53 protein-coding genes (2 of these 53 cut by a window edge) are annotated in these 54,897 nt (G+C 68.2%); 29 read left to right on the top strand and 24 right to left on the bottom strand.

Going from position 1 to position 54,897, the window contains the following annotated elements:
* From AC1RB9_RS14720 to glgB, 6 genes are all read left to right on the top strand, one after another.
* Nucleotides 1-186: the end of an MgtC/SapB family protein gene (locus AC1RB9_RS14720; protein WP_003088919.1), read on the top strand. 306 nt of this gene lie to the left of the window's left edge; 186 of the gene's 492 nt are visible here — the last part of the coding sequence; the start codon falls outside the window, past its left edge; it ends in the stop codon at nt 184-186.
* Nucleotides 187-199: 13 nt separating this feature from the next.
* On the top strand, nt 200-442 hold the full coding sequence (locus AC1RB9_RS14715; protein WP_003088922.1) for a hypothetical protein: 243 nt from the start codon (nt 200-202) through the stop codon (nt 440-442).
* Nucleotides 443-464: 22 nt separating this feature from the next.
* Nucleotides 465-1,346, top strand: coding sequence for a non-homologous end joining protein Ku (gene ku / locus AC1RB9_RS14710; protein WP_003100825.1), 882 nt, complete (start codon nt 465-467; stop codon nt 1,344-1,346).
* Between the two features lie 143 nt (nt 1,347-1,489).
* Nucleotides 1,490-3,484, top strand: a complete 1,995-nt coding sequence (locus tag AC1RB9_RS14705) for an alpha-1,4-glucan--maltose-1-phosphate maltosyltransferase (RefSeq protein ID WP_003116987.1) — start codon at nt 1,490-1,492, stop codon at nt 3,482-3,484.
* A gap of 10 nt (nt 3,485-3,494) precedes the next feature.
* Complete coding sequence (treS, locus tag AC1RB9_RS14700) at nt 3,495-6,797, top strand: maltose alpha-D-glucosyltransferase (protein ID WP_003162295.1); 3,303 nt, start codon at nt 3,495-3,497, stop codon at nt 6,795-6,797.
* On the top strand, nt 6,794-8,992 hold the full coding sequence (gene glgB, locus AC1RB9_RS14695) for a 1,4-alpha-glucan branching protein GlgB (RefSeq protein ID WP_003162294.1): 2,199 nt from the start codon (nt 6,794-6,796) through the stop codon (nt 8,990-8,992). Before treS ends, glgB begins: the two co-directional genes overlap by 4 nt.
* 1 nt (nt 8,993) lies before the next feature.
* Here the strand turns inward: glgB and AC1RB9_RS14690 are convergent, their stop codons facing one another.
* The 12 genes from AC1RB9_RS14690 to glgA all read right to left on the bottom strand — a co-directional run bounded on the left by AC1RB9_RS14690 (nt 8,994) and on the right by glgA (nt 25,271).
* Nucleotides 8,994-9,989: a lysylphosphatidylglycerol synthase domain-containing protein gene (locus tag AC1RB9_RS14690; RefSeq protein ID WP_003162293.1), complete on the bottom strand. Its 996-nt coding sequence runs from the start codon at nt 9,987-9,989 to the stop codon at nt 8,994-8,996.
* Complete coding sequence (clsB, locus tag AC1RB9_RS14685) at nt 9,986-11,191, bottom strand: cardiolipin synthase ClsB (protein WP_003132149.1); 1,206 nt, start codon at nt 11,189-11,191, stop codon at nt 9,986-9,988. The genes AC1RB9_RS14690 and clsB overlap by 4 nt, the downstream gene beginning before the upstream one ends.
* The gene (locus AC1RB9_RS14680) at nt 11,188-11,925 is read right to left on the bottom strand and encodes an endonuclease/exonuclease/phosphatase family protein (protein ID WP_003113649.1); all 738 of its coding nucleotides are present in this window, start codon (nt 11,923-11,925) and stop codon (nt 11,188-11,190) included. The genes clsB and AC1RB9_RS14680 overlap by 4 nt, the downstream gene beginning before the upstream one ends.
* Nucleotides 11,922-12,860 (bottom strand): DUF72 domain-containing protein, encoded by a 939-nt coding sequence (locus AC1RB9_RS14675; RefSeq protein WP_003132148.1) that lies wholly within the window; start codon nt 12,858-12,860, stop codon nt 11,922-11,924. The genes AC1RB9_RS14680 and AC1RB9_RS14675 overlap by 4 nt, the downstream gene beginning before the upstream one ends.
* A 3-nt stretch (nt 12,861-12,863) precedes the next feature.
* Entirely contained in the window at nt 12,864-14,111 is a 1,248-nt protein-coding gene (locus AC1RB9_RS14670; RefSeq protein ID WP_003088939.1) for a zinc-dependent alcohol dehydrogenase, read from the bottom strand.
* 66 nt (nt 14,112-14,177) lie between these two features.
* Complete coding sequence (locus tag AC1RB9_RS14665; protein ID WP_003158701.1) at nt 14,178-14,594, bottom strand: CBS domain-containing protein; 417 nt, start codon at nt 14,592-14,594, stop codon at nt 14,178-14,180.
* 99 nt (nt 14,595-14,693) lie between these two features.
* Nucleotides 14,694-16,844, bottom strand: a complete 2,151-nt coding sequence (gene glgX / locus AC1RB9_RS14660; protein WP_003113651.1) for a glycogen debranching protein GlgX — start codon at nt 16,842-16,844, stop codon at nt 14,694-14,696.
* Between the two features lie 12 nt (nt 16,845-16,856).
* Nucleotides 16,857-17,162 carry a DUF2934 domain-containing protein gene (locus tag AC1RB9_RS14655; protein WP_003162292.1) on the bottom strand — a complete coding sequence of 102 codons (306 nt, stop codon included), beginning with the start codon at nt 17,160-17,162 and terminating at the stop codon, nt 16,857-16,859.
* Nucleotides 17,159-19,939, bottom strand: coding sequence for a malto-oligosyltrehalose synthase (locus AC1RB9_RS14650; protein WP_003162291.1), 2,781 nt, complete (start codon nt 19,937-19,939; stop codon nt 17,159-17,161). Before AC1RB9_RS14650 ends, AC1RB9_RS14655 begins: the two co-directional genes overlap by 4 nt.
* Nucleotides 19,932-21,986, bottom strand: a complete 2,055-nt coding sequence (malQ, locus tag AC1RB9_RS14645) for a 4-alpha-glucanotransferase (protein WP_003450646.1) — start codon at nt 21,984-21,986, stop codon at nt 19,932-19,934. The genes AC1RB9_RS14650 and malQ overlap by 8 nt, the downstream gene beginning before the upstream one ends.
* Entirely contained in the window at nt 21,979-23,730 is a 1,752-nt protein-coding gene (treZ, locus tag AC1RB9_RS14640; RefSeq protein ID WP_003162792.1) for a malto-oligosyltrehalose trehalohydrolase, read from the bottom strand. Before treZ ends, malQ begins: the two co-directional genes overlap by 8 nt.
* Nucleotides 23,730-25,271, bottom strand: a complete 1,542-nt coding sequence (gene glgA / locus AC1RB9_RS14635; protein WP_124123186.1) for a glycogen synthase GlgA — start codon at nt 25,269-25,271, stop codon at nt 23,730-23,732. Before glgA ends, treZ begins: the two co-directional genes overlap by 1 nt.
* A 367-nt stretch (nt 25,272-25,638) precedes the next feature.
* Here glgA and AC1RB9_RS14630 point away from each other — a divergent pair, with 367 nt between their 5' ends.
* From AC1RB9_RS14630 to AC1RB9_RS14595, 8 genes are all read left to right on the top strand, one after another.
* Complete coding sequence (locus AC1RB9_RS14630; protein WP_003113659.1) at nt 25,639-26,004, top strand: DUF3509 domain-containing protein; 366 nt, start codon at nt 25,639-25,641, stop codon at nt 26,002-26,004.
* 328 nt (nt 26,005-26,332) lie between these two features.
* The gene (locus AC1RB9_RS14625; protein ID WP_003132135.1) at nt 26,333-27,430 is read left to right on the top strand and encodes a DUF3182 family protein; all 1,098 of its coding nucleotides are present in this window, start codon (nt 26,333-26,335) and stop codon (nt 27,428-27,430) included.
* Nucleotides 27,427-28,203, top strand: coding sequence for an alpha/beta hydrolase family protein (locus tag AC1RB9_RS14620; RefSeq protein ID WP_003110771.1), 777 nt, complete (start codon nt 27,427-27,429; stop codon nt 28,201-28,203). The genes AC1RB9_RS14625 and AC1RB9_RS14620 overlap by 4 nt, the downstream gene beginning before the upstream one ends.
* 125 nt (nt 28,204-28,328) lie before the next feature.
* Nucleotides 28,329-28,781 (top strand): ferritin-like domain-containing protein, encoded by a 453-nt coding sequence (locus tag AC1RB9_RS14615; protein ID WP_003088965.1) that lies wholly within the window; start codon nt 28,329-28,331, stop codon nt 28,779-28,781.
* Nucleotides 28,782-28,982: 201 nt separating this feature from the next.
* Entirely contained in the window at nt 28,983-29,453 is a 471-nt protein-coding gene (locus AC1RB9_RS14610; RefSeq protein ID WP_003088967.1) for a hemerythrin domain-containing protein, read from the top strand.
* Nucleotides 29,454-29,456: 3 nt separating this feature from the next.
* A complete protein-coding gene (locus tag AC1RB9_RS14605) occupies nt 29,457-30,533 on the top strand; it encodes a zinc-binding metallopeptidase family protein (protein WP_003450652.1) in 1,077 nt (358 codons plus the stop codon).
* 26 nt (nt 30,534-30,559) lie between these two features.
* Nucleotides 30,560-30,910 carry a YgaP family membrane protein gene (locus tag AC1RB9_RS14600; protein ID WP_003162794.1) on the top strand — a complete coding sequence of 117 codons (351 nt, stop codon included), beginning with the start codon at nt 30,560-30,562 and terminating at the stop codon, nt 30,908-30,910.
* Between the two features lie 55 nt (nt 30,911-30,965).
* Nucleotides 30,966-31,187, top strand: a complete 222-nt coding sequence (locus AC1RB9_RS14595) for a hypothetical protein (RefSeq protein ID WP_003162795.1) — start codon at nt 30,966-30,968, stop codon at nt 31,185-31,187.
* A 31-nt stretch (nt 31,188-31,218) separates the two neighbouring features.
* On the opposite strand, the gene AC1RB9_RS14590 is transcribed toward AC1RB9_RS14595, so the two are convergent.
* The 3 genes from AC1RB9_RS14590 to AC1RB9_RS14580 all read right to left on the bottom strand — a co-directional run bounded on the left by AC1RB9_RS14590 (nt 31,219) and on the right by AC1RB9_RS14580 (nt 32,762).
* Nucleotides 31,219-31,527 (bottom strand): hypothetical protein, encoded by a 309-nt coding sequence (locus tag AC1RB9_RS14590; protein ID WP_003132124.1) that lies wholly within the window; start codon nt 31,525-31,527, stop codon nt 31,219-31,221.
* 284 nt (nt 31,528-31,811) lie between these two features.
* Nucleotides 31,812-32,159: a hypothetical protein gene (locus tag AC1RB9_RS14585; RefSeq protein WP_003162796.1), complete on the bottom strand. Its 348-nt coding sequence runs from the start codon at nt 32,157-32,159 to the stop codon at nt 31,812-31,814.
* A 12-nt stretch (nt 32,160-32,171) separates the two neighbouring features.
* The gene (locus AC1RB9_RS14580; protein ID WP_003088985.1) at nt 32,172-32,762 is read right to left on the bottom strand and encodes an NAD(P)-dependent oxidoreductase; all 591 of its coding nucleotides are present in this window, start codon (nt 32,760-32,762) and stop codon (nt 32,172-32,174) included.
* A gap of 229 nt (nt 32,763-32,991) precedes the next feature.
* Between AC1RB9_RS14580 and AC1RB9_RS14575 the strand changes: the two genes are divergently transcribed.
* On the top strand, nt 32,992-34,944 hold the full coding sequence (locus AC1RB9_RS14575) for a hybrid sensor histidine kinase/response regulator (protein ID WP_003162797.1): 1,953 nt from the start codon (nt 32,992-32,994) through the stop codon (nt 34,942-34,944).
* Between the two features lie 3 nt (nt 34,945-34,947).
* Here the strand turns inward: AC1RB9_RS14575 and AC1RB9_RS14570 are convergent, their stop codons facing one another.
* Nucleotides 34,948-35,556 (bottom strand): Yip1 family protein, encoded by a 609-nt coding sequence (locus tag AC1RB9_RS14570; protein WP_003110768.1) that lies wholly within the window; start codon nt 35,554-35,556, stop codon nt 34,948-34,950.
* 161 nt (nt 35,557-35,717) lie between these two features.
* On the opposite strand from AC1RB9_RS14570, the gene AC1RB9_RS14565 reads away from it, so the two are divergent.
* Complete coding sequence (locus AC1RB9_RS14565; protein ID WP_003450653.1) at nt 35,718-35,948, top strand: hypothetical protein; 231 nt, start codon at nt 35,718-35,720, stop codon at nt 35,946-35,948.
* Here the strand turns inward: AC1RB9_RS14565 and AC1RB9_RS14560 are convergent.
* Both AC1RB9_RS14560 and AC1RB9_RS14555 read right to left on the bottom strand, forming a co-directional pair.
* Nucleotides 35,932-36,882: a methyltransferase gene (locus tag AC1RB9_RS14560; protein ID WP_003162798.1), complete on the bottom strand. Its 951-nt coding sequence runs from the start codon at nt 36,880-36,882 to the stop codon at nt 35,932-35,934. The two genes, AC1RB9_RS14565 and AC1RB9_RS14560, sit on opposite strands and share 17 nt — an antisense overlap.
* Nucleotides 36,866-38,242, bottom strand: a complete 1,377-nt coding sequence (locus tag AC1RB9_RS14555) for an iron-containing redox enzyme family protein (protein ID WP_003450654.1) — start codon at nt 38,240-38,242, stop codon at nt 36,866-36,868. Before AC1RB9_RS14555 ends, AC1RB9_RS14560 begins: the two co-directional genes overlap by 17 nt.
* Nucleotides 38,243-38,427: 185 nt before the next feature.
* Here AC1RB9_RS14555 and AC1RB9_RS14550 point away from each other — a divergent pair, with 185 nt between their 5' ends.
* From AC1RB9_RS14550 to AC1RB9_RS14540, 3 genes are all read left to right on the top strand, one after another.
* Nucleotides 38,428-39,642 carry a carboxylate-amine ligase gene (locus AC1RB9_RS14550; RefSeq protein WP_003162800.1) on the top strand — a complete coding sequence of 405 codons (1,215 nt, stop codon included), beginning with the start codon at nt 38,428-38,430 and terminating at the stop codon, nt 39,640-39,642.
* 27 nt (nt 39,643-39,669) lie between these two features.
* On the top strand, nt 39,670-40,092 hold the full coding sequence (locus AC1RB9_RS14545) for a low affinity iron permease family protein (RefSeq protein WP_003089012.1): 423 nt from the start codon (nt 39,670-39,672) through the stop codon (nt 40,090-40,092).
* 156 nt (nt 40,093-40,248) lie between these two features.
* Nucleotides 40,249-40,803: a ClpP family protease gene (locus tag AC1RB9_RS14540; protein ID WP_003089015.1), complete on the top strand. Its 555-nt coding sequence runs from the start codon at nt 40,249-40,251 to the stop codon at nt 40,801-40,803.
* A gap of 105 nt (nt 40,804-40,908) precedes the next feature.
* Here AC1RB9_RS14540 and exoY read toward each other — a convergent pair whose 3' ends face one another.
* Nucleotides 40,909-42,045, bottom strand: a complete 1,137-nt coding sequence (gene exoY / locus AC1RB9_RS14535; RefSeq protein ID WP_003158710.1) for a type III secretion system adenylate cyclase effector ExoY — start codon at nt 42,043-42,045, stop codon at nt 40,909-40,911.
* A gap of 228 nt (nt 42,046-42,273) precedes the next feature.
* Here exoY and AC1RB9_RS14530 point away from each other — a divergent pair, with 228 nt between their 5' ends.
* On the top strand, nt 42,274-42,687 hold the full coding sequence (locus AC1RB9_RS14530; protein ID WP_003113682.1) for a CBS domain-containing protein: 414 nt from the start codon (nt 42,274-42,276) through the stop codon (nt 42,685-42,687).
* Here AC1RB9_RS14530 and AC1RB9_RS14525 read toward each other — a convergent pair.
* Nucleotides 42,647-42,913, bottom strand: coding sequence for an alpha-amylase family glycosyl hydrolase (locus AC1RB9_RS14525; RefSeq protein WP_003162802.1), 267 nt, complete (start codon nt 42,911-42,913; stop codon nt 42,647-42,649). The two genes, AC1RB9_RS14530 and AC1RB9_RS14525, sit on opposite strands and share 41 nt — an antisense overlap.
* A gap of 197 nt (nt 42,914-43,110) precedes the next feature.
* Between AC1RB9_RS14525 and hcnA the strand changes: the two genes are divergently transcribed.
* The 9 genes from hcnA to AC1RB9_RS14480 all read left to right on the top strand — a co-directional run bounded on the left by hcnA (nt 43,111) and on the right by AC1RB9_RS14480 (nt 51,892).
* Entirely contained in the window at nt 43,111-43,425 is a 315-nt protein-coding gene (gene hcnA / locus AC1RB9_RS14520; RefSeq protein ID WP_003113684.1) for a cyanide-forming glycine dehydrogenase subunit HcnA, read from the top strand.
* Nucleotides 43,422-44,816, top strand: coding sequence for a cyanide-forming glycine dehydrogenase subunit HcnB (hcnB, locus tag AC1RB9_RS14515; RefSeq protein ID WP_003116968.1), 1,395 nt, complete (start codon nt 43,422-43,424; stop codon nt 44,814-44,816). Before hcnA ends, hcnB begins: the two co-directional genes overlap by 4 nt.
* A 2-nt stretch (nt 44,817-44,818) precedes the next feature.
* The gene (gene hcnC, locus AC1RB9_RS14510) at nt 44,819-46,072 is read left to right on the top strand and encodes a cyanide-forming glycine dehydrogenase subunit HcnC (RefSeq protein ID WP_003113686.1); all 1,254 of its coding nucleotides are present in this window, start codon (nt 44,819-44,821) and stop codon (nt 46,070-46,072) included.
* 153 nt (nt 46,073-46,225) lie between these two features.
* Nucleotides 46,226-46,810, top strand: coding sequence for a TetR/AcrR family transcriptional regulator (locus AC1RB9_RS14505; protein WP_003113688.1), 585 nt, complete (start codon nt 46,226-46,228; stop codon nt 46,808-46,810).
* 130 nt (nt 46,811-46,940) lie between these two features.
* Entirely contained in the window at nt 46,941-47,978 is a 1,038-nt protein-coding gene (locus AC1RB9_RS14500) for an NADP-dependent oxidoreductase (protein ID WP_003113689.1), read from the top strand.
* Nucleotides 47,975-48,319: a putative quinol monooxygenase gene (locus tag AC1RB9_RS14495; protein WP_003162804.1), complete on the top strand. Its 345-nt coding sequence runs from the start codon at nt 47,975-47,977 to the stop codon at nt 48,317-48,319. Before AC1RB9_RS14500 ends, AC1RB9_RS14495 begins: the two co-directional genes overlap by 4 nt.
* Nucleotides 48,320-48,324: 5 nt before the next feature.
* Nucleotides 48,325-49,200 carry an NAD(P)-dependent oxidoreductase gene (locus AC1RB9_RS14490; RefSeq protein WP_003113691.1) on the top strand — a complete coding sequence of 292 codons (876 nt, stop codon included), beginning with the start codon at nt 48,325-48,327 and terminating at the stop codon, nt 49,198-49,200.
* Nucleotides 49,201-49,287: 87 nt separating this feature from the next.
* The gene (locus AC1RB9_RS14485) at nt 49,288-50,883 is read left to right on the top strand and encodes an EAL domain-containing protein (RefSeq protein ID WP_003162805.1); all 1,596 of its coding nucleotides are present in this window, start codon (nt 49,288-49,290) and stop codon (nt 50,881-50,883) included.
* Nucleotides 50,884-51,007: 124 nt separating this feature from the next.
* Nucleotides 51,008-51,892 carry a DUF1911 domain-containing protein gene (locus AC1RB9_RS14480; RefSeq protein ID WP_003113693.1) on the top strand — a complete coding sequence of 295 codons (885 nt, stop codon included), beginning with the start codon at nt 51,008-51,010 and terminating at the stop codon, nt 51,890-51,892.
* 15 nt (nt 51,893-51,907) lie between these two features.
* Here the strand turns inward: AC1RB9_RS14480 and AC1RB9_RS14475 are convergent, their stop codons facing one another.
* The 4 genes from AC1RB9_RS14475 to AC1RB9_RS14460 form a co-directional block, all read right to left on the bottom strand.
* On the bottom strand, nt 51,908-52,585 hold the full coding sequence (locus tag AC1RB9_RS14475; RefSeq protein WP_003113694.1) for an amino acid ABC transporter permease: 678 nt from the start codon (nt 52,583-52,585) through the stop codon (nt 51,908-51,910).
* Nucleotide 52,586: 1 nt separating this feature from the next.
* Nucleotides 52,587-53,303: an amino acid ABC transporter permease gene (locus AC1RB9_RS14470; RefSeq protein WP_003162806.1), complete on the bottom strand. Its 717-nt coding sequence runs from the start codon at nt 53,301-53,303 to the stop codon at nt 52,587-52,589.
* 80 nt (nt 53,304-53,383) lie between these two features.
* Complete coding sequence (locus AC1RB9_RS14465) at nt 53,384-54,190, bottom strand: ABC transporter substrate-binding protein (protein WP_003089047.1); 807 nt, start codon at nt 54,188-54,190, stop codon at nt 53,384-53,386.
* 298 nt (nt 54,191-54,488) lie between these two features.
* Nucleotides 54,489-54,897, bottom strand: the 3' portion of a protein-coding gene (locus AC1RB9_RS14460) for a hypothetical protein (protein ID WP_003089049.1). The gene runs 68 nt beyond the window's last position; 409 of the gene's 477 nt are visible here — the last part of the coding sequence; the start codon falls outside the window, past its right edge — the gene reads right to left on this strand; its stop codon occupies nt 54,489-54,491.

Raw genomic sequence — 54,897 nt, 5'->3', positions numbered from 1 at the left:
GCAGGTCGGGAAAGCCGGGTCAGGGGCCTGACCACCGCGGCGGGACTCTGGGCCAGCACCGCCATAGGCGTCGCGGTCGGACTCGGTCACCAGGGTACCGCGGTGCTCGGGACGGTCCTGGCGCTACTGGTGCTGCATGTCCTGGCCTGCCTGAACCGTTCGCCGCCATCTTCCGATAGCCATTGAGGAGAGTTCCGTCATGTTCAAGGACTTCGACGCCTGTACCGCCTGGACCGACGCGATGCAGGAGCGCTGCCAGCCGGTCGGCCTGATCCTCTATCAGCCCAAGCGGCGTGGCGCGGCGGTACGCATGCTGTGGGTAGTGACCCCGGGTTGCAGTTGCCTGAGCGACGCCGAGACCGCCGCCGACAACCTGCTCCAGCGCATCACCGACATCGCCGCCGACGGCCGCGTGCGTTACGCGGACGGCGGCACGCTGTAACCATCAAGAGGAGGAAACCGGCATGGCGCGTGCGATCTGGAAAGGCGCGATCAGCTTCGGCCTGGTGCATATACCGGTGAGCCTGTCGGCGGCGACCTCGTCGCAGGGCATCGATTTCGACTGGCTCGACCAGCGCAGCATGGAGCCGGTCGGCTACAAGCGGGTGAACAAGGTCACCGGCAAGGAGATCGAGCGCGAGAACATCGTCAAGGGCGTGGAGTACGAAAAGGGCCGCTACGTGGTGCTGAGCGAGGAAGAAATCCGCGCGGCGCATCCCAAGTCGACCCAGACCATCGAGATCTTCGCTTTCGTCGATAGCCAGGAAATTCCCCTGCAGCACTTCGATACCCCGTACTACCTGGCCCCCGACCGGCGCGGAGGCAAGGTCTACGCGCTGCTCCGGGAGACCCTGGAGCGCACCGGCAAGGTCGCCCTGGCCAACGTCGTCCTGCACACCCGCCAGCACCTGGCGCTCCTGCGGCCTCTGCAGGACGCCCTGGTGCTGATCACCCTGCGCTGGCCGTCGCAGGTGCGCAGCCTGGATGGCCTGGAGCTGGACGAAAGCGTCACCGAGGCGAAACTCGACAAGCGCGAGCTGGAGATGGCCAAGCGCCTGGTGGAGGACATGGCCTCCCACTGGGAGCCGGACGAATACAAGGACAGCTTCAGCGACAAGATCATGAAGCTGGTCGAGGAAAAGGCCGCCAAGGGCCAGCTGCACGCGGTGGAGGAAGAGGAGGAGGTGGCTGGCAAGGGCGCCGACATCATCGATCTCACCGACCTGCTCAAGCGCAGCCTGCGTTCCCGCGCCGGCGGCGGCAAGGACAAGGGCAGCGAAAAGGCCGGGGCCGACGCGAAGGGTCGCGCCAAGTCCGGTGCCTCGCGTTCGCGGCGCAAGGCCTGAGGCGAGCCGCTGGGTAAATCAACCTGAACCAATCGGTCGCCGGCGGGCTCGGAATCAATGACCGTCCGCGCCGCCGGCCATTCGAGGCCGGCGGAAGCCTCGCGACCCATCGCCGAACCCACGTCCCGGAGGAGCGCGCCTCGATGAGTTCGATTGTCCGCAACAGCGACGATGATCCGCTGGTCATCGCCATCCAGCAGCCCCGTATCGCCATCGAGTCGGTCAGCCCGGTGGTGGAAGAGGGTGCCTATCCCGCGAAGACCGAGAGCGACCGCGACCTGCGCCTGGCCGCGCGAATCTTCGCCGATGGCCATGAGGTACTCGGTGCCGAGGTGGTCTGGCGGCGTGTCGGGGAAACCGCGGAGCGGCGCCTGCCGCTGCTGCCCGAAGGCAACGATTTCTGGAGCGCGCAGTTGCGCACGCCGCCCTGCGGCCGCCTGTACTTCCGTATCGAGGCCTGGATCGACCGTTTTGCCGGCTACCGCCGCGAATTGCGTGCCAAGCATGGCGCACGCCTGCCGCTGGACCTGGAGCTGCGCGAGGGCGACGAACTGCTGCAGCGCTGCGCCGAGCGCGGCGGTCCGGAGATCGCCGCCGCCTGTGCGCCGCTGGCCGAACGCCTGCAGGCCTGCCAGAGCGTCGAGGAGCGGGTGGCGCTGTGGCTGGCGGCGCAGACCGGCGAACTGTTGCGTCTGGTCGGCCCGCGCGAGCACCTGGTGCGCAGCCGCGAATACCCGGTGGAGGTGGAGCGACCGCTGGCGCGCTTCGCCAGTTGGTACGAGCTGTTCCCTCGCTCGGAAAGCGGCGACCCGGCACGCCACGGTACCTTCGACGACGTGATCCGGCGCCTGCCGCAGATCGCCGCGATGGGCTTCGACGTTCTCTATTTCCCGCCGATCCACCCCATCGGCCGCACCCATCGCAAGGGCCGCAACAATTCCTTGCGTGCCGAGGCCGGCGACCCCGGCAGCCCGTATGCGATCGGCAGCGAGGAGGGCGGCCACGAGGCGATCCATCCCGAACTGGGCGACCGCGAGGATTTCCGCCGGCTGCTCGTTGCGGTGCGCGAGCACGGCATGGAACTGGCGCTGGACTTCGCCATCCAGTGCTCCCCCGACCACCCCTGGCTGCGCGAGCATCCCGGCTGGTTCGCCTGGCGTCCGGACGGTAGCTTGCGCTACGCGGAGAACCCGCCGAAGAAGTACGAGGACATCGTCAACGTCGACTTCTACGCCGAACAGGCCCTGCCGAGCCTGTGGGAAGCCTTGCGCGACGTGGTGCTGGGCTGGGTCGAGCAGGGCGTGACGCTGTTTCGCGTCGACAACCCGCACACCAAGCCACTGCCGTTCTGGGAGTGGCTGATCGCCGAGGTGCGCGGCCGCCATCCGCAGGTGATCTTCCTTTCCGAGGCGTTCACCCGCCCGGCGATGATGGCGCGCCTGGGCAAGGTCGGCTTCAGCCAGAGCTACACCTATTTCACCTGGCGCAACGACAAGCAGGAACTGGCGGAGTACTTCGCCGAACTCAACCAGCCACCCTGGCGCGACTGCTACCGGCCGAACTTCTTCGTCAACACCCCGGACATCAATCCCTGGTTCCTGCAACGCTCCGGCCGCCCCGGCTTCCTCATCCGTGCCGCCCTGGCGACCATGGGGTCGGGGCTGTGGGGCATGTACTCCGGCTTCGAGCTGTGCGAGGCGGCGGCCTTGCCGGGCAAGGAGGAGTACCTCGACTCGGAGAAATACCAGTTGCGTCCGCGCGACTACCAGGCGCCGGGCAACATCGTCGCCGAGATCGCCCGGCTCAACCGCATCCGCCGGGAAAACCCGGCATTGCAGACGCACCTCGGGTTCCAGGCCTACAACGCCTGGAACGACCGCATCCTGTATTTCGGCAAGCGCACCGCGGACCTCGCCAACTTCGTCCTGGTGGCGGTCTGCCTGGACCCGCACGAAGCCCAAGAGGCGCATTTCGAACTGCCGCTGTGGGAGTTCGGCCTGCCCGACGACGCCAGCCTCCAGGGCGAGGACCTGATGAACGGGCATCGCTGGGTCTGGCACGGCAAGGTCCAGTGGATGCGCATCGAACCCTGGCACCTGCCGTTCGGCATCTGGCGCGTGCGGCGCGTCGACGCATAAGGAGAAACCCATGGCCAGACGCGAGAAACCGGTCTTTCTCAACGACCCGCAATGGTACAAGGACGCGGTGATCTACCAGGTCCACGTGAAATCCTTCTACGACGCCAACAACGATGGCATCGGCGACTTCGCCGGGCTGATCGAGAAGCTCGACTACATCGCCGACCTCGGCGTGAACACTCTCTGGCTGCTGCCGTTCTACCCGTCGCCACGCCGCGACGACGGCTACGACATCGCCCAGTACCGTGGCGTGCACAGCGACTACGGCAGCCTCGCCGACGCCCGCCGGTTCATCGCCGAGGCCCATCGACGCGGTCTGCGGGTGATTACCGAGCTGGTGATCAACCACACCTCCGACCAGCATCCCTGGTTCATCCGCGCCCGCCACGCGAAGAAGGGGTCGCGCGCCCGCGACTACTACGTCTGGTCGGACAGCGACGAGAAATACCAGGGTACGCGGATCATCTTCATCGACACCGAGCAGTCCAACTGGACCTGGGACCCGGTAGCCCAACAGTACTACTGGCACCGCTTCTATTCCCACCAGCCGGACCTGAACTTCGACAACCCGCAGGTCCTGCGCGAGGTGCTAGGGGTGATGCGCTACTGGCTGGACATGGGCGTCGACGGCTTGCGCCTGGACGCGATTCCCTACCTGATCGAACGCGACGGCACCAGCAGCGAGAACCTGCCGGAGACCCACCAGGTGCTCAAGCGCATCCGCGCCGAGCTGGACGCGCACTATCCCGACCGCATGCTGCTGGCCGAGGCCAACCAGTGGCCGGAAGACACCCGGCCGTACTTCGGCGGCGAGGATGGCGGCGAGGGCGACGAATGCCACATGGCCTTCCACTTCCCGCTGATGCCGCGCATGTACATGGCCATCGCCCAGGAGGATCGCTATCCGATCACCGACATCCTGCGCCAGACCCCGGACATCCCGGCCAATTGCCAATGGGCGATCTTCCTGCGCAACCACGACGAGCTGACCCTGGAGATGGTCACCGACGACGAGCGCGACTATCTCTGGAACCACTATGCCGCCGACCGCCGCGCGCGCCTCAACCTGGGCATCCGCCGGCGCCTGGCGCCGCTGGTGGAGCGTGACCGGCGGCGCATCGAGCTGCTGCACAGCCTGCTGTTGTCGATGCCGGGCACGCCGACCCTGTACTACGGCGACGAGATCGGCATGGGCGACAACATCTACCTCGGCGACCGCGACGGCGTGCGGACCCCGATGCAGTGGTCGGTGGACCGCAACGGCGGCTTCTCCCGCGCCGACCCGGCGAAGCTGGTGCTGCCGCCGATCCTCGACCCGCTGTACGGCTACCAGACGATCAACGTCGAGGCGCAGGCGCGCGACCCGCATTCGCTGCTCAACTGGATGCGCCGCCTGCTCGCCGTGCGCAGCCAGCAGAAGGCCTTCGGCCGCGGCAGCCTGAAGATGCTCGCGCCGAGCAACCGACGGATCCTCGCCTACCTGCGCGAATACGCCGAGGGCGAACGGCAGGACAGCATCCTCTGCGTGGCCAACCTGTCGCGCGCGGCCCAGGCGGTGGAACTGGACCTCGCCAGCCATGCCGGCAAGGTGCCGGTGGAGATGATCGGCGGCATGTCGTTCCCGCCGATCGGCGAGCTGACCTACCTGCTGACCCTGCCGCCCTACGGCTTCTACTGGTTCTACCTGGCCGACGCGACGCAGATGCCGAGCTGGCACGTGGCCGCCGACGAGCGCCTGCCGGAACTGCCGACCCTGGTGGTCAAGCAGCGCCTCGGCGAGCTGCTGCAGGGCGCATCGCGGAACATCCTGGAAGGCGAGACGCTGCCGGCCTACCTGCCGAAGCGCCGCTGGTTCGCCGGCGAGAAAGGCCAGCCACGGCTCTGCTACATCGTTCCGCTGGACGAGGCGGAGCCGCGCTGTGCGTTGTGCGAAGTGGAGATCGACGGGCTGCGCTACCAGTTGCCGTTGGGCTTCCTCGACGCCGACCAGCGCGGCGACAGCCTGCCTCAGTTGCTGGCCCTGGCGCGCCTGCGGCGCGGTCGCAAGGTCGGCCTGCTGACCGACGCCGCCAGCCTGCCGCTGTTCGCCCGCAAGGTCCTCGCGCAACTCCGCGCCGAGGCGGTGATCGCCCACGGCGACGGCGAGATCCAGTTCATCCCGGCGGCGGGACTGGCGGAAATGGACGACATCGCCGACGAAGACGTCCTGCCGTTCTCGGTGGAGCAGTCCAACAGCTCGATCCGCTTCGGCGAGCGCATGGTCCTCAAGGTGCTGCGCAAGATCCTTCCGGGGCTGCACCCGGAAATCGAGGTCGGCGGCTACCTGACCCGCCAAGGCTACCCCGGCATCGCCCCGTTGCTCGGCGAGGTACGGCGGGTCGGCGCGGATGGCGAGCCGCACACGCTGATGATCCTGCAGGGCTACCTGAACAACCAGGGCGACGCCTGGAACTGGACCCTGGACAACCTGGAGCGAGCCGTGCGCGACGAGATATCCGCGGCCAGCGAGGCGCTTGAAGGGCAATACGACAGCCTCGCCGAACTGCGCGGCTTCGCCGCCAACCTCGGCGCCCGGCTCGGCGAGATGCACAGCGTACTGGCCGGCGAGTCGGACGATCCGGCCTTCGGCAGCCGCGAGAGCGACGAAGCCAGCGTCCAGGCCTGGGCGCTGCGCATCGCCGAACAGTTGCGCGAAGCCGGCAAACGCCTGAGCGAGCCGCCACGGCCGTTGCAGGGCGAGGCGGCGGAACAGGCGCGGCGCCTGCTGGAACGCCTGCCGGCGCTGCTCGAACGCCTGCCGCTGCTGGCCCGGCAGGCAGCCGGCGGGCTGCTGATCAGGGTTCACGGCGACCTGCACCTGGGCCAGGTGCTGATGGTCCAGGGCGACGCACGCTTCATCGACTTCGAGGGCGAGCCGGCGCGCAGCCTGGAAGAGCGCCGCCAGCGCCACAGTCCGATGAAGGACGTCGGCGGCATGCTGCGCTCGTTCGACTACGCGGCGGCGATGGTCCTGCGCAACGCGCAGAGCACCGATAGCTCGGAACAGGCCGACAGCGCCCGGCGCAAGGTCGCCATGCGCTATCGCAGCGAAGCCCGCGACGCCTTCCTGGCCGGCTATCGGGCCGCCGCGGCGGGTCTCATGCACGCCTGGCACGGTCGCGAAGGCGAGGGGGCGGCGCTGGCCCTGGCCTGCCTGGAAAAGGCCGCCTACGAACTGCTCTACGAAGCCGACTACCGCCCCGACTGGCTGGAAGTGCCTCTCGCCGGTCTGGCCGAACTCACCGAACACCTCCTGAAGGGCAAGAACCGATGAGCGAACCGATGTCCGAACGCGAACGCTGGCAACTGGAGCTGGACAAGCTGCAGCGCGGCCTGCAGGGCGATCCATTCGCCTTCCTCGGCCCGCAGCGCGACCCCGGCGGCGAAGGCGGCGTGCTGCGCGCCTACCTGCCCGGCGCGCAGCGCGTCGAGCTACTCGACGAAGACGGCGCGACGCTCGCCGAACTGGAGCAGAGCGACCCCGGCAGCGGCTTGTTCCAGCGCCACCTGGAGCGCCTGCCACCGCGCTACCGCCTGCGCGTGCACTGGCCGGACGGCGTGCAGGAAAGCGAAGACCCCTATGCCTTCGGGCCGTTGCTCGGCGAACTCGACCTCTACCTGTTCGCCGAAGGCAACCACCGCCAACTGGCCTCCTGCCTGGGCGCGCAACTGACCCGTCACGAAGGCGTGGAGGGCGTGCGCTTCGCGGTCTGGGCGCCGAACGCCGTGCGCGTCTCGGTGGTCGGCGATTTCAACGGCTGGGACGGGCGTCGTCACCCGATGCGACGACGCTATCCATCCGGCGTCTGGGAACTGTTCGTCCCGCGCCTCGGCGAGGGCGAACTGTACAAGTACGAGTTGCAGGGCCACGACGGCCTCCTGCCGCTGAAGGCCGACCCCCTGGCGCTGGCCTGCGAGACGCCGCCCGGAACCGCTTCGAAGACCTGCGCGGCGTTGCGCCACGAGTGGCGCGACCAGGACTGGCTGGCCCGGCGCGCGGAGCGCCAGGGCTATGCGGCACCGCTGTCGATCTACGAAGTCCACGCCGGCTCCTGGCGCCACCGCGACGGCCGGCCGCCGCACTGGTCGGAACTGGCGGAGGAGCTGATTCCCTACGTGCGCCAGCTCGGCTTCACCCATATCGAGCTGATGCCGGTGATGGAACATCCCTTCGGCGGCTCCTGGGGCTACCAGCCGCTCGGGTTGTTCGCCCCCACCGCGCGCTACGGCACGCCGGAGGACTTCGCCGCGTTCGTCGACGCCTGCCACCATGCCGGCATCGGCGTGATCCTCGACTGGGTGCCGGCGCATTTTCCCACCGACGCCCACGGCCTGGGCCGTTTCGACGGCACGGCGCTGTACGAGTACGAACATCCCTTCGAAGGCTTCCACCAGGACTGGGATACCTACATCTACAACCTTGGCCGCAGCGAGGTGCACGGCTTCATGCTGGCCTCGGCGCTGCACTGGCTGCGCACCTACCACGTCGACGGCCTGCGGGTGGATGCGGTGGCCTCGATGCTCTATCGCGACTATTCGCGCAAGGAAGGCGAATGGCTGCCGAACCGCCATGGCGGCCGGGAGAACCTGGAGGCCATCGACTTCCTCCATAACCTCAACCAGGTGGTCGCCAGCGAAACCCCCGGCGCGCTGGTGATCGCCGAGGAATCCACCGCCTGGCCCGGCGTCAGCCGTCCGGTGGCGGAGGGCGGCCTGGGCTTCAGCCATAAGTGGAACATGGGCTGGATGCACGACAGCCTGGCGTACATCGGCGAAGACCCGCTGCACCGGCGCTATCACCACCACCAGTTGACCTTCGGCCTGCTCTACGCCTTCTCCGAGCATTTCATCCTGCCGATCTCCCACGACGAGGTGGTACATGGCAAGCACTCGCTACTGGACAAGATGCCCGGCGACCGCTGGCAGAAGTTCGCCAACCTGCGCCTGTACCTGAGCTTCATGTGGTCGCACCCGGGCAAGAAGCTGCTGTTCATGGGATGCGAGTTCGGCCAGTGGCGCGAGTGGAACCACGACGGCGAACTGGACTGGTACCTGCTGCGCTATCCGGAGCATCAGGGCGTACAGGACCTGGTGGCGGCCCTCAACCGGCTGTACCGCGAACTCCCCGCACTGCATGCGCGCGACGGCGAGGCGCTCGGCTTCGAATGGCTGATCGGCGACGACCAGGCGAACAGTGTCTACGCCTGGCTGCGCCACGCGGCCGGCGAGCCATCGCTGCTGGCGGTACACAATTTCACCCCGGTGCCGCGCCAGGGCTATCGGATCGGCGTACCGCAAGGCGGCGACTGGGACGTGCTGCTCAATAGCGACGCCCAGGCGTTCGCCGGTTCCGGCGCAGGCAGCCAGGGCCGCGTCTCCAGCGAGTCGTGCGGCGCCCATGGCCAGGCGCAGTCCCTGGTGCTCGACCTGCCGCCGCTGGGCACGCTGCTGCTGCGTCCGGCCGGCTGATTCAGGCCTGGCCCTGGTGCAGGCGGCGCTGTTTGCGGCGCAGGCGGATCGCCCGGCGCTCCAACAGCAGGTAGACCACGCAGGCCAGCGCCAGAGGTAGGAGGAAATACAGCACCCGGTAGCCGATCAACGCGGCCAGCAGCACGCCCTGGGACAGGCGCCCCTGGAGCAGGGCGATGAACACCGCTTCGAGCACCCCGAGCCCGGCCGGGATATGGGTGATGACCCCGGCGATGCTGCTGATCAAGAGGATCGCCAGGACGCTCGGGTAATCCACGCCGTGCGGCAGCAGGCTGTACAGCAGCAGCGCCATCAGCGACCAGTTGCTCGCTCCGAGCAGGCCTTGAAGGGCCGCCAGCCGCCAGGACGGCAGGGTCAGCCGATGCTCGCGCCAGCCCCAGGCGCGGCGTCGGGCGAAACGGCAGGCCAGCAGGTAGCCGGCGGCCAGCGCCAGGAGCAGGGCGCCGATCAGGCGCAGGCCGTCGCTGCCGAGCTTCCAGCCCGGCGGCAAGGCCGGCAGGCCGCAGCTGAACAGGATGCCGGCGAGCAGCAGGTAGCCGAACCAATTGGTCACCAGGCTGAAGGTGAGGATCCGGGTGATGTCGGCGATGCCCAGGCCGAGCCGGCTGTACAGGCGATAGCGCAGCGCCACGGCGCCGACCCAGGAACTCAGGTTGAGGTTGAACGCATTGCACACGAACGCCACGGTGAAGACCCGCCGCTTGGGCAGCGAGTGGCCGATGTAGTAGCGGCTGAGCAGGTCGAAACTGCTGAACACCGTATAGCCGGCGGCCGCCAGCAGCAGTCCGAGGAACAGGGTCGCGGGGCGATACTCGCCGAGGGCGTGGCGGACTTCCTGCCAGTCGAGATTCTTCACCAGGAGGAACAGCAGCACCGGGACCAGCACGAAGAACGCCAGGGTCAGCAGCCTGCGCAGCCAGCGCCAGTGAGCGCGGCGTGGCGCCGCCGAGGCAGTTGCGTGACCGCCGCCGTTCATGGGTTGCCCCGCTGGCCCTGGCGTTCCTGCCAGCGCCGCGACGGACGCGGCTCCAGCGATTTCAGGCGCGGCAGATGGGCGGGTACCCAACCGGCGATGGCCGGGAAATGCCGGGAAAAGTGGAAGCCGAGGAAGATCAGCGGCGCCCGCCACCAGTAGCCGCGCCTCGCGTGGCGGCGGCTGATGCGCCGGCAGTGGCGGCGCGCCAGCTCGCGCAGGTGCTGGTAGAGCTGGCCGTTGAAGGCGACGTCGTGGATCACCAGGTTGGCCTCCAGGTTCAGCGACAGGCTGAGGGGATCGAGATTGCTCGAACCGATGGTCGACCAGTCGTCGTCGATCACCGCGACCTTGCCGTGCAGCGGACGCTGGCAGTATTCGTGGATACGCACGCCCTCGCGCAGCAGGTAGTCGTAGAGCAGCCGGCTGCACAGGCGCACCAGCGGCATGTCCGGCATGCCCTGTAGTACCAGGTCGACGCGCACGCCGCGGCGCGCCGCATCGCGCAGCTCGCGAAGCAGGCGGTAGCCGGGGAAGAAATAGGCGTTGGCGATCAGCAGGCGTCGCCGCGCCTGGCGGATCGCTTGCAGGTACTCGCGCTCGATGTCGTCGCTGGACTGGTCGTTGTCGCGGATCACCAGGCGCACCCGCGCCGGCTGCCCGGCGCCCGACGGCCGCAACGGCGGGTAGTCGGCGTCCGGTTCGAGCAACGCCAGGCAGGCCTGGCGGATATCGCGCACCACCGGACCCTCGACGCGCACCGCGTAGTCCTGCTTGGCCATGTTGCCGCGACGCACCAGGTGGTCCTCGCCGTAGTTGATGCCGCCGACGAAGGCCTGCTGGCGATCGATCACCACCAGCTTGCGGTGCAACCGGCGAAACAGGTTGGTACGCATGCCGAGCAGGCGCGGGCGCGGGTCGAACAGGTGCACGCGAACCCCGGCGGCGGTGAGCCTGGCCAGGTAGTCCGGGCTGAGCGAGGCGGTGCCGTAGCCGTCCACCGTGACCTGTACCTCGACACCGCGCTCGGCGGCGGCGCTGAGGGCTTCCTGCAACTGCCGGCCGACCTCGTCCTCGAAGATGATGAAGGTTTCCAGGAGGATCTCCCGGCGCGCCTCGGCGATGCACTGGAACAGGCGCGGAAAGTACTCTTCGCCGTTGATCAGCAGTTCTACGCGGTTGCCGTCGCGCCAGGGGAAGTTCATGGCTCCACCTCCACCGCCAGCGGCAGGTGGTCGGACAGGTGCGACCAGGGCCGCCGCGAGAGGATGCGCGGCTGGCGCCCGCGGGCATTGCGCAGGTAGATGCGGTCCAGCGGCAGCACCGGCCAGCGCGCCGGGAAGCTGCGCGCCGGCCGGCCCTGGGCGCCGACGAAGACTTCGCGCAGGCCGCAACCAGCGAGCAGGCGGTCGGCGCGCTGGCGCCAGTCGTTGAAGTCGCCGGCGACCACCACCGGCTCGCGCTCCGGCAGGCCCGCCACCAGCTCGCAGAGCAGTTGCAACTGGCGCTGGCGCTGCGCCTCGCGCAATCCCAGGTGCACGCAGACCGCGTGCAGCGGACGGCCGATGTCGATCACCGCATGCAACAGGCCGCGTTCCTCGTTGCCCGCCACCGAGACGTCGAGGTTGCGGTGGGCGAGGATCGGATGCTTGGAGAGCACGGCATTGCCATGGTGGCCTTCGGGATACACCGCGTTGCGCCCGTAGGCGAACTGCGGCCACATGCTGTCGGCCAGATACTCGTATTGCGGCGCCGGCGGCCAGGACGGCAGGCGCGCGGCGTGCAGGCTATGGGAGCCGAGGACCTCCTGGAGGAACACCAGGTCGGCACCGACGCTGCGCACCGCTTCGCGCAACTCCGGCAGGATGAAGCGCCGATTGAACGGGTTGAAACCCTTGTGGGTGTTCACCGTCAGCACCTGCAGGCGCGGCAGGATCATGCGGCACTCTCCCGCAGGTCATCGGGCAACTGTCCGGGCACCGTGCGCAGGCTGCCGTCGAGTTCCAGCAGCTGCAGGAGGCGCCGGGCGTCGTAAGGTGCGCGCACCTTGACGTCGTTGTCGAAGTAGCAGTACAGGTCGCGCGCCGTCGCCTTCGCCGGTGCGTCCTGGCTGGCCCGGCGCAAGTCGTCGGCCTGGCCGCCGCCGGCCCAGGCGTGGATCCGTGCCTGCCACTGGCCCAGGGCCGCTTCCGAGTAGCCGCTGCGGTACAGTTCCTTGTCGCCATGCAGGCGCAGGTAGAGGAAGTCGGCGCAGACGTCGCCGAGCAGCGGCCACTTGCCGGCGGTATCGGCCACCACCAGGGCAACCCGGTATTCGCGCAGCAGCTCGATGAACGTCGGGTCGACGAAGCTCTCATGGCGGATTTCCACGGCATGCCGCAGGCGCTGCGCCGGATCGCCGTCGAGGTAGCCCTCGCGGTGCAGGCGCGCGGCGCTGTGCCGGGCGAGCTTCTGCGCGGCGGCGCCGTCGCGCGGCAGGCGGGCGAGGAAATCGGCGAACAGCTCGCGGTCGAAGCGCATGCTCGGCGGGAACTGCCAGAGGAACGGGCCGAGGCGCTGGCGCAGGGCGAGGGGGCCGGAGGCGAAGAAGTTCGCCAGCGGCTCGTCGATCTCGCGCAGGCGCCGCACGTGGGTGATGTAACGCGGGGCCTTGACGCTGAAAACGAAGTCCTCGGGGGTGTCCTCGGCCCAGCCGCGGAAGCGCTCGGGCGTCTGCAGGGCGTAGAAGGTGCCGTTGATCTCGATGCTGTTCACCGCCCGCGAGGCGAAGCGCAGTTCGTCCTTCTGGCGCAGCCCCTCGGGATAGAAGTCACCTCTCCAGGGGGCGTAGCGCCAGCCGGAAATGCCGATGCGCAGGCGTGCCGGTGCGCTCATGCATCACCCCCGGGCGCCGCTTTCCGGCGTCGGCCGGCGCGCCAGTTCGTCCACCGCGCGTTCGTCGAGGCGTTCCTCGCTGCCCTCGACCTGGCGCTTCTGCGGCACCAGTTCGACCTTGATCCAGCCGGTCTCGCGGCGGTCGAAGGCTTCGAAGGCCTCGATGGCGTCGCCGATCGGCTTCACCTGGGTGAGGATCTTCGCCGGGTCGATGCGTCCGCTGAGCACATGTTCGAGCAGCAGCGGAATGTACTTGCGGTGGTGGCAGTTGCCCATGCGGATGGTCAGGTTGCGGTTCATCGCCAGGCCGATGGGAAACTGCCGCGAGTCTTCGGCGTAGACGCCGATGATCGACAGGGTGCCGGCCTTGGCCAGGCCCTGCACCGCCCACTCCAGGGCCTGTGCGGGGGCGTTGCCGGGACTCCAGCTGGTGCCCTCCTGGCGCGGCGCCGGGGTGGCGGTGCCATGGCTGTGCTCGGCGTCCACGCCGACGGCGTCGATGGCGCGGTCCACGCCGATCCCGGCGGTCAGCCAGCGCAGGGCCTGGACCGGATCCTCGCGCTCGAAGTCGATCACTTCGGCGCCTTGCTGGCGGGCCATGTGCAGGCGGTCCGGGTGGCGGTCGATGGCGAACACCCTGGCGGCGCCGAGGAGCAACGCGCTGGCGATGGCGAACTGGCCCACCGGACCGCAGCCGAACACGGCGACGGTGTTGCCGGGGGCGATACCGGCCAGTTCGGCGCCGAAGTAACCGGTGGGGAAGATGTCCGACAGGAGTATCGCCTGGTCGTCGCTGATGCTGCTGGGCAGGCGGATCAGGCCGATGTTGGCATAGGGAATCCGTGCTTTCTCGGCTTGCAGCCCATGGAAGCCGCCGTTGGCCCGGGGGCCGCCGAAGAACGCGGTGCCGGCCTGGCTGCCGCCGGGGTTGGCGACGTCGCACTGGGCGTAGTAGCCGGCTCGGCAATACACGCAATTGCCGCAGGCGATGGTCGAGGGAATCACCACCCGGTCGCCGACCTGCAGATTGCGCACTTCGTCGCCGAGCGCCTCGACGATGCCCACGCCCTCATGGCCGAGGATGGTTCCCGGACGCATGCCGCCGACGCTGCCACGGACGAAGTGCAGGTCGGTGCCGCAGATCGCCGAGGCGGTCAGCCGCACGATGGCGTCGGTGGGCTCCTGCAGGCGCGGCTCCGCCACGTCTTCCAGGCGGATGTCGCCGATGTCATGGAATACCACGGCTTTCATGGCGTTCTCCCGGTTGGGGCCCGGCCTCGGCCGGAATGGCAAAGGCGGGCCGGGTGGAAGAAAGGCTCAGTAGTGGGCCTGGGCGACGCCCTGCAGGACGGTGGCGCTGGAGGCCTGGTCGTGGCAGCTGGCGATGTTGCCCAGGGAAACCACGCCGACCAGCCGCTTCTCGCGGTTGAGCACCGGCAGGCGGCGCATCTGGATGTCGGCCATGTTGCGGGCCACGTGCTGGACGTCTTCGTCTTCGAAGCAATAGTGGATGTCGCCGCTCATGATGCGGCCCAGCGGGGTATCCCCGGACAGGCCGCCGGCCACCGCGCGGATGGCGATGTCGCGATCGGTGATCATCCCGACCAGGCGGTCGCCTTCGCCGACCAGCAGGGCGCCGCTGTCGATCCTCGCCATGGTGGCGGCCGCCTCGCGGATGCTCTGCTGCGGGTCGGCGACCTGGACGTTGCGGGTCATGATGTCGCTGATCTTCATGCTGTCCTCCTGTGTAGGGTGGATGTGCGGGCGCCGCGTGCGGCACCTACAGGTTCCGACTGGAGGTGCCGGGGGCGGTTCAGCTTTTTTCCCCGCCGTTCATCCTTCCGCTCCGGCGCCCGGCGGTTGTAGCTCGAACAGCAGGAAACTGCGGCCGCCGACCAGGAACTCGCTGGCGAACGGGTAGCGTTCGCCGAGCGGGTCCTCCGGCCGTTGGGTATCCAGCAGGCAGGTCCAGCCGCTGCCCTCGGCCACCTCGGGAAGACGGAAGGACACCGCGTCGTGGTAGGCATTGAGGATCAGCAGCAGGGTGGCATCCTCACCGCTGCGCAGGATCCCGGTGGGTTGCGCGCGGCCATCGAGGAGCACGCCGAGACAGCGGGCGTGCTCGTCGTGCCAGTGTTCCTCGGTCATCTCCTCGCCGCCGGGCGCCAGCCAGGTGACGTCCTTGACACCCAGCGCCTCGTTGTACTCGCCGACCAGGAAGCGCCCCCTGCGCAGGATCGGATAGCGTTGGCGCAGGGCCAGCAGGCGCTGGGTGAAGGCCAGCAGCGAACGGCCCTCGTCGTCCAGCCGCCAGTCGATCCAGCCCAGTTCGTTGTCCTGGCAATAGACATTGTTGTTGCCCTGCTGGGTGCGGCTGAACTCGTCGCCGGCGACCAGCATCGGGGTGCCCTGGGACAGCAGCAAGGTGGACAGCAGGTTGCGCATCTGGCGCAGGCGCAGGGCGCGGATCTCCGGGTCGTCGGTGGGGCCCTCGCAGCCGTGGTTCCAGGACAGGTTGTGGTCGCTGCCGTCGGCGTTGTTCTCGCCGTTGGCCTCGTTGTGCTTGTGATCGTAGGAAACCACGTCGCGCAGGGTGAAACCGTCGTGGGCGGTGACGAAGTTCACCGACGCGTAGGGCCGCCGTCCACGCTGGTCGTAGAGATCGCCGGAGGCGGTTAGGCGTCGCGCCAGTTCCGGCAGCATGCCGTCGTCGCCGCGCCAGTAGGCGCGCACGCAATCGCGGAAACGGTCGTTCCATTCCGCCCAGCCGGGCGGGAAGCCGCCTACCTGGTAGCCGCCGGGGCCGCAATCCCAGGGTTCGGCGATCAGCTTGCACTTGCTCAGCACCGGGTCCTGGCGGCAGGCGACGAGGAAGCCGTGGCGCTCGTCGAAACCGTCCGGATGGCGGCCGAGGATGGTCGCCAGGTCGAAGCGGAAGCCGTCCACGCGCATCTCCGTGGCCCAGTAGCGCAGCGAGTCGGTGACCATCTGCAACACGCAGGGGTGGCTGAGGTCGAGGGTGTTGCCGGTGCCGGAATCGTTGATGTAGTAGCGGCGCTGGTCGGGCATCAGGCGGTAGTACGAGGCGTTGTCGATGCCGCGCATGCACAGGGTCGGACCCAGCTCGTTGCCTTCCGCGGTGTGGTTGTAGACCACGTCGAGGATCAGCTCCAGTCCGGCGTCGTGGAGGTGCGCGACCATCTCCTTGAACTCGTTGACCTGGCCGCTGGCGAGGTAGGCCGGGTGCGGGGCGAAGAAGGCGATGCTGTTGTAGCCCCAGTAGTTGCTCATGCCGTTTTCCAGCAGGTGCTTGTCGTCGACGAAGCCGTGGATCGGCAGCAGCTCGACGCTGGTCACCCCGAGCCGGCGGATGTGCGCCAGCAGGTCGGCGTTCATCAGCCCGGCGAAGGTCCCGCGAACCGCCTCCGGGACCTGTGGATGGCGCATGCTGAGGCCGCGCAGGTGGGCTTCGTAGATCACCGTGCGGTCCCAGGGGACGCGTACCGGCGGGCGCTCGGCCCAGGTGAAGGCCGGATCGATGACCTTCGACTTGGGCACGAAGGGCGCGCTGTCGCGCTCGTCGAAGCTGAGGTCGGCGTCGGCCGAGCCGATGGTGTAGCCGAACAGCGCCTCGGACCAGCGCAGGCGGCCAACCAACTGCTTGGCGTAGGGATCGAGGAGCAATTTGTTGGGATTGAAGCGGTGGCCGGCATCCGGCTCGTAGGGACCGTGCACCCGGTAGCCGTAGATCTGCCCCGGGTGGGCGTCGGGCAGGTAGCCGTGCCAGATCTCGTCGGTGTACTCGGGCAATTCGATGCGCTCGATCTCCTTTTCCCCGCGCGCGTCGAACAGGCACAGCTCGACCTTGGTCGCGTGGGCCGAGAACAGCGCGAAATTGACGCCGAGGCCGTCCCAGGTGGCGCCAAGGGGGAAGGGGTGCCCTTCGCTGATCCGCGAAGGGGCGGGGCTACGCTTTCTGCTCATGCACTGGACTCCTCATTCGCCCGCTTCGGGCTTGCGGCGGCTGCGCGGCTTGGCCGCCGTCGGTTTTTCGCTGGCGGGCCGCGCCGGGGACGTGGCCCTCGGCTTGCGCGGCTTGGCGGCCGGCGCTTGCAGCAGGGCCGGGGTTTCCTTGGCGGCCTTGGCCCGACCGCGGGTCTTCTTCGGTGCCGCCGCGGCGGCTTCCGCTTCGGCCAGTTGCCGGGCCATGGCCCAGTGGCGTTCGGCCTGGCCGTCGGGGCAGCCCTCGGATTCCCAGATCTGGTAGGCGAACTCTCGTATGCGTTTTTCGTCGGCGCTCATGGGGTGTCCTCCTGGGCGAGGCGGTAAAGCAGGTTGACGGGAAAGTCGGCGAGCACTTCGGACAGGCTCAGGTGCCCGTCGCTGGGCAGCGGCATGGTGGAAAACAGGCCGCTGTAGGTGCATTCGGAGAGACTCGGCGGCAGCAGCAGGCAGGTGTCGCCCCAGGCCTCGGCCGGCACCTGCGGCTGCGTGGCGTGGCCGAGCAGGGCGCAGGCCAGGCGCGGGACCACCACCAGCAGGCAACCGTGACGACTGCGCCGGGCGAAGGCCAGGACCCGCTCGGCATGCTCGCCGCTGACCTCCAGGGGCAGGTAGTCGCCGTCGCGGAACAGGCCCGGCTGCATCCGCCGCAGCCCCAGCACGCGGGCGATCAGGGTCTGCTTGATGCGACCGTCGCGCCAGTGCTCCAGCAGTTCCGGGAAGGGCGTCGGCGCGGCCAGGGCGGCGGCGTGCCGGGCGAAGTCCACCGGCCTCCGGTTGTCCGGGTCGACCAGGCTGAAGTCCCAGTCCTCGCGCCCCTGGTAGAGATCGGGGATACCCGGGCAGGTCAGGCGCAGCAGGCATTGGGCGAGGCCATTCAGGGCCCCGGCCGGCATCAGTCGCGCCGCCGCGTTGCCCAGCGACTGGCGCAGGGCCTGGGCCAGTGGCGCGCGCAGGAGCTGTTCCAGATAGCCGGCGCAGGCGCGCTCGTAGTCTTCGTCGGGCGCGGTCCAGCGCGTGCGCAGCTTGGCTTCGCGCAAGGCCTTGCATTGCCATTCGCGCATCCGCGCGAGGAACGCTTGGTCCAGGGCGGCGCCGTCGCAAGGCGCGTCGAGCGGCCAACTGCCGAGCAGGGCCTGGAACAGGATCAGCTCGTCGCCGGGACTCGGCGCCGGCCCTTCGGCGAGGTCGCGGCGCAACGGCGTGGCCAGGCTTTGCCAGTGCTCGACGTTACGCGCGAACCAGGGCGCCAGTTCACTGAGCGCCGCAAGACGGGCGCGGGCGTCCTCGCCGCGCTTGTGGTCATGGCTGGCGGTGGCCAGCAGGGCGCGCGGGCTGGCCAAGCGCCTGGCTTCGCAGGCGGCATGGAATTCCTCGGCGGAAGCGGCGAAGCGCTGCGGGTCGAAGCCGACGTCGTTGCGCGAGAGCAGGGCCGCCGAGCGATAGCAGGCGGTATCCTCCACGGCCTTGGCTGCGGTCGGCGAACTCAACTGCTGGAAGCGCGCCAGCAACTCGCCGCGCAGGCGCCGCAGCGGACCGGGCGGCAGCTCGCGCAGCGGCTGCCCGCCGAGCCAGCGTTCGAGATGGTCGAGGACCGCCCGGTCGGCTTCGTCGAGATCCTCGCGGGCCGCCTCTGCGGCATAGCGGAACACCTCGCGATCCTGCACCGAGCGACCGCAGGCCCCGGCGTAGGTACGGTAGACCGGAAAGCGCGCGAGCAACTGGAACAGCGCGCGGCGGATACCGCCCAGGGTCAGGTCGCGGCTGGCCAGGTCGGCCCGAGCCACCCGCAAAAGACCCTGGGCGAGGTTCTCCAGGTCACCGGCGAGGCTTCCCGCCAGGACCAGTTGGCGAGCCTGGTAGACCTCGTCGAGAAACGCCTCCGGGCGTCCGCTGACCCGCTGCCAGAGTTCGCGCAACGGTCGTTCGCCGCGCGGATCGTGCTGCAACAGGCTGACCTGGTTCATGAAGTCGTAGCCGGTGGTGCCGTCGCACAGCCAATCCTCGGGCAGGCGCTCCTCGCCACCGAGGATCTTCTCAACGTACAGCAGCATCGGCGCGCCGCCGCGATGGGCGCGGATCCGCTCGCTGCGGCGGCGCAGGCGTCGGCAATAGCCGCGCGGATCGGCCAGGCCGTCGACGTGATCGATGCGCAGGCCATCGAGCAGACCGTCCTCGAGCAACTGGAAGACCTTGCCGTGCACGGCCTCGAACACCTCGCCGCGCTCGACCCGCAGGCCGACCAGTTCGCTGATGTCGAAGAAACGGCGCCAGTTGATGTCGTCCGCCGCGGTGCGCCAACTGGCCAGGCGGTAGTGCTGCGCCTCGAGCAGGCGGTGCAGGCGTTGGCGAGCCTCCTCGTGGCGTTCCTGGAGTTCGCCCAGCGTGCGCTGGAGGGCTGCGCGCGGAGCGCTCTCGGCGAGCGCAGCCGCCAGTTGACGCTGCATCTCGCGCAAGGCCTCGCGGTCCTGCCGGCACTCGCGGAAACCGCCGGCCAGGGCTGACAGGCGCGGCTCGCCGCTGTCTTCCAGCAGCTCCGGGTAACTGCCCGGCCAGAGGGGGAAGCGCTGCTCGCCGTGGCTCGCCAGCAGGCGGCCGGCCTCGCGGTCCAGGCTCAGGCCGATCTCCCCGGCAGCCAGGACCTCGCCGTAGTCGCTGCGCAGGAACGGCAGCAGCACCTGGCCGCGCAACGCGGCGTCGTGGGATTCCCACTGGATGTCGAAGAAACTCGCGTAGGGACTCTCGCGCCCCCATTCGAGCACGTCCTGCCACCAGGGATTGGCGCCGCCGCCGATGCCCATGTGGTTCGGCACTATGTCCATGAGCAGGCCCATGCCGCGTTGCCGCAGCCCCTGGATCAGGCGCAGCAGCGCCGGCTCGCCGCCCAGTTCCGGATTGATCCGGGTCGGGTCGACCACGTCGTAGCCGTGGCTGGAGCCGGGCCGCGCGCGGAACAGCGGCGAGGCGTAGAGATGGCTGATGCCCAGGTCGGCGAAATAGTCCAGCCAGGGCAGGGCATCGTCGAGGGTGAAGCCGGCGTGGAATTGCAGGCGCAGGGTAGCGCGAGGCTCAATCATGGGCGGCCTCCTCGGCATCCCGGCGGCTGCGTTCGAGCAGGCGCAGGCGCCGGTCGACCTGCGGCGTTCCGAGCATCTGCGCGGCGTTTTCCGGCCAGCGCCGCCGCCAGTTCGGGTGGGCGTCGCCGGGGCCGGGCAGGTTCGGCTGCTCCAGGCTGCCCAGGGCGTCCTCCAGGGGCAGTAGCACCAACGGCGCGGGGGTTGCCCCGACATAGCCGATGCAGGCGTCCAGCGGTACTTCGGCGGCGGGGTCGGGATCGACCGGCGGTTCAAGGCTGGCGGCCAGGGCCCGGCGCTCCTCGGCGCGCAGTTCCAGGTCGGCCGCGCATTCCTCGGCGCTGCGGTGTCCGGCGCGGCCGCGCCAGTGGATGTCCCGGCCCCGCCACCAGCCGGACAGGCTCGGCAGGTCGTGGGTGCTGGTGGTGGCCATGGCGTCCGCCGGCCATTGCGCCGGGGGCACGAAGCGTTCGCCGCGCCGCTCGAAGAGCAGCACGCGGGTACCTAGCACTTGGCGGCGTGCCAGTTCCTCGCGCAGGCCTTCGGGCACGGTGCCGAGGTCCTCGCCGATGACCAGCGCCGAGGCGCGACTGGCCTCCAGCGCCAGCAGGCGCAGCAGCTCGCGTTGCGGGTAGCGCAGGTAGGCGCCGGCGTGGGGCGGCTGGCCGCGCGGGATCAGCCAGAGACGTTGCAGGCCCATCACATGGTCGATGCGTAGCCCTCCGGGCCAGGCCAGGTTGGCCCGCAGCATCTCGCGGAATGCCCGGTAGCCGTGGCGGCGCAGGCCTTCGGGATTGAACGCGGAAACGCCCCAGTCCTGTCCGGACTGGTTGAGGATGTCCGGCGGCGCGCCGACATTCACTTCGGCGAGCAGCTCTTCCTGCCGCGACCAGGCCTGGCTGCCGCCGCCGTCGGCGCCCACCGCCAGGTCGGCGACCAGACCGATGGCCATACCGGCCTCGCGCGCCTGGCGCTGGGCATGTTGCAGGCAACGTTGGGTCAGCCACTGGCCGAAGGCACGGAAGTCCACTTCCTCGGCGTGATCGGCGCAGAACGCGGCCACCGCCGGCTCGTCGGGGCGGCGCAGCGGCTCCGGCCAGCGTCTCCAGTCGGGGCCGGCGCCCAGGTGCGCCTGCAGGGTCTCGAAGCGGCAGTGGTGCAGCAGGGCCTCGCCGGCTTCGCGGCGGAATTCGGCGAGGTCGTGGCGCAAGGGACTGGCGCGCTCGGTGAAGTCGCGGTGGAGTTGGCGCAGCAGGCGCATGCGCAGGTCCGCCGCCGCTGTCCAGTCGATCAGCTCCAGGCTCTCCAGGCGGGCCATCTCCGCGGCCAGGCCGGCGCGACGGATCGCCTGTTCCACCGCCGCCGCGCCGAGAATGGTCGCCGGCGCGGCGTGCAGGACATTGAAGAACAGCCGGCTGGACGGCGAGTAGGGGCTGTAGGCATGTCCGTTGGCCTCGGCCAGGGCGTGCAGCGGGCTGATCGCCAGCGCGTCGGCGCCATGCCGCGCGGCGCTGCGCAGCAGGTCCTCGAGGGCGGCGCTGTCGCCCAGGCCGCCGTCGCCGGGGCGGCGCAGGGCATAGACCTGGGCGGCCAGACCCCAGCGACGCGAGCGACCCGGGGCGAGGCTGGCCAGGGACGGACAGCTCGGCGGCGCCATCGCCACCGCCCATTCCCGCTGCTCCAGCGACAGCTGCGCATAGCCACTGCGGGCCTGCGCCGGCAGGCGGCCTTCGGCGTCCAGGCGCAGGGCGATCCGCGTGCCGTCCTCGTAGACCAGCTCGCCCGGGGTGCCGGCGGGGCCGAGCGCTTGCTCCAGCGGCTGGCCGCATTCGCCGACCAGCAGTCCGAGGTTGGCGCTGTCCTCGCGCAGCCGGGCCAGCGCGGCCAGGCTCTGTTCGATCTGTTGCGGACTCTGCGCCGGATAGCCGAGTGCTTCCAGCAGGCCGCGCTGGACCTCCGGGTCGACCCGCTGCGGCCGTCCGTTGGCGTCCTGCCAGTCGAGTTGCAGGCCCACGGCGGCGGCCAGTTCGGCCAGGCGTGCGTCACTCATGGGCGGGCTCCAGGCTGACCGCGATGCTGCGGGGACTTAGGCGGCCGCGGCGATACTCGGCACAGGCGAGGTTGTCGAGGAACAGCACCCAGGTGGTGGCCGCCGGCGGCTCGACTTCCGCTTCGAGCGGAGAAGGGTTGAGGTCGATTCGCCAGTCACTGCCGTCACCGAGTCGCCAGCGCGCCGACAGCGCGGCGCCGGCGATGGTGGTAACCCCCAGCGAACGGGCGCCGCGCAGGCGCGGGATCAGGTGTTCATGACGGATTTCCAGCAGTTGCCGGTAGAAGCCGCGCCAGGCCGGGTCGCAATCGGCCAGGCCGGGACGCGAGCGCTCGAAGGTCTCCACCGCGTTTGGGTCGGGGAGCGAAGCCAGGGTGGCGCCCTCGCCGAAGCGGCCGAACTCGCCGAACTCCTTGCGTCGTCCCTCGCGGACCGCGTCCGCCAGTTCGCCCTGGTGATCGGTGAAATACAGGAACGGTTCGCGCGCGGCGCATTCCTCGCCCATGAATAGCAGCGGAATCATCGGCGCGAGCAGTTGCAGCGCTATCGCCAGACGCAACGCCTGGGGTTCGGCGAGGACGCTGAGACGCTCGCCGAAGGCGCGGTTGCCGACCTGGTCGTGGTTTTGCAGAAACAGCACGAAGGCGTCCGGCGCCAGGTCGGCACTCGGTTCGCCGCGCGGCCGGCCGTGGCGGTTGGCTTCGCCCTGGTAGACGAAGCCTTCGGCCAGGCAGCGCGCCAGGCAGCGCAGCGGCTCGGGGTAGTCCTGGTAGTAGCCGTCGTTCTCGCCGGTGAGCAGGACGTGCAGCGCATGGTGGCCATCGTCGTTCCACTGTGCGTCGTAGCCCTGGCGCAGCAGGCTGGCGCGGTTGTCGTCGTTCTCCAGGACCAGGTGCACATGGCGCTCGGGGCCGGCGGCGCCGCGCAGGCGGCGGGCCATCTCGACGAGGAACGCGCTATCGGGAATCGCGTGCACGGCATCGAAGCGCAGGCCGTCGACGCGATAGTCGAGCAGCCACATCAGGGCGTTCTCATAGAAGAACTCGCGGACTTCGCCGCGACGGAAATCGATGGCCTGGCCCCAGGGCGTCTGCCGGTCGTCGCGGAAGAACGCGGCGGCGTACTGCGCGAGGTAGTTGCCGTCCGGGCCGAAGTGGTTGTAGATCACGTCGACGAAGACCATCAGGCCCATGCCGTGAGCGCTGTCGATCAGATGCTTGAGTTGCTCGGGCGTGCCGTAGGCCGACGCCGGGGCGAACGGCAGCACGCCGTCGTAGCCCCAGTTGCGGCGACCGGGAAACTCGCCCAGCGGCATCAGCTCCACGGCGGTCACGCCCAGTTCCACCAGGCGCGGAAGGAAGCGCTCGACCTCGGCGTAGGAGCCGAACAGGCCGACGTGCAGCTCGTAGATCACCGCTTCGTGCCAGGGCCGCCCGCGCCACTCGTCGACGCGCCAGGCGTAGGCGTCATGGTCCAGCACCTGGCTGTCGCCATGTACGCCGTCGGGCTGGAACTGCGAGGCCGGGTCCGGCACCCCGGGGCGGCCATCGATGCGGTAGCGGTAGCGGGTGCCGGGCGGACAGGGCAGGGTCGCCTCAAACCAGCCGCTGTCGCTGCCTTCCAGCGGCCAGTCGCGGCCGTCGGCGGTCTCGACCCGGACCTCGCGGGCGTCCGGAGCCCAGAGGCCGAAGCAGGTCCGGCCGTTGCCTTGGAACTGGGCGCCGAAGCGGCGCCGGATCGCCATCACTGGCGTACCCCGCGCAGGGCCGGAGCGGTATTCCTCAACAGGCGCCGGTACAGGCGGTTGTAAGGCTCCACCGAGTCGCTCCAGAACATCGGCGCGGCCATCGCCTTGCAGCGCATGGCGTTGAGCAGCGAGGGACAGTGGTAGACGTTGATCGCGCGCATCACCGCATCGAGGTAGCTCTGCGCGGTTTCCTCACGGAACAGGAAGCCGGTGACCCCGTCGACGATGGTATCGGCGAGGCCGCCGGTGCAGCGCGCGATCGGCAGCGAGCCGAAGCATTGCGCATAGAGCTGACTGAGCCCGCAGGGCTCATAACGCGAGGGCATGAGCAGGAAGTCGCTGCCGGCGTAGATACGGCGGGCCTCGGTCTCGTCGAAACCGATGTGCACGCCGACCTGGCCGGGATGACGCCGGGCGAGTTCGAGCATGGCCTTCTCCAGGTTCGGCTCGCCACGGCCGATGCTGACCAGACGGCCGCCGGCCTGGAGCAGGGCATCGCTGATCTCCAGGGTCAGGTCGATGCCTTTCTGCTGCACCAGGCGCGAGACCACCGCGAACAGCGGCCCCTTGCCCGGCTCCAGGCCGAAACGCTCCTCCACGTAGCGCGTGTTGGCGCGCTTGCCGGCCCATTGGCGGGCGCTGAAGCAGGCCACCAGGTGCGGATCGCAGTGCGGCTGCCAGCTATCGTCGATACCGTTGACGATGCCGCTGAGCTGACGCTTCTCGACCTTGTACTTGAGGATGCCGTGCAGGCCGCAGCCGTATTCCGGGGTAGTGATTTCCTGGGCGTAGGTCTCGCTCACCGTGGTGATGTGGTGGGCATGGGCGATGCCGGCCTTGAGGAACGACAGGCGCCCGTGGAACTCCATGCTTTCGTGGCTCAGCGCTTCGTCGGGGAGGCCCAGTTCGGCGCTGCATTGCAGGTCGCAGAGGCCCTGGTAGGCGAGGTTGTGGATGGTAAACAGGCTCGGCGTGCGCACGCCGTTCCAGGCCATGTAGGCCGGCGTCAGCGCCGACGGCCAGTCGTTGGCGTGCACCAGGCCCGGTTGCCAGCCCTGGGCGCCGTGTCCGCCGGCGATCTCGGCGGCGGCCAGGCACAGGCGGGCGAAGCGCAGGTGGTTGTCCGGCCAGTCGTTGCCCTGGTCGTCCATATACGGCGTACCCTCGCGCTCGTAGAGCAGCGGGCAGAGCACCAGCATGACTTCCAGGCCGTCGTCGAGGGTCACCAGGCCGATCTCGCAGGGCGGGATCGCCGCCCGGCCGGGCAGGCTGCCGATGATCCGCAAGTCGCGGCAGCGCTCCAGCACCTGGCGATAGCCGGGCAGCAGGACTCGCACCGAATGCTCGCGCTTGAGGACCCTCGGCAGCGCGGCGGAAAAGTCGCCGAGTCCGCCGACCTTGACGAAATCGCTGAGCTCGGCGGTAACGAAGAGTATCCGATCCCTCTGTTGCGGCGGGTCCTGCGGGTGCAGCAGCGACGGAAAAGCGGTCAGTACCGCGGGTTCTTCCAGGCAAACGCCTGCAACAGAATGTCCCATGTCATCCTCCGGTCGTACGTTGTCCTTGGCGTTGGTCGATCGGACTCCGTCGCGCCGTGGCATGGGCGAAGTCCTTGCTAGGGGTGACCGGAGGGGAGCGCCGGAAGTTTAGTTTTTTTTACCGGTGGCTCGGCTTGCGAGAAGCCGCGCCAGGGGGTTGCAGGCGAGACGACGGGCGCAACGGGTTGCCGAATGCAAGGCTCGGCAGGGGTTTTCTTGCAAATTGCAAATATCAATTCGCCGCTTTGTTTTTCAACCTATTGATTTATAAGAAATTAATTTTCAAGAAGAATTGGTACGCCTTCTGCTCGAAAGGGATGCGCCTGATTACCGGCGTCAAAGAATCTGATGAGACAGGAGGCCAGCAATGCTAGATACCGATGAAAACGTGGTTGAGTACCTGGAAGAGCATTTCAAGGATGTGCGCGTCAGTTGCGAACCTCGCCCTGACGGCGCGTTGCTGGTGACCTTGCGTAATAACCAGGGCAAGCGCCTGATGAGCCGGGCGATCTCCGGCCAGGAGCAGAGCAGCCCGCTGTTGCTGAACCAGGTGCTGGAACGCATCCGCCGGGACCTGATCATCGACCAGGGGCCGTTGCAGACGCGCGACAGCGACTATTTCCGCAAGCGCATCGACCTGCTCACGTTCCGCGACAGCGACAACCAGCATCTCACTCATCGCAAGGTCCTGGTCGCCGGCGGCAAGCTGCGCACCATGAGCCTGGCTCGCTGAGCCGGCTGTTTCAGCGCCGGGGCGGCCAGGCGCCGACCCGGCCTTCCGACGCATGGTCCGAACCAAATCCGCTCTCGTACCCTCCATCTAGAACTCATACCAACGATGGAGGCGGACATGCGTTTTTCCATTTCTGCATCATCGGGTGCGCCAGCGACGAGTCCACGCAACCCATCCGGGGACCCGGACGAATACCCGGTTCCTGACCACGAAAGCCACGTCCCCCAGGAGTTCCCGGAAGAAGTTCCGATGGAACGGCCCGACGAAGAGTCCCTCTCGCCCATACCGGAGCCCTGAACGCCGGGTCTCCATCCAGGAGGAGCGGAACATGAGCGCAGACCCTCGGCAGAGACTGGTGGTGGCCCATAGCGTCGATCCCGCGGCCGCCGAACATGAAGTGCAGGGCAACCTGGCCCTGGCGCGCTGGCTGGCGGAAGTCCAGAAGCTGGAGTTCGGCGGCCGCTACGAACCCGAATTGCACCAGCGAGGCCCCCTCTACCTGGTCCCGACCCGCACCCTGGTCGGCAGGGAGACCGCCGTGCGCCTGGGCGTGAACAGTGACGAAGATCTGCTCGGCGGTTTCGTCGAGCACGCGTTCATCGCCGGCAAGGCCATCGTCCATCCGCTGCCGCGCGGCGGCGTGGCGCCGGAAGGCTGGAACCCGCTGTTCGCGGAGAAGGTCCGCGACGTCGTGCTCAACGGCGTCAGCGTCTTCAGCCTGGCCGACGCACACCGCGCCGGCGCCCGCCTGCTCGCCGAAGGACCGGTGCGGGCCAAGCTGGCGGAGGCCTGTGGCGGCCTCGGCCAGTACGTGGCGCACGACCTCGACGAACTGGACGGCTGGCTCGGCGGGCTGGAGGAGCGCCAGTTGGCGCAGGGCCTGGTACTGGAAGCCAACCTGGACGGGGTCGTTACCCATAGCGTCGGCCAGCTCCGGGTCAACGGCTTCCTGCTGAGCTACCACGGTCAGCAGCACCAGACCCGCAACGCGCGCGGCGAACTGGTCTACGCCGGCTCTGACTTGCTGGTGGCGCGCGGTGGCTATGCCGAGCTGCTGACCCTGGACCTGGCCCGCGAGGTGCGCCAGGCCATCGAGTACGCGCGGATCTTCGACACCGCCGCGGCGATCTTCTTCCCCGGCTGCTTCGCCTCGCGGCGCAACTACGACATTGCCCAGGGCCGGGACGGCAACGGTCGGGAGCGCTTCGGCGTGCTCGAGCAGTCCTGGCGGGTCGGCGGCGCGAGCAGCGCCGAGATCGCCGCGCTGGAGGCCTTCCGCGCCGACCCGGGACTGCCCGCGGTGCGCGCCGCGTCGTTCGAGATCCACGAAGACAAGCGCCTGCCGGACAACAGCCGGGTGATCTACCGCGGCCCCGACGAACACGGCGACTTCCTGCTCAAATATGCGATGACGGGGGAGGCATGACGGCGAACAGCGAACGCATCCGCATCGGGGTCGGCGACGACCGGATCGAAGGCACCTTCCTCAGCCCCCGGGCGAAGGTCCCCGGCGTGCTCTTCGTGCACGGCTGGGGCGGCAGCCAGCAGCGCGACCTGAAGCGCGCCCAGGGCATCGCCGGGCTCGGCTGCGTGTGCCTGACCTTCGACCTGCGCGGCCACGGCGCGGAAAGCGGGCGCCAGGCGCTGGTGACGCGCGAGGACAACCTGCAGGACCTGCTCGCCGCCTACGACCGGCTGGTGGCCCACCCGGCCATCGACAGCCAGGCGATCGCGGTGGTCGGCACCAGCTATGGCGGCTACCTGGCGGCGATCCTCAGCCAGTTGCGCGCGGTGCGCTGGCTGGCCTTGCGGGTACCGGCGATCTACCGCGACGAGGACTGGCTGACGCCCAAGCTGCTGCTCGACCGCGAGGACCTCATCGAGTACCGCGGCAGCCTGATCCCGGCCGCCAGCAACCGAGCCCTGCAGGCCTGCGCGGGATTCCGCGGCGATGTGCTGCTGGTGGAGTCGGAGTTCGACAGCTATGTGCCGCACTCGACCATCATGAGTTTCCGCGCCGCCTTCCAGCAGACCCATTCGCTGACCCACCGGATCATCGACCACGCCGACCATGCGCTCAGCAGCGAGGCGGCGCAGGACGCCTATACCTCGATCCTGGTGGACTGGATCACCGAGATGGTGGTCGGCGAACGTCTCAGCATCACCCCGGCCTACGCCACCATCCATCCGGCTTTCTGAACGCTCCGCGACGGCGAGCCTCCCACCTTCCGTGGGCGCTGGTTGCTGCCCACGTTCCGTGCCGGCAGGCGCCGGCGCCGACAGACGCGAGAAATCCCGGACAGCTCCGGGCCAAGGAGAGCGAAATGAACCAGACCAACCTCGACGACACCCTCGACGTACTCAACGACCTGCTGCAAACCAGCAAGGATGGCGAGGCCGGCTTCCAGGCCTGCGCCGAAGACCTGCGCGATCCGCAGTTGAAGGCGGCGATGCTGGAGCAGAGCCGCGACTGCGCCGCGGCTGCCGACGAGCTGGAGCGGATCGTCCTGGAACTGGGTGGCAAACCCAAGGACAGCACCAGTTTCGCCGGTGACCTGCATCGGCGCTGGGTCGACCTGAAGTCACTGGTCACCGGCAAGGACGAAGAGGCGGTGCTCAACGAATGCGAGCGCGGCGAGGATGTCGCCAAGCAGCGTTACCAGGCGGCGCTGGAAAAACCGCTGCCGGCGGAGATCCACCAGGTGATCGAGCGCCAGTACCAGGGCGTGCTCCGTCACCACGACCGGGTCCGCGCCCTGCGCGACGCCCGCGCCTGAGGCCCGGTGCCGCGAGGGGAATGCCATGAGGCGGTCCCGGGCCTTGCTGCGCGACGGCCAGGAACCGCGCTCATTGCGGATCTCCGCGTTTCCGCTGATCGAGGCGACCGCCCGTCCTCGTGACTGAACTCGGCGGAGGAGCGCGCGCTCAGCCAGAGAGAGTGCCGGAGCACTCGGATAACAAACCGATGAGGAGCGACCATGAACGCCATCGAATTGCTGGTCCATGACCACGAGACCGTGAAGAAACTGCTCAACGAACTCAGCGAGACCACCGAACGGGCGCTGAAGAAGCGCAGCGAGCTGCTGGGCAGGCTGGAGCTGGAACTGGTGCTGCACACCGCCATCGAGGAAGACATCCTCTATCCGGCGATCAGGGACAGCGGCGGCAAGGAAGAGCTGAAGATGTACTACGAGGCCAAGGAGGAACACCGCACGGTGGACTCCCTGGTCCTTCCCGACCTCAAGCGCACCCGCCCGGACACTGTGCAGTTCGCCGGCCGGGTCAAGGTGCTCAAGGAACTCCTGGAGCACCACATCGAGGAGGAGGAGGGCGAGCTGTTCCCGCGCGCCCGGCAATTGCTCGACGCCGCCGCCCTCAAGCAACTCGGCCAGGCCATGCAGCAGCACAAGAAAGAGCTGAAGGCGCGCCTGGAAAAACGGGCGGCCTGAGGCATGCGCGAAGAAGACCGCGCCTTGCTCGAGGAACTCCTGCTGGCACGTGGCCCCGGTGGCCAGGAAGACGAGGTCAGGGCCATCTGCCAGCGGGAACTCGAGGGCTGTTGCGACGAGGTCGGCAGCGATGCCGCCGGCAACCTGGTCGCGCGCATCAGCCCGCCGCACCTGCCGCGCGAGCAGGCGCGGCGGGCCGCGGTGCGGCTGCTCGCGCACCTCGACGAGATCGCCATGATCGTCAAGCGCGTCGAGGCCGACGGTACCCTGCGCGTAGTGGCGCTCGGCGGCGCCCAGCCGGTGAGCTTCGGCGTCTGTCCGGTACAGATCCTGGCCGGCGAGGCGGTACTCGACGGCGTGCTGTCCTACGGCAGCATGCATGCTACCGGCGAGTCGCCGCAGGGCTCCGACGTGCTCTCGGGCGCGGTGCACTGGCGCGACGTACACGTGGTCACCCGGCGCAGCGCCGAGGAACTGGCGAATCTGGGCGTGCGACCGGGTACCCGCGTGGTGCTCAACCGTCTGTGGCGGCGCCCGTTGTACTTCCAGGATTGCGTCGCCGCGCACTTCCTCGACGACCGCGCACCGCTGCTCGCCGTGCTCGGCGTGGCTCGCGAGATCGCCCGGCGCCGCGACGAGTTGCACGGCGACCTCTACCTGGTGCTCACCACCATGGAGGAGGAGAGTAACGCCGGCGCGCTGTTCGCCGCGCGCCGACTGCCGGGCGACATCAGCATCGCGGTGGAAGTCGGCCCAACGGTAGCCGAATACGGCACCCGGCTGTGCCGCGACCCGATCGTCAACAGCGGCGACTCCAAGGGTTATTACAGCCGCCATATCACCGACCGCCTGTTGCGGGCCGCCGAACGCTGCCAGTACCAGCCGCAGGCGGCGCTGCTGGTGGACTTCGCCTCGGACGCCAGCGCGCTGCTGAGCCACGGCGAGGCCGCGCAGGTCGGCTGCATCGGCATTCCGACCGAGAACACCCACGGTTTCGAGATCGTCCTGGAAGAGGGCATCGAGGCTTGCCGGCGGACGCTGGTCGAGTTCCTCGTGCAACCGCCGGACGACGAAGCCTGACCGATAACCGAAGCAAGGAGAATTCCATGAACGAATACGTGCCGACTTCGACGGCCAATGGCCTGCCGCACAACCTGCAGCGCGGCGAGCGACTCGCTTCCATCGGCGCCGGACTGGTCCTGGCCGGCTTCGGCCTGGCCCGCGGTGGCTTGCCCGGCGCCTGCAAGGCGGTCGCCGGCGGCCTGCTGGTCAGCCGCGGGTTGAGTGGGCATTGCCATGTCAAGGGCCTGCTCAATGAACCGCGGGAAGAGTTGCAGTTGCTGCGCGAAGAGGTGCAGCACCTGACCCGCCGCCTGCAGCGCCTGCAGGAGCGCCAGCGCGACGACTCGCGGCAGGACGCTGCGCTGGACGCCGAGCTGCCGCCGAACCTGCCGTGATAGCCATGGGCCCTGCGCCTGGCGCAGGGCCCATCGAAGAGAGGAGGGCGAGACGATGGCCAGCCAGCTGTTCCTGATCAGCTACATCCTCGACGACCAGCCGATGACCTGCGAATTGCACAGCAAGGCGGAAACCCTCAGCCGCGAGGAGGCCCGCCGCCACTTGGAGGCACTGCATCGACCGCACGACGCCGAGGCGATCAGCGATATCCAGGTCAGCAAGGTGGAACGTACCCATGAACCGGGCACCACGCCGGGACACTACCAGCAGCCCTGACGGCGGGAGGGAAAAAGAAGGGGGGAGGGGCTCAGCCGGTGCCGGTCTGGAGTTCCGCCTCGAACTCGCCGAAGCGCCTGATTTCCTCGCGCAGGTTGAGGATGAAGGCGCTGAGGTCGCTGAAGCTGCTGCTCTTCAGGAAGTCACTGTTGGGCACGATGTAGAGCGCGCCGTGGGGACCACCCACGCGGCAACTGATGGTCACCGTGAAGTCGGGGTTCAGTTGGCACTGGCAGTCGTGGTCGCGCAGTTCCTCCTCGAGGATCTTCTTCAGGTACAGGTAGGAAAGGTTCATCTGGCCAGCTCTCCCCGGTTTGCGCAACGCAAGAAAAAAATCCACTCCGTCCCTGGAGCGGGATTAGCCTGAATCAGAGAGAAACCGTCGATACGTGCCAACGGTACGGATAACTATAGGTGCCGCGAGGCCGAAATGCCGGCAACATCCAGAATCTGCGGGATAAGCTGCATCCCGCATGGCGCGCGGGATGCAGAATGCAAGAGATCGTGCAGAACGCTGATACCGGAATGCAATCATCGCGGGTGAAAAGCCCGTTCGGCACTCCTTATAAGCATCTGGAAAATTCGCAACGCCATCGGGTTATATGTGTTTTCTCGATATCTCCGCTACGAACCTCGCCGATTCACCGGCGAAGAAGCCGATCTTTTTTGCCGGGTTTCCCGCATCGCCCGCCGCAATCCCCTTGCCACCCCGTAACCGAGCAGGCAGCCGAGCAGGGTAGCGCCGACCTGCAAGACCAACCCCAGGGCATTGGCCAGGCTCGGCGAGCGTGCGAGTACGCCGGCTTCGGGCCAGAACGCCAGCCATACCGCGACGAAGGCGAGCACCAGGTCGTACCAGGCGCCGCTGACCCCGCCCGGGCGGTAGCCGCGAACGAAAACGATGAAGGCGCTGAAGGCCAGGGCCAGCAGCAAGGTGCCGAAGGTCTGGCTGAGGGTATCGGGGCCGGACATGGCGGGTTCTCCTCAGGGCGCCAGGCGCAGGCACTGGCGCTTGTGCAGGCCGAGACGGACTTCGTCGAGCAGCGCTTCGGCGCAGGCGAATACCCTGGCGGCCTCCACTTCCGCGACGTCGCCGGCGCGGCTGAAATCGTCGATGCGCAGGCCGGCGGGCAGGCTCGGGACCTCCACCAGCGTCCAGTCCAGGCCGCTGACCGTGAGGCTGCGCTCGAGCCCGGCACCCAGTTGCTCCTCGCCGGCGTCGCGCGGCGCCACCAGCCATTGCCAATGGCCAAGCAGGAACAGGCGCGGTACCTCGGCGCGCAGGGCGCCATCGATCAGCGCGGCGCAGATCGGCGGCAAGGCTTCGGCGGCGTAGTCGGACAACGGCGCGAACAGCAGGTCGAGACCGGCAGCCGCCTGGCTGACCTCGATCGACGACGCCAGGCTGGCTGGCTTGCAGCGCAGCCCGGGGCGCGCCTGCAGGCTGTTGAGATCGGCTTGCAAGGCGCTGACTTCGATCTGTCGCTGCAAGGCGGCGGCGATCAGCGCCTGGCTCAGGCTGTCGTGGGGATGGAATATCCCCAGCTTCAGGGTTGCGGTTTCCAGATTGCGCATGGGAACTCCGGGGTCGGTGCGGTGGAAAGGAGATGTCCCTACCTGCATATCGAAAGCCATACTCCGCACAAGGTTCCGGCGAATGGAATTCGCCGGCCGCGCCGGGGTCTTCCGAAAGGTCGGCCAAGTTCCTGGGGCGAGCCAGCGAGCGGCCGGAAGACGTTCTTCGTACTACCTTGCTGGGTGTGCCTTGCAGCCCGGGTCGAGCAGCCGACGAGTGAACACGTCCATGAAAACCACAAGAAAACCGAAAGTCCCCTTGAACCAGGCCACGCGCAACCGCCTGCTCGACGAAGCGGTCGACGACTACGCGATCCACACGCTGGACAGCGCTGGCCGTATCGCCAGCTGGAGCGCCGGCGCGGCGCGCCTGTTCGGCCACGACGCGAGCGAGATCCTCGGCCGCGACTACGCCTGCTTTCATACCCGCAAGGACCGCGACGCCGGCGTTCCGCAACAGGCGCTGCGCCAGGCGGATGCCGAGGGCCGCTTCGAGACCGAGGGCTGGCGGGTGCGCAGCAACGGCAAGCGCTTCTGGGCGCAGGTGGTGATCGACGCCATCCGCGACAGCCAGGGCCAGTTGCTCGGCTTCGCCCAGCTGATCCACGACCTCAGCGAAGGGCGCGCGGCCAAGGAGGCGCTGCGGCGCAGCCAGGAGCAGTTCCGCCTGCTGGTGCAGAGCGTTACCGACTACGCCATCTACATGCTCGACCACCGCGGGCGGATCACCAACTGGAACCTCGGCGCCCAGCGGATCAAGGGCTACCTGCCGGAAGAGGTGATCGGCCGGCACTTCTCCTGCTTCTACACCCCCGAAGACCGCGAGGCCGGCGAACCGGCCCGCGGCCTGGCCGCCGCCGAACGCGAAGGGCGTTTCGAGAAGGAGGGCTGGCGGGTGCGCAAGGACGGCAGTCGCTTCTGGGCCAACGTGGTGATCGATCCGATCCGCGACAGCGATGGCCGGCTGATCGGCTTCGCCAAGGTAACCCGTGACATCACCCACCGGATCGAAGCCGAACGCGAACTGGAACGGGCCCGCCAGGAGCTGTTCCAGGCCCAGAAGATGGAGTCCCTGGGGCACCTCACCGGCGGCGTGGCCCACGACTTCAACAACCTGCTGACGGTGATCATCGGCAGCCTCGGGCTGCTGAAGAAACGCCTGCCCGGCGACCAGCGCACCGCCGACCTCTTGCAGAACGCCCTGGAGGCCGCCCAGCGCGGCGCCAACCTGACCCAGCGGATGCTTTCCTTCGCCCGCAAGCAGCGTCTCGATCCGCAGCCCTGCGCGATCCCCGACCTGCTGCGCGGGATGACCGACCTGCTGATCCATTCCCTGGGACCGAGCGTATCGATCGAGACGCGCTTTCCCCTGGATCTCGACCTCGGCCTGACCGACGCCAACCAGCTCGAACTGTCCATCATCAACCTTGCCACCAACGCCCGCGACGCCATGCCCAACGGCGGGCGCATCGTCTTTTCCGCGAGTAACCAGCGGGTGCCGGCGGACAATCCCCATCGCCTCGCACCGGGCAACTATATCTGCCTGAGCATCAGCGACACCGGCAGCGGCATGGACGAGGAAACCCTGCGCCGTGCGGTGGAACCCTTCTACACCACCAAGGGGGTGGGGCGTGGCACCGGGCTGGGCCTGTCGATCGTCGACGGCCTCGCCGAGCAGCTCGGCGGCCGGCTCACCCTGGAGAGCCAGCCGGGCGTCGGCACCACCGCGAACATCTGGATACCCGCCGTCCCGCGAACCCCGGAAAGCGCCCGTACGGGCAATGGCGCGACGCCGCAGGCGCCCAGCGAAAGCGAGCGGGTGCGCTTGTCCTGTCGAGTACTGGTGGTGGACGACGACCCGCTGGTGTTGAACAACACCGCGGCGATGCTGGAGGACCTCGGTTGCTCGGTACTCAAGGCCGACTCCGGCAGCCTGGCCCTGGAGATTCTCACGGCGACGCCGGAGCTGGACATCCTCCTGACCGACCAGGCGATGCCACGGATGAACGGCAGCCAGTTGGTGGAGCGGGTCATGGCCCAGGGCCGGCCGCTGAAGATGGCCCTGGCCACCGGCTTCGCGGAAAAGATCGAAGGCGCGGCGGCACAGTTGCCCAAGCTGGCCAAGCCCTTCGGCCAGGAAGAGTTGTACCTGTTCCTGACCGGCACGCTGAAGGCCGGCTGAGCCTCAGCGCAGGTACTCGCCGCTGCCGGCCAGGCTTTGCCCCCAGAACTCGATGAAGATGAAGGCGGTGGTCAGCAGGGTCAGGAAGCCGACGCCGAGGATGCAGAAGGCGTAGAACAATGTCTGCCGCTCCTGCATGCGCATGAACAGCGGCAGGCCGGTGAACAGCAGGCGTACCGAGTAGGCGCAGGCAGCCGCCGCGGCCAGCAGCAGGAGGACCCGCCAGGGCACCAGGGCGACGATCCCGGCGAGCATCAAGGGCACGGCGATCGCCGTGGTGAAGGTCAGGCTGCCCGGTACGCTGGGGCGCGACGGCGTGCGGAACAGCACCCAGCGTACGAAGAAGCCCATGATCACCACGCCGGCGACGAAGCCCAGGTAACACATCGTCGCCAGCAGCAGGGCGCTGCCGCTGGAGAGGTGTTGCACGCTGTCGTTGCCCGGCAGCGACCAGCCGACCTGGGTCGTGCCGATGAACAGGCAGGCCGCCGGCAGCAGCGGCAACAGCAACAGCGGAACGAGGAAGGCGAAAGGGTGATGGTCGTAGTCCTGGCGCAGACGAGGCCAGGCATTGGTGGGACTGATCAGTAGCCGAGCCATTTCGCGGGTCATGACGGGCACCTCTTTTCTGTGGCGTTCAGGAGTCTGGACCGGCCCGGCGCGAGGGGGTTCAGGTGGCGTGCCGGGCGGTCCGCGACCACCCATCCAGGGCCTTGAACCGGAAGACGCGGGGAGCGCCGAAAGACAAACGTCCCTGTCTTCCGGAGGAGCCCATGACCACCTACGAAATCCAGCACATGCGCGGCTGGCAGTGTTTCGCCCGCACCGTGCGCGCCGCCAGCCGGGCCGAGGCGGAACGCCTGTGCCTGCCCTGGGAGTGGGTGGATGGCGAGGTCCTCGCGGTGATTCCGGCCGAGGCCGAGGTGGCCGAGCGCTGGCAGCGCCTGAACGAGGATCTGGTGGGGAGCCTGGAAGGCCTGGAGCGCCTCAGGCGGGGCGAGTGACCCGCAGGCCGACCACGGCGATCCGCTCGGCTTCGCGGTAGGCGGGGCTGTCCAATTCTTCGGCGAACACGTCCGGGTCCAGTTCCTGGTAGTCCCACTCCCACTCCCGAGACGCCAGGCGTTCGCGGATGCGGGCGAGGAACGGATCGCCGCCTTCGACCATCGCCACCCCGGTATACAGCAGCAGGCTGCCGCCGGCTTCCAGGCGCTCGAGGGCGGCATCGACGATTGCCAGCGAGAGCCCGGCGCCGAGCATCCCGCCACCATGCCGGTAGGCGCGCTCCGAGGCATCCAGGAGATAGGGCGGGTTGGCCACGATCAGGTCGAAGCGACCGGGCGCCTGGCTCAGCAGGTCGCTACGCGCCAGGGTCAGGTTACCGACCCCGGCCAGCGCCGCGTTGACCCGTGCCAGGTCGAGCGCCGCCGGATTGATATCCAGCCCGTGTACTTCGGCGTCCGGGCAGGCCATGGCGATGCGGATCGCGCCGGGGCCGGCGCCGCAGCCGACATCCGCCGCACGGCGGATGCGTGCCGGATCGGACGATGCCAGGTGGCTGCGGATCAGCCGGTCGAAGCGGTAGGTGTCGGGGCCGAAGAACACCGCGTCGGCGGCCAGGGTAGGGAAGGCCGAATGGACGAACAGTTGCTCGCCGAGGCTGGAGACGCGCACCTGGCTGCGCCAGCCGTCCGCCTCGCGGCGGATCAGGTCGGCGCCGGCAAGAAGGGTCAGCCAGTCGGCCGGCAGGCTTTCCCCGGCGAATGCCCGGCTCCAGCCGAAGATGCCGGCCAGGTCCCGGGCCATGCGGTTTTCCGGGCGGGCGTTGACGCGCTCATGGGTAGCCGGGGTGACGGTGACGAAACGGTAGTCCTGGCCTCGCAACCAGTTGCCGAGGCTGACCAGGACGTCCAGGCGCGGATCATTCAGGCTGGGCATGGGCGGCCCTCCAGCGCTGGCTGAACATCCGCGTGGCAAGGAGACCGGCGGGTCCGTGGTGGCGGTGCGGGGCCATCAGTTCGAGAAGGCGTGCGACGCCCTGCTCGGGGGATAGCCGCAGCAGCTCGCGTCGCAGCGCGACCTGCTCGGCGTCCACGTCGCTGCCCGCCGTCGCCGGCTCCGCCAGCGGCGCAAGCGGGTCCCTGTCCGCCGGAGCGGGGGCTTGCCAGTCGCCAGCGATCCAGTCGTACAGCAACTGCCGCTCGTAGGGAGTGAAGACTCCGAACATCGCCGCCCGGTCGCCCTCGATCAGGTTCCAGAAACGGCTGCCGCGCGGATCGGCATGGCGCCGGATCCAGCCCTCTTCCTCCAGGCAGGCGAGAAACGCCGGGAACCGCCCGGGCACCGCCAGCCACTGGTTCACCGTGCGCCCGCCGATCCGGCAACGATCCGAATGCATCCCGGCGGCGTAGGGGCGCTTGCGCTCGAACATGGCCAGCAATTCTTCCTCGAGATCGAAGCCGTCGATTACCTGCGTAGTGCTCAGGCCGACCTCGTTCAGGCGGTAGCCGTTCCTCACCCGTTCGAGGAAGGCCGCGCGCCCGCCAAGCTGCGGCAGGTTGTCGTAGAGCGCGCGCAGGGCCTTGCGCGCATGCCCGCTGGCGGCGTTGTCGATGGTCACGTGCAACTGGAAGTAGTAGGGGTCGAAGCCCAGCTCGCGCAGCTCCTGAGTGGTGATCAACAGGTGCAGCGGCGGTTGCTCGTAGCCGAGGTTGTAGCCGATCACTTCGGGCAGGTAGTCCGCGGCGAGGTGGCCGAGGGCGAGTTGCTGGGTGCCCTGCAGGTAGTGGAGGTCGCTGAGGCCTTCGACTTCCTCGCTGCCGATGCTGGCCAGCAGGCGCCGGTAGAGCAGGACGTGGTTGCGTGCCGGGACGCCGTCGCCGAGTTCTTCGAGGAAGGTCTCCAGCAGCGGCCGCAGGCGTTCCTCGCCATGATGCGGCAACAGCCCATAGAGCCAGGCGCCGTCGACCAGCTTGGTCGGGGCCACGCTGCGAATGAAGTGCATCGCCTGGGAGGGAACCTGGAAGTAGCGTCGCCCTTCGCCGCGCCGACGTGCCCGGAGGTATTCGGCATGCGCCTCGGCGGTGCGCCGGGCCCCGGCGTCGAGCCAGGCCGGCCAATCGGCGGGGTCCTCCGGCAGGTCGTCGTCATGGGTGGCGGCCAGGCTCAATTGCTGGTCGAGGAACTCGCCGGCGGCTTCGAGGTGCTCGCGGGGCTCGTCGAGCAGGGCGTGGTACAGGTCGCGGACCCTGGGCGAAGGGCTTGCACTGGAGGCAGGGAGGGGCGAAGACAGGCTCATGTCGCGTTCCTTGTCGTGGGTTTGCGGGGGCGGCCGGGGCGACCACACATATGGGTGCGAGTGACACCAGGGGAAAAAGGTTTCACTGGCAGGATCGGCGGCGCACCGGGGAACCTCACGGCGGAAAAAACGAACCTCGACGGCACTCCGGCGTCTTCCCGAGACAATCCCCGGGAGCTGCGCCGATGACCCACGACCTGGCCGCCAGCGGCCTTCGCTTCGGCATCGAGGAAGAATTCTTCCTGCTCGATGCCTCCGACCTGGACATCGTCCGCTCCGCCCCCGCCGGATTCGTCGCGGCCTGCCGTGACACGCTCGGCGAGCATTTCGCCGAGGAGATGTTCGAATGCCAGGTCGAGGTGGCCAGCCCGGTGTTCTCCACCCTGGCCGAGGCCGCGCGCTTCCACGGTCAGGCCCGGCAACGCCTGGCGCATCTGGCCATGGACTTCGGCCTGCGCTCGCTCTGCGTCGGCACCCATCCCTTCGCCGACTGGCGGCGGGCGCGAAGCAACCCGGCGGCGCACTTCGCCCGCCTGTTCGAGGACCAGGGGCGGGTGGCCCGGCGCAGCCTGGTCTGCGGCCTGCACGTGCATGTGGAGATACCGCCGAGCCACGACCGCATGGCTGTGCTCCAGCGCGTGTTGCCGTGGCTGCCGCTGCTGCTGGCGTTGAGCGCATCCTCGCCGTTCCGCGGCGGCCGGCGCAGCGGCCTGGCGAGCTATCGACGGGCACTCTGCGGCGAATGGCCGAGGATGAACATTCCTCCTGCCTTGCCCGACGAGGACGCCTATCGCCGCCACCTGGCGCTGCTGCGCGAGACCGGCTGCATCCGCGAGGATGGCCAGGTCTGGTGGATGATCCGGCCGTCATCCCATGTGCCGACCCTGGAGCTGCGTATCTGCGACGCCTGCCCGCGCCTGGCCGACGCGCTGAGCCTGGCCGGGCTGTTCAGGGCGCTGGTGGGCGAAGCGCTGGGCGCGGAGCCGCGTGCGTTGCCGGTCGCGCGCGACGCCTGCCTGGAGGAAAACTACTGGCAGGCGCTGCGTTACGGTTGCGCCGGCCGCTATCTCGTCGAAGGCCGCTGCGTAGGTGCCGGAGACTGGCTGGAAATGGCCTGGCGACAGTGCCGGCCGCAGGCCCGCCAGGGCAACGAATGGGCCTACGAGCATGCCCGTGGATTGCTCGGAGAGACCTCCGCCAGTCGCCAGTTGCAGCGCTACCAGACACTGCGCGCAGCGGGCCAGGAACGGCATGTGGCGCTGCGCCGGCTGGTGGAAGAACTGCTGGAGGAGAATCTCCAGCCGGCCTTGGCCGGTCCGGCCGGCAAGCGCGCCAACGAAGGCGGCCGGTCATTCCGTCCGGCCGCTGGAGCACCGATGCCAATCCGTGGTCAGGAGTAGGGAGAACGTCACAGGGGGTTCGCCACCATGAGCTTTTCCCGATTCGCCCAACGCCTGTCCAACTGGAGCGGCCGGCCGCCGACCTTCGTCATCGCCCTCGGATTGATCCTGGCATGGGCGATCAGCGGGCCGTTCTTCGACTTCAACGATACCTGGCAACTGGTGATCAATACCTCGACCACCATCGTTACCTTCCTCATGGTCTTCCTCATCCAGAACACTCAGAACCGCGATACCGATGCGCTGCACATCAAGATCGACGAACTGCTGCGCAGCACCCGGCGCGCCCACAACGCGCTGCTCGGACTCGACGACCTGGACGCCGACACCTTGCGCGAACTGCGTGAGCGCTACCAGCGGATGGGTGAGCGGGATGGAGATACGCCGCAGGGCGTAGCCAGCGAAGAAGCCCGCGAATGCGCCTGCGAGGAACGACAGCGCGACGCCTGAAGCCTCCCTGCGTAAGGCAGCCGCGTACTCATCGTGCCTGGTTCCTGGCCGGCACTGCCATTCGTCGCGCCGATGGCTCGCGGCGCAGGCGCGACAATCCTCTGTAGGGAAACCCGTGCAGACCGTCGAGGAACCGATACGGAAAGAGAGGCGAGCATGTCCAAGCAGCACATCATCCATTTCACCGGGCCGATCAATTCGTCCACCTGCGGCAATCTGATCAACACTTGCGCCAAGGTCCTGCAACAGGAGGCCGAGGAGTTGCGGATCAACATCGCCACCATGGGCGGGGAATGCAGCTACGGCTTTACCCTGTACAACTTCCTGCGCGCGCTGCCGGTGCCGATACATACCCACAACCTGGGTACCGTCGAGTCGATGGGCAACATCCTGTTCCTCGCCGGCGAGCGACGCAGCGCCAGTGCCCACAGCAAGTTCCTGTTCCATCCTTTCCACTGGACCCTGCATGGCGCGGTGGACCATGCGCGGATGGCGGAATATGCGATGAGCCTCGACTACGACCTGGAGCTTTACGCCCGGATCGTCGCCGAGAACACCCGTGATGCGCCGGAACGCCTGGACATCCCGAGCTACCTGATGGCCTATCCGCGCATCCTCGGTCCGGAAGACGCCCTGGCTTGCGGACTGATCCATACGGTGGACGATTCGCCTATACCCGCTTCCGCCTGCCAGTGGAGTATCCATTCCTAGCTTCCCCGCGCCGCCCAGCATATTCCGGCAAGCGGAAGGCCTTGGACAGGCGGCAGGATGCCCATGCCGCCGGGGAAAGCGGGCTTTGCCAACGACCTTCGCGCATCAGACCTTACGTTGGAAAAAGTCGAGCGCCTCCTGGAAGCTGGGCCGCAGCGGCACGTTCCAGTCGGGATGGGCGGTGAAGTGATAGCCGTTGCCCTTGATGCACTCGACCAGCAAGGAAAAGCTCTTCCGATCCGCCACCACGCAGACCTCGTCGAAGCGAACGGACTCTTCTCCGAGCCGATGCTCCATGGCCCGGGGAAGGTAGAAGGTGGCCGGGAAGTTGTCACCCATATGGGAGCCTGGGTTGCCCGCATCGTCGCTGTGGTGAAACATCTCCCTGTGCTCCCCCCGGCCCAGGCAGTCATTGAGGGCGTCCACCAGTTGCCGCGTGCGCGGAGTGATGTTTCCCCTGGCCATATCCTCCCTGCCATAGAATCCGTCCTCGCTCAGGGGATCCTTTGCACCGAGGGGGGTGTATCTGACCGCGGTATTCCTTCTTGCATCGAGACCACCACTGCCATGCGCCTCGATCGAGGGCGCTACCAGGAAGAGGTCATAATCGGCGGTCATCGCCAGCCCGCAAGCCGGGCTGGCCAGTACCTGCACCGCTTCCGACCGCCCCAGGCGGCTGATCCTGTAGAGACCGTCCGGCTCCTGGCGGGCTTCGAACTCATAGCGTTTGCCGCTGGGGCCCTGCGCGGTCAGGAGGCGAACCGGCCCGACACCGTCTGCCACCAGGCCGAAATTCCGCACCAGCTCCGCAAGGCGTTGCCGAGAGATCCGCAGGTCGGTCTGGGTATAGGCTCCGCCATCCATTCCCTTCGCCACAGCCAGGTTCAGCTTGCGTATTTCCGCCGTGTCGCGGTCTTCCCGCTTGCTGAGATGCTGGTCGACACAGATGAACCCCGCCTGCGGACCCCAGTTCGAGCTTTTCCCCTTCACCGAGAAGCCCTTGGTCGGGAAACCCTCTTCGATCAGCGTGGTGACGATTCTTTCAACCGGGCGAATGCCAAAGACGGTATTCGTCTGCCTGGCCACCGCCTGCATGCGCAAGGCATGTTCGACGGGAACCCCCACCCCCTGCGCATCGAACAGGTCCTGTAGAGCCCGTGCCTGCATATCCGCAGGGCGCAGTAGCGGTCCGGGCTGTGCCGTTGCGTTAGAAACCACCTGACGATGACCGTCGATACGCATGGTTCGTTTTCCCGCATATGCCAAAGAAGGAGTCGAGAATAAGAATCCGGGCAGCGGCGAGATATCAGAAAACGCGGGCAAATTTTTTGTTTTCCGCACGCTGCCCGCGCGAGCGCTAGGTAGATGGCTGCGACGCCGGGAAGAAACTTCGAACTCCCCGTATGCGGGCGATTCACAAGCAGGGAGAGCCGCGCCGAAAACGGCGCGCCGGAAGAAGGAGACAGAACGATGAAAGTCCGGGAAATCATGAGTCGCGAAGTACGTACCGTCACCCCCCAGACCACCCTCGGCGAGGCGGCGCTGCTGATGCGCCAAGCCGATATCGGCGCCTTGCTGGTCAACGAGGGCGAGCGCCTGACCGGCGTGGTCACCGACCGCGACCTGGCGGTGCGCGGCCTCGCCGATGGACTCGGAGCCGACCGCCCGGTGCGCGAGGTGATGAGCGGTGAACTGCGCTACTGCTTCGAGGACGAGGAAGTGGACCATGTGACGAAGAACATGGCGCAACTGGAGAAGCGCCGCTTGCCGGTAATGGATCGCAACAAGCGCCTGGTAGGCATCGTCTCGCTGGCCAACATCGCGACCTGCAACACCGACAAGCTCAGCGCCAACCTCTTGCGCGGCGTGGCCCGCGCGCACTGAGTCGGACATGACGGAACGACGGGTGGTGGCGATCTGCGGCGGCAGCGCCGGGGTCGGGCGAGCGATACACCGGTGACGGCCAGAGGGCGTCGCCGCCAAGGCGGCGCAGATGGTCCGGGCGCGCGACCAGGCCGGGCAGGTCACCGTCGCTGTCGGTGAACGAACGCGGGTAGACCTGGTAGATCACCGCGCGTTTCCACCAGGGCGGCTGGAAGGATTGCAGCATGGGGCCTCCACGGGTGAGCCGGCTTTGCTGCTTGGCACCCTGGGGTAGGCGCGGGTTCGACTTTTCCGCGCGAACGCCTGCACCCCACCTACCAGAATTGGCAGGGGAAGATACCCACCTGTCATGGATCAATGTCCGCGCCCGGCCCGACTCCTAGTGTCGCCGGCTCCCGACTCTCTCTCACGGATGAAAGGGCAATGCACCTTCTTGAACGTCAACACGATATCCAGCCCCTCTCGCGGGCAGACATGACCATCCACCTCAATGGCCAGCCCGTCGCGGCGGCTGCCGGTGAGACCGTGCTCAACGTGCTCAATGCCGTGGGCCTGCGCCGGCTCGCGCGCAACGACCATGGCCAGGCCAGCGGCGCCTTCTGCGGCATGGGCGTATGCCACTGCTGCCTGGTCGCCATCGACGGCCGGCCCAAGCGCCGCGCCTGCCAGACCGTCGTCCGGCCGGGCATGCGGGTGGAAACCGAAAGCAACCGCTTCGACCAGGAGGAACGGCCATGAACCTGCGCCCGGTGATCGTCGGCGGCGGCTCGGCCGGCATGGCCGCAGCCATCGAGCTGGCCAGGCGCGGGGTCCCCTGCGTCCTCTTCGACGAGGCCTCGCGTCCCGGCGGGGTGGTCTATCGCGGCCCCTTGCGGGCCGGCGTCGATCCGGCCTACCTCGGCGCGCGCTACACCCGGATGCTGGAAAAACTGCGGCGCGATTTCTCCGCCTGCGCCGGGCACATCGACCTGCGCCTGAACAGCCGCGTGGTCGGTGGCGACGGCCAGCACCTGATGGTCCTCGACGAGGCGGAACGGCTGCACGAGGTGGAGTATTCGCACCTGCTCCTGGCCACCGGCTGCCATGAGCGCAGCGTGCCGTTCCCCGGCTGGACCCTGCCCGGGGTGATGCTCCTCGGCGGCCTGCAATTGCAGATCAAGAGCGGCGTGGTGAAGCCCCTGGGCGATACCCTGATCGCCGGCAGCGGCCCGCTGCTGCCACTGGTGGCCTGCCAGCTGCATGCGGCCGGGGTACGTGTCGCCGGGGTCTACGAGGCCTGCGCGTTCGGCCGCATGGCCAGGGAAAGCCTGGCGCTGCTGAACAAGCCGCAACTGTTCCTCGACGGCCTGAGCATGCTCGGCTATCTCAAGCTCAACGGCATTCCGCTGCACTATGGCTGGGGCGTGGTGGAGGCCAGCGGCGAGGGGGAACTGACGGAAGTGACGGTAGCGCCCTACGACGAAGAGTGGCGGCCCGACCTGGAAAACGCGCGACCGGTGAAGGCCAGCACCCTGGCGGTCGGCTATGGCTTCATCCCACGCACCCAGCTCAGCCAGCAGTTGGGTCTGGAGCACGGCTTCAGCGACGACGGATACCTGCGCGCGGAATGCAACGTCTGGCAGCAGAGCAGCCAACCGCACATCCACCTGGCCGGCGACATGGCGGGTATCCGCGGCGGCGAGGCGGCGATGATCGGCGGGCGCATCGCGGCCTTGTCGATCCTCCTGCAACGCGAGGCCATCGCGCCCGCCGAGGCCATCGAACGCCGAGAATCCCATCTCGCCCGCCTGGAGGCGATCAAGCGCTTCCGCGCCGGAGTCGAGCGCTACACCCAGCGCGGCGCCCGCCAGGTCGAACTGGCGCGGGCCGATACGGTGATCTGCCGCTGCGAACAGGTCACCCGTGGCGACATCGAGCGCGCGCTCGAACAGGGCGTGCAGGACATCGCCGGGCTGAAGATGCGCACCCGCGCCGGCATGGGCGACTGCCAGGGGCGGATGTGCATCGGCTACTGCAGCGATCGCCTGCGCCGCGCCACCGGACGCCACGACGTCGGCTGGCTGCGGCCGCGTTTCCCGATCGATCCGATCCCGTTTTCCGCATTCCAGAACCTCGGTACGGAAGCCTGAACATGAACAGAACCTATGACATCGTGATTGCCGGCGGCGGCGTGATCGGCGCGTCCTGCGCCTACCAACTGTCCAGGCGCGGCAACCTGCGCATCGCCGTGGTCGACGACAAGCGACCGGGCAACGCCACCCGCGCCTCGGCCGGCGGCCTCTGGGCCATCGGCGAATCGGTGGGACTGGGCTGCGGGGTGATCTTCTTCCGCATGATGTCCTCCCGCAACCGGCGCGAGGCCCAGGGCGCGGCGGTGGCGGTGGACGCGAGCACGCCGCACATCCTGCCGCCGGCGTTCTTCGACCTCGCCCTGCAATCCAACGCGCTGTACCCGGAACTGCACCGAGAACTGATCGAACGCCACGGGATGGACTTCAAGTTCGAGCGCACCGGGCTGAAATACGTGATCCAGGACGACGAGGATCGCCAGTACGCCGAGCACATCGTGGCGCAGATCCCGCATCTGGCCGAGCAGGTGCGCTGGCTGGACCGCGAGGAACTGCGTCGTGCCGAGCCGGCGGTCAGCCACGCGGCCCACGGCGCGCTGGAATTCCTCTGCGACCACCAGGTCAGCCCGTTCCGCCTGGCCGACGCCTACCTGGAGGCGGCGCGCCAGAACGGCGTCGAGCTGTTGCCGGGAACCAACGTCACCGGCGTGCTGCGCCAGGGCCGGCGGATCAGCGGGGTGCGCACGGACAATGCCGGGGTGCTGCATTGCCGGACCCTGATCAACGCCGCCGGCGCCTGGGCCGCGGAACTCAGCGAAATGGCCACCGGCCGGCGCATCCCGGTGAAGCCGGTGAAGGGCCAGATCGTCCTCACCGAGCGCATGCCACGACTGCTGAACGGTTGCCTGACCACCAGCGACTGCTACATGGCGCAGAAGGACAATGGCGAGATCCTGATCGGCAGCACCACCGAGGACAAGGGCTTCGACGTCAGCAACACCTTCCCGGAAATCGCCGGCCTGGTGCAGGGCGCGGTGCGTTGCGTGCCGGAGCTGCAACAGGTCAACCTCAAGCGCACCTGGGCCGGCCTGCGCCCGGGCTCGCCGGACGAACTGCCGATTCTCGGTCCGGTGGCTGAAGTGGAGGGCTACCTGAATGCCTGCGGGCATTTCCGCACCGGCATCCTCACGTCGGCGATCACCGGGGTGCTGCTCGACCGGCTGGTCCACGAAGAGACGCTGCCGCTGGACATCGCGCCGTTCCTCGCCGCGCGCTTCCAGCCGGAGCCTGCCGCCGTGGCGGTCGCGGCCTGCTAGGTCCGCGAGGGGTAAATCCGCGGAGCGGGGCGGGCGCCGGACCGGCGTCCGTTCCGCACGGTTCCCGACAGCGGCGCAGTTGCCGTCGGCGCTATACTCATGGCTTCGAATTATTTCTAGACGACTGGTCTAATTCAAGCTACCGTGCGCCCCATGAAAACCAGCTACGACGACACCCGCCAGCATCTGCTCGATACCGGATACCGGATCATGGCGGTCAAAGGCTTCTCCGGAGTCGGCCTCAACGAAATCCTGCAGAGCGCGGGCGTTCCCAAGGGCTCGTTCTACCATTACTTCAAATCCAAGGAACAGTTCGGCCAGGCCCTGCTGGAGGACTACTTCCGCGTCTACCTGGCGGACATGGACCAACGCTTCTCCGCGCCAGGGCTGAATGCCCGCGAACGACTGATGAGCTACTGGCAGAAGTGGCTGGACAACGCCTGCCCGCCCTGCGACGAGCAGCGCTGCCTGGTGGTCAAGCTCAGCGCCGAGGTCGCGGACCTTTCGGAAAGCATGCGCATCACCCTGCGCGACGGCTCCGACGGGATCATCGAACGCCTGGTCGGCTGCCTCGGGCAGGGCCGCGACGACGGCTCCCTCGCGCCCTGCGATGCCCGGCACATGGCCAGCGCGCTGTACCAGTTGTGGCTCGGCGCGAGCCTGCTGAGCAAGCTGCACCGCAGCCCGGGACCGCTGGAGACAGCCATGCAGACCACCCGCAGCCTGCTGGAAATCTGAGGTACCGCCAGGAAATACCCGCCCCGCAAGAGGCGGGTATTTTTTCGACCCGTCAGTAGTTGACTGGTCTAATTTGCCCGGCGCACGGTATGAGCCGTTCGCCACATTCGTCAGACAGAGGAGTCTGGAAATGTCCCAATCCACGCAGGTCAACCGCCGCATCGTCCTCGCCTCGCGCCCCCACGGCGCCCCGACCCGGGATAACTTCCGCATCGAGCAGGTTCCGCTTCCTGAGCCCGGCGCGGGCCAGGTGCTGCTGCGCACCGTCTACCTGTCGCTCGATCCCTACATGCGCGGACGGATGAGCGACGCGCCGTCCTACGCGCCGCCGGTGGAGCTCGGCGCGGTCATGGTCGGCGGCACGGTCAGCCGGGTGGAAGCCTCGAACCATCCCGGGTTCAAGGTCGGCGACTGGGTGCTCTCGGCCAACGGCTGGCAGGACTACGCGCTATCCGACGGCAGCGGCCTGGCGCGCCTGGGCGAGTCGCCGGAGCATCCGTCCTACGCCCTGGGCCTGCTCGGCATGCCCGGCTTCACCGCCTACATGGGCCTGCTCGACATCGGCAAGCCCCAGGCCGGCGAGACCCTGGTGGTGGCCGCCGCCACCGGGCCGGTCGGCGCCACCGTCGGACAGATCGGCAAGCTCAAGGGCTGCCGAGTGGTCGGCGTCGCCGGCGGTGCGGAAAAATGCCGCCACGCCGTGCAGGTGCTCGGCTTCGATGCCTGCCTCGACCACCATGCCGCGGACTTCGCCGAACGACTGGCCGAGGCCTGCCCGGACGGCATCGACATCTATTACGAGAACGTCGGCGGCAAGGTCTTCGACGCCGTCTTCCCGCTGCTCAACGCCAAGGCCCGGATCCCGGTCTGCGGCATCGTCGCCCACTACAACGACACCGAGCTGCCACCCGGGCCGGACCGCTTGCCGGCGCTGATGGGCACGATCCTGCGCAAGCGCATCAAGGTGCAGGGCTTCATCATCTTCGACGACTACGGCCATCGCTACGATGAATTCCAGCGCGACATGTCGAAGTGGTTCGCCGACGGCCTCATCCAGTACCGCGAAGAGCGGGTCGACGGCCTGGAGAATGCCCCCGAGGCCTTCTTCGGCCTGCTCCAGGGACGCAATTTCGGCAAGCTGGTGGTGCGCGTCGGAGCCGACGCATGAACCAGGCGGTCCGTGTGGTAGCGCTGTTGCAGGCGCGCGAGGGCAGGGCGGCGGAGGTCGAGCGGCTGCTGCTGGCCTGCGTGCAGCCGTCGCGGGCCGAGGACGGCTGCCTGTCCTATATCCTGCACCGGAGCCTCGACGAGGCCGGGCGCTTCGTCTTCGTCGAGCGCTGGGCCGACCGCGACGCCATCGAGCGGCACCGACGGATGCCGCACTACAGGGCGATGGCCGATGCCGTCGCCGATCTCCTGGCGGACCGCCAGGTGTTCCTCCTCGAGGAACTGCCAGCGGCCAGCCTGTCTCCGGTAGATCCGGAACCTACAAGACCCCATGAGGAGTGAAACGGATGAAAGTCGGATTTCTGGGCCTGGGCGGCATGGGCGCCGCCATGGCCACCCGCCTGGTGCAGGCGGGACTCGAAGTGACGGTGTGGAACCGTTCCGCGGCGGCCTGCGAGCCCCTGGTGGCGCTGGGCGCTGCCAGGGCGGAGGAGGTCGGCGAGCTGTTCGGCCTCGACGTGGTCATCAGCATGCTGGCGGACGACCAGGCGATTCGCGGCGTGCTGCTCGACAGCGGCGCGCTCGAACGGGCGAGGCCGGGTCTCATCCACCTGAGCATGTCGACCCTGTCGCTCGATTGCGTCGAGGCGCTCGACCAGGCGCACCAGCGCCAGGGCCTCGCGTTCGTCGCCGCGCCGGTGTTCGGCCGCACCGACGTGGCGGAGGCCGGCAAGCTGAACATCGTCGTCGGCGGTCCGGAGGAAGCCATCGAGCAAGTCAAGGCGCTGCTGGAAATTATGGGACAGAAGACATGGTTTTTCGGAAAAGACCCGCGCGGGGCAATGGCGGTGAAGATCTCTGGTAACTTCATGATCGCCAGCGCCATCGAAAGCATGGGCGAAAGCGTCGCCCTGGTGAAGCGCCTGGGCGTCGAGCCCGGCCGGTTCATGGAGCTCATGTCCTCGACGCTTTTCGATGCGCCTGTCTATCGCAACTACGGCCCGCAGATCGTCGAGCAGCGTTTCACCCCGGCCAGGTTCCGCCTGGTCCTCGGGTTGAAGGATGTCGATCTGGCGCTGTCCGCCGGCAAGCGCCACAACGTGCCGCTGCCGCTGGCCAGCCTGTTGCACGACGTGTTGCTCGAAGCCATCGCCCATGGCGACGGGGAATCGGACTGGACGGCGCTGGCGAAGGTAGCGTTGTCACGATCGGGACAAATCTGAAAAGGTTCTGCGCACGGCCCGGCAGGGCCCGTGAAGCTGTTCGGCAATCTGGCGTGCTTTCCATGGATTCATTAGGCGGAAGAAGGTATGTCCGAGCGTGGAACGGCTGCAGAAGGCCGGATCAACTGGCGACGCATCCTGCCGATACTGCTCACCACCACCCTGGTGGGCGGTGTCTGTGGGGTCTTCGTCATCAACGAACTGGATCGCCAGCACGACGGCGCGCACCTGCGCTCGTACACCGAGAGGGCGCTGGAGCGGGCACTGGAGATTTCCTCCGCGGCGGACCAGATGCTCCGCGAGATGAACGCCGGCAGCGCGCCGGCCTGCAGCGACCAGGACCTGGAAATGCTGCGTTCCATCGTGCTCGAGTCGCGCTTCATGAGCGACGTTGGCAGGATCAGCGGCGACCGGGTCATGTGCACGGGCGTCCGGGGCCGGCTGCGCGCGCCCTGGGGATTGTCCGCGCCCGACCGGGTAGATGCCGCCGGCACCCGCTTCTGGACAGAGGGCATGCCCCTGCCGTTGCAGGCGCTGCCCACCGGGCTGGTCAGTCGCGGCAACGCCGTCGTATTCATTGCCCCGCACGCCTATTTCGATGTCGACCACCCGGCCCCGGGCATCTCGGCGGCGGCGGTCAGCAGTGGCGGCGACTACATCTACCACCGTTTCGCCTGGGACGACGACCAGCCCCTCGAGGCGCTCGGCCGGCCCGGCTGGCCGCGCTTCATCGGCGCCCGGCAGATAAGCCTGTGCGACCCGACGCAGGACATCTGCGTGGTCTCCCTTCTCCGTGAACGCGGCCTGCTTGGCACCGAGCCCGGACGCGCGGCCATGGCCGCGGCGATCGGCGGCGGGCTGTTGTTCGGCGTCATGCTGCTGCTCAGCTACCTGTTCGGCTTCCTCAACGACGAAAAACTGCCGGTCAGGCTGCTGCGCGCGTTGAAGCGCGAGGCCCTGGAGGTGCACTACCAGCCCATCGTGCGCCTGGCCAGCGGCCGCTGCGCCGGGGTCGAGGCCCTGGCGCGCTGGACCGATAGCAGCCTGGGACGGGTTTCCCCGGATGTCTTCATCGGCGCCCTGGAGGAGAGCGGCGACATCGAACTGCTGACCCGTTTCGTCTTCCGCCGCGCCCTGAAGCAGCTCGGGCCGTTGCTGAGGGAGCAGCGGAGCTTCTACGTCAGCGTCAACGTCACCGGCAAGGACATCGCCGACCCCGGTTTCATCGATTTCGCCATGCGCCAGATGGCCAGGGAAAGCGTGCGCCCGGAACAGGTCGCGCTGGAACTGACCGAGCGCACCACCGAGGCCCAGGGCTGCCTGCTGGCCGGGATGAACCGCCTGCGCGAACTCGGCCTGAAGATCTACGTGGACGATTTCGGCACCGGTCATTCGAACCTGGTCTACCTGGCCAACCTGCCGGTAGACGCGATCAAGATCGACAAGGTCTTCACTCAGTCCATCGGCGACAGCAGCGCCGTCGAACTGATCTTCGACAAGCTCTGCTCGATGGCCGAGCACCTGGAGATCGGCGTGGTCGTCGAAGGGATCGAGACACAGGCCCAGGCCGACCACGTGCTGCGCCGCTCGCCCGAGGCCCTCGGCCAGGGCTGGCATTTCGGCAAGGCACTGCCGCTGGAGGCCTTCCTCGGCTACTACCGGAACCAGCCGGCGGGCCGCTAGAACAGACCTTCCGCGGGGCACCACGCTGCGCTAGCATCGGCCCTCCATACCGGATGCGGCCTGGACGGCCGCACTCCGGATCGCACGGAACGGCCGGAAACGGCCGCGATCACCACAGGCCGCCATGCACGCATTCCCCCTCACCCTGGACAACCGACTCGCCGAAGCCCTGCCGCTATGGCGCAACCTGGCCCGCACCGACCGGGCGCCGCGAAGGAACATCGACCTCGCCGACTGGAAAGCCGACTGGCGCGAACTGATCGCCGCGCTCGACAGGTTTTCCCGGAGCCACGGCTATCGCCAGCCGTTCGCCGCGCAAGGGCACGCAGCCCTGGAAAACGCCTGGGCCTGGGGCCAGGCCGCGGAAAACGCCAGTACGCTGCTGCTCAAGGCCATCGACCGGGGCCTGGCCGGCGCCGAACTGCGCTCCATCTACCTGGAGACCGCCGCGCTGTGGCTGGACTACAGCCGGCTGCTCGGCGCCGCCCGCGACAGCCTGCGCGAGCAGGGCGAGGTCGACTTCGAGACGGCGCCGGCCCTGGCGCCGCGCACAGGCCAGTATCCGTTCGCGCTGCAACTGCTCGCCATGGGCGTGCTGCTCGATGCCCAGGAGCTCATCCCGGCGCTGGTCGAGGAGGTCCTGCAGTTCGATACCGACCGCCTGCTCGACTATCTCGGCGCGGCCGCCCTCGGCCTGACTTCCGCCAGCGAGGAAACCTTCCATCCACGGCCGTTCGGGCAGTTGCGGGCGTTCTTCGAAGAGGCGGACGGCAGCGACGCCCAGGCGCTGGCGCCTTACCTGCAAAGCCAGTACCGGGAGTTCTTCCAGCTTTCCCCCAAGGCGCAGAAGAAGACCCGCCGCCTGACCGGCCCCTACGCCTGGGGCTGGTGGGCCATGGAGGTGTCGGCGCTGGGCGTGCTCTACGGCTGGGACGATGGCGTCCTGCGCGCCTCGCCGCATTACCTCGGCGACCTGGTCGACTACGCGCGGGCGCGCGGCGACGCCTGAGCCACCGGCCGACGCTCAGGCCCGCCGGCGGCGGGCGAGGAAAGCGGCGGCCAGGTCGAGGCTGGTGCAGAGCAGGAAGTAGAGCAGGGCGACGAACAGGAAGATCTCCGTCGGGTGGACCATCACCCGGTTGCTCACCTGGGTGGCGACGAAGGACAGCTCGCCGACGCCGATCACGTAGGCCAGGGAAGTGTCCTTGATCAGCGACACCCACTGGTTGAGGAAGGATGGCAGCATCACCGGCAGCGCCTGCGGCAGGATCACCAGGCGCAATACCTGCCACGGCCGCAGTCCGAGCGCGCGGGCGGCCGCCCACTGCCCGGCGGGGAGGCTGTGGATGCCGGCGTACACCGAGTGGGCGAGGTAGGCGCCGCCGATCAGCGACAGCGCGCAGACCACGGTGGCCAGCGCCGGTACGTCGACATGGAAGACGATCGGCAGCAGGAAGTAGGTCCAGAAGATCAGCATCAGCACCGGGATCGCGCGGAAGAAGCCGAGCAGCGCCACCAGCAGCAGGCGCGGCTTGCCGGGCAGCACCGCGAGGGCCACGCCGAGGACCAGGCCGAGCACCGCCGAAGCCAGTCCGGAGAGCGACGCCAGCAGCAGGGTCAGCGCCGCTCCGCCGAGCGGGCCGTCCGGGTAGGCGCCGAGCAGCAGGTAGGACAGGTTGTCCGAGATGACCGAGAAATCCATCTCAGGCACCTCCCTGGCGGTAGCGGCGGGTCTGCTGCAACGCCTGGCCGAAGGCTTCGATCAGGGCGATGGCGCCGATGTAGAGAAGGGTGGCGATGCCGAAGGCCTGGAAGGTCTTGAAGGTCTCGGTTTCCACCTGGCGCGAAGCGTAGGACAGCTCGGCCAGGCCGATGGCCATCGCCAGCGAGGAGTTCTTCAGCGCATTCATGTACTGCCCGAGCAGCGGCGGCAGAGCCGTGCGCAGGGCCTGCGGCAGCACCACCACGCGCCATACCTGGCGCTGGGTCAGCCCCAGGGCGAGGCCGGCGGCGCGCTGCTCGGGGCGTACCGAGGCGATGCCGGCGCGGAACTCCTCGGCGACGAAAGCCGAGGTATAGAGGGTCAGCCCCCAGGCACCGGCGAGGAACTCGAAGGACGGCCAGTCGAGCAAGGGCGTCTCGTGCGGCGTGTTCAGCCAGCTCACCAGCGCCTCCGGCAGCAGCGCGGGAACGCCGAAGTACCAGAAGAACAGCTGCACCAGCAGCGGGGTATTGCGGAACAGCGCCAGGTAGGCGCGCGCCGGCCAGGACAGCAGGTGCCGGCGCGACAGCCGGGCGATGGCCAGGGGGGCGCCGATCAGGGTGGCGAGCAGGCAACTGAGCAGGGCAAGACCGAGGGTCAGCAGGAAGCCGTCGAGCAACCAGCGCAGGTACTGCGGGGCGAGAAGTTCGCCGAACATGTGCGGGATTCCGTCGGGTAGAACGAAAAACGCGCCTCAGCGAAGTGAGGCGCGCGGGTCGTGCGGGCGAAGCGGGCCGCTCAGCTCTTGTCGCCGATCTTGTACAGGCGCGCCAGCGGGGTCTTGGTCTGCGGACCGAACCAGGTGTCGTAGATCTTCTGCGCCTGGCCGTCCTGCTCCAGCTCGCGCAGGCTCTTGTCGACGAACTCGGTCAGGGCCTTCTCGCCCTTGGGAATACCGACGCCGATCAGGTCGTTGGAAATGGTGAAGGGCGGCACTTCGTACTTGTCGCGGTCGGGCACGTTGGCCAGCAGGCCGATCAGCTTCGGACCGTCCTGGGTGATGGCCTGGACCTGGCCGTTGCGCAGGGCGGTGAAAGCGAAGGGCGTGTCGTCGTAGGCGATGACCTTGGCGCCGGGGAACTTCTCGCGCAGCACGCCTTCGTTGACCGTGCCCTTGTCCACGCCGACCCGCCACTTGTTGAGGACTTCCGGCGAGGTCAGGGTGCCTTTCTTGACGATGAACTGCTGGCCGGAGGAGAAGTAGGGGATGCTGAAGTCCACCTGCTGCGCACGCTCCGGGGTGATGGTGAAGTTGGCCAGGACCAGGTCGACCTTGTTCGCCGTCAGCAGCGGGATGCGGTTGGCCGGGTTGGTCGGCAGCACTTGCAGCCGGACGCCCAGCTTGTCGGCCAGGGCCTTGGCATAGTCGACGTCGAGGCCTTCGATCTGCTTGCTCTTGGCGTCGACGAAACCGAACGGCGGGTTGCTGTCGAAGGACGCGACGCGCAATACGCCGGCCTTGCGGATGTCCTCCAGGCGGTCGGCCTGGGCCAGGCCGGAGATCAGGGCGAGGGCGAGGGCGGTGATGGCGGGGAGTTTCTTCATGAAAGTTCCAGCTCCTTGTCGGCCGCGATCGACGATCAGGGCCTTGCAATGTGGGGCGGACATTCCGGATGGGAATGCCGCCATGTCGGCGCGGGGGTATCCCGTGGCGAAGGGAGTTTGGCAGGGGCCAAGGGTCGGGAGAAAAGAATGAATCGATCTATCTTATTTCCAGACGAAATAAGAGGTATGAAAACAAGGATTCAAGGAAATAAAAAACGATAGCGTAACGCCATTGTCCGCAGGGCTTCCGCGTCGGGGGTTCGTCGTCGAGAAGGAAGGCCGGGGCCCGGCGGCCCCGTCAGCGGCTGTCCCGGCAGTCGATCACACTGGCGTTGGTGATGATGTCCCGGCTGTCGGTGTACAGGGTGATGCTGCAGAAATAGTCGAGGATGGTCTCGTTCTCGTAGTAGCCGGTCTTGCGATAGACCGCCTCGCTACTCACCGGCGCCATGCCGGCGACCCCCTGGCCACCGACGCCGACCCAGGTCTCGCGCTGGCCGACGTACTCGGTGCCGGTCTGTATGAAGACCTTGTCCGGCCCCATGTGGGTCCGCACGCGGTTCCAGGCGTAGAAGCCACCGCTACCGTAGGACGAAGGGCCGAGGCCCTGGTCGGGCTTGCCGAACAGTTCGAAGGCCTTGCCGGCGGGCTGGCCGATGAGCTTCTGCGCGGCGACCTTGACCTCGTTGTCGCGATTCCCCGACTGA

The sequence above is a fragment of the Pseudomonas sp. 20-5 genome, from assembly GCF_056782835.1.
Note: the sequence above shows the minus strand (reverse complement) of the source record. Positions and strands in the feature narration are given on the sequence as shown.

Excerpts from the sequence above, each read along its gene's own strand:
- AC1RB9_RS14715 (WP_003088922.1), top strand. The coding sequence starts at position 200 with ATGTTCAAGGACTTCGACGCCTGTACCGCCTGGACCGACGCGATGCAG.
- ku (WP_003100825.1), top strand. The coding sequence starts at position 465 with ATGGCGCGTGCGATCTGGAAAGGCGCGATCAGCTTCGGCCTGGTGCAT.
- AC1RB9_RS14705 (WP_003116987.1), top strand. The coding sequence starts at position 1,490 with ATGAGTTCGATTGTCCGCAACAGCGACGATGATCCGCTGGTCATCGCC.
- treS (WP_003162295.1), top strand. The coding sequence starts at position 3,495 with ATGGCCAGACGCGAGAAACCGGTCTTTCTCAACGACCCGCAATGGTAC.
- glgB (WP_003162294.1), top strand. The coding sequence starts at position 6,794 with ATGAGCGAACCGATGTCCGAACGCGAACGCTGGCAACTGGAGCTGGAC.
- AC1RB9_RS14690 (WP_003162293.1), bottom strand. The coding sequence starts at position 9,989 with ATGAACGGCGGCGGTCACGCAACTGCCTCGGCGGCGCCACGCCGCGCT.
- clsB (WP_003132149.1), bottom strand. The coding sequence starts at position 11,191 with ATGAACTTCCCCTGGCGCGACGGCAACCGCGTAGAACTGCTGATCAAC.
- AC1RB9_RS14680 (WP_003113649.1), bottom strand. The coding sequence starts at position 11,925 with ATGATCCTGCCGCGCCTGCAGGTGCTGACGGTGAACACCCACAAGGGT.
- AC1RB9_RS14675 (WP_003132148.1), bottom strand. The coding sequence starts at position 12,860 with ATGAGCGCACCGGCACGCCTGCGCATCGGCATTTCCGGCTGGCGCTAC.
- AC1RB9_RS14670 (WP_003088939.1), bottom strand. The coding sequence starts at position 14,111 with ATGAAAGCCGTGGTATTCCATGACATCGGCGACATCCGCCTGGAAGAC.
- AC1RB9_RS14665 (WP_003158701.1), bottom strand. The coding sequence starts at position 14,594 with ATGAAGATCAGCGACATCATGACCCGCAACGTCCAGGTCGCCGACCCG.
- glgX (WP_003113651.1), bottom strand. The coding sequence starts at position 16,844 with ATGAGCAGAAAGCGTAGCCCCGCCCCTTCGCGGATCAGCGAAGGGCAC.
- AC1RB9_RS14655 (WP_003162292.1), bottom strand. The coding sequence starts at position 17,162 with ATGAGCGCCGACGAAAAACGCATACGAGAGTTCGCCTACCAGATCTGG.
- AC1RB9_RS14650 (WP_003162291.1), bottom strand. The coding sequence starts at position 19,939 with ATGATTGAGCCTCGCGCTACCCTGCGCCTGCAATTCCACGCCGGCTTC.
- malQ (WP_003450646.1), bottom strand. The coding sequence starts at position 21,986 with ATGAGTGACGCACGCCTGGCCGAACTGGCCGCCGCCGTGGGCCTGCAA.
- treZ (WP_003162792.1), bottom strand. The coding sequence starts at position 23,730 with ATGGCGATCCGGCGCCGCTTCGGCGCCCAGTTCCAAGGCAACGGCCGG.
- glgA (WP_124123186.1), bottom strand. The coding sequence starts at position 25,271 with ATGGGACATTCTGTTGCAGGCGTTTGCCTGGAAGAACCCGCGGTACTG.
- AC1RB9_RS14630 (WP_003113659.1), top strand. The coding sequence starts at position 25,639 with ATGCTAGATACCGATGAAAACGTGGTTGAGTACCTGGAAGAGCATTTC.
- AC1RB9_RS14625 (WP_003132135.1), top strand. The coding sequence starts at position 26,333 with ATGAGCGCAGACCCTCGGCAGAGACTGGTGGTGGCCCATAGCGTCGAT.
- AC1RB9_RS14620 (WP_003110771.1), top strand. The coding sequence starts at position 27,427 with ATGACGGCGAACAGCGAACGCATCCGCATCGGGGTCGGCGACGACCGG.
- AC1RB9_RS14615 (WP_003088965.1), top strand. The coding sequence starts at position 28,329 with ATGAACCAGACCAACCTCGACGACACCCTCGACGTACTCAACGACCTG.
- AC1RB9_RS14610 (WP_003088967.1), top strand. The coding sequence starts at position 28,983 with ATGAACGCCATCGAATTGCTGGTCCATGACCACGAGACCGTGAAGAAA.
- AC1RB9_RS14605 (WP_003450652.1), top strand. The coding sequence starts at position 29,457 with ATGCGCGAAGAAGACCGCGCCTTGCTCGAGGAACTCCTGCTGGCACGT.
- AC1RB9_RS14600 (WP_003162794.1), top strand. The coding sequence starts at position 30,560 with ATGAACGAATACGTGCCGACTTCGACGGCCAATGGCCTGCCGCACAAC.
- AC1RB9_RS14595 (WP_003162795.1), top strand. The coding sequence starts at position 30,966 with ATGGCCAGCCAGCTGTTCCTGATCAGCTACATCCTCGACGACCAGCCG.
- AC1RB9_RS14585 (WP_003162796.1), bottom strand. The coding sequence starts at position 32,159 with ATGTCCGGCCCCGATACCCTCAGCCAGACCTTCGGCACCTTGCTGCTG.
- AC1RB9_RS14580 (WP_003088985.1), bottom strand. The coding sequence starts at position 32,762 with ATGCGCAATCTGGAAACCGCAACCCTGAAGCTGGGGATATTCCATCCC.
- AC1RB9_RS14575 (WP_003162797.1), top strand. The coding sequence starts at position 32,992 with ATGAAAACCACAAGAAAACCGAAAGTCCCCTTGAACCAGGCCACGCGC.
- AC1RB9_RS14570 (WP_003110768.1), bottom strand. The coding sequence starts at position 35,556 with ATGACCCGCGAAATGGCTCGGCTACTGATCAGTCCCACCAATGCCTGG.
- AC1RB9_RS14565 (WP_003450653.1), top strand. The coding sequence starts at position 35,718 with ATGACCACCTACGAAATCCAGCACATGCGCGGCTGGCAGTGTTTCGCC.
- AC1RB9_RS14560 (WP_003162798.1), bottom strand. The coding sequence starts at position 36,882 with ATGCCCAGCCTGAATGATCCGCGCCTGGACGTCCTGGTCAGCCTCGGC.
- AC1RB9_RS14555 (WP_003450654.1), bottom strand. The coding sequence starts at position 38,242 with ATGAGCCTGTCTTCGCCCCTCCCTGCCTCCAGTGCAAGCCCTTCGCCC.
- AC1RB9_RS14550 (WP_003162800.1), top strand. The coding sequence starts at position 38,428 with ATGACCCACGACCTGGCCGCCAGCGGCCTTCGCTTCGGCATCGAGGAA.
- AC1RB9_RS14545 (WP_003089012.1), top strand. The coding sequence starts at position 39,670 with ATGAGCTTTTCCCGATTCGCCCAACGCCTGTCCAACTGGAGCGGCCGG.
- AC1RB9_RS14540 (WP_003089015.1), top strand. The coding sequence starts at position 40,249 with ATGTCCAAGCAGCACATCATCCATTTCACCGGGCCGATCAATTCGTCC.
- exoY (WP_003158710.1), bottom strand. The coding sequence starts at position 42,045 with ATGCGTATCGACGGTCATCGTCAGGTGGTTTCTAACGCAACGGCACAG.
- AC1RB9_RS14530 (WP_003113682.1), top strand. The coding sequence starts at position 42,274 with ATGAAAGTCCGGGAAATCATGAGTCGCGAAGTACGTACCGTCACCCCC.
- AC1RB9_RS14525 (WP_003162802.1), bottom strand. The coding sequence starts at position 42,913 with ATGCTGCAATCCTTCCAGCCGCCCTGGTGGAAACGCGCGGTGATCTAC.
- hcnA (WP_003113684.1), top strand. The coding sequence starts at position 43,111 with ATGCACCTTCTTGAACGTCAACACGATATCCAGCCCCTCTCGCGGGCA.
- hcnB (WP_003116968.1), top strand. The coding sequence starts at position 43,422 with ATGAACCTGCGCCCGGTGATCGTCGGCGGCGGCTCGGCCGGCATGGCC.
- hcnC (WP_003113686.1), top strand. The coding sequence starts at position 44,819 with ATGAACAGAACCTATGACATCGTGATTGCCGGCGGCGGCGTGATCGGC.
- AC1RB9_RS14505 (WP_003113688.1), top strand. The coding sequence starts at position 46,226 with ATGAAAACCAGCTACGACGACACCCGCCAGCATCTGCTCGATACCGGA.
- AC1RB9_RS14500 (WP_003113689.1), top strand. The coding sequence starts at position 46,941 with ATGTCCCAATCCACGCAGGTCAACCGCCGCATCGTCCTCGCCTCGCGC.
- AC1RB9_RS14495 (WP_003162804.1), top strand. The coding sequence starts at position 47,975 with ATGAACCAGGCGGTCCGTGTGGTAGCGCTGTTGCAGGCGCGCGAGGGC.
- AC1RB9_RS14490 (WP_003113691.1), top strand. The coding sequence starts at position 48,325 with ATGAAAGTCGGATTTCTGGGCCTGGGCGGCATGGGCGCCGCCATGGCC.
- AC1RB9_RS14485 (WP_003162805.1), top strand. The coding sequence starts at position 49,288 with ATGTCCGAGCGTGGAACGGCTGCAGAAGGCCGGATCAACTGGCGACGC.
- AC1RB9_RS14480 (WP_003113693.1), top strand. The coding sequence starts at position 51,008 with ATGCACGCATTCCCCCTCACCCTGGACAACCGACTCGCCGAAGCCCTG.
- AC1RB9_RS14475 (WP_003113694.1), bottom strand. The coding sequence starts at position 52,585 with ATGGATTTCTCGGTCATCTCGGACAACCTGTCCTACCTGCTGCTCGGC.
- AC1RB9_RS14470 (WP_003162806.1), bottom strand. The coding sequence starts at position 53,303 with ATGTTCGGCGAACTTCTCGCCCCGCAGTACCTGCGCTGGTTGCTCGAC.
- AC1RB9_RS14465 (WP_003089047.1), bottom strand. The coding sequence starts at position 54,190 with ATGAAGAAACTCCCCGCCATCACCGCCCTCGCCCTCGCCCTGATCTCC.